This window comes from Agrococcus sp. ARC_14 (genome assembly GCF_022436485.1).
In the GTDB taxonomy this organism is placed as follows: Bacteria; Actinomycetota; Actinomycetes; order Actinomycetales; family Microbacteriaceae; genus Agrococcus.
Genome location: NZ_JAKUDO010000002.1, coordinates 226,040 through 283,710, shown reverse-complemented (window position 1 = coordinate 283,710; position 57,671 = coordinate 226,040). Strand labels below are relative to the sequence as shown.

47 protein-coding genes (2 of these 47 running past the window's edge) are annotated in these 57,671 nt (G+C 70.6%); 7 read left to right on the top strand and 40 right to left on the bottom strand.

Translation table 11 applies throughout. The features are described from left to right. Window positions 1-559: the 3' portion of an IclR family transcriptional regulator C-terminal domain-containing protein gene (locus MKD51_RS14565; protein WP_240241207.1), read on the top strand. It extends 317 nt beyond the left edge of the window; only the last 559 of its 876 coding nucleotides appear in the window; its start codon lies beyond the left edge, outside the window; it ends in the stop codon at window positions 557-559. Between the two features lie 32 nt (window positions 560-591). Here MKD51_RS14565 and MKD51_RS14560 read toward each other — a convergent pair whose 3' ends face one another. From MKD51_RS14560 to MKD51_RS14550, 3 genes are all read right to left on the bottom strand, one after another. Continuing rightward, window positions 592-855 carry a hypothetical protein gene (locus MKD51_RS14560; protein ID WP_240241206.1) on the bottom strand — a complete coding sequence of 88 codons (264 nt, stop codon included), beginning with the start codon at window positions 853-855 and terminating at the stop codon, window positions 592-594. A gap of 125 nt (window positions 856-980) precedes the next feature. Then, window positions 981-1,265 (bottom strand): hypothetical protein, encoded by a 285-nt coding sequence (locus tag MKD51_RS14555; RefSeq protein WP_240241205.1) that lies wholly within the window; start codon window positions 1,263-1,265, stop codon window positions 981-983. A 114-nt stretch (window positions 1,266-1,379) separates the two neighbouring features. Then, window positions 1,380-2,645, bottom strand: a complete 1,266-nt coding sequence (locus MKD51_RS14550; protein ID WP_240241204.1) for an MFS transporter — start codon at window positions 2,643-2,645, stop codon at window positions 1,380-1,382. Between the two features lie 70 nt (window positions 2,646-2,715). Here MKD51_RS14550 and MKD51_RS14545 point away from each other — a divergent pair, with 70 nt between their 5' ends. Then, entirely contained in the window at window positions 2,716-3,627 is a 912-nt protein-coding gene (locus MKD51_RS14545; protein ID WP_240241203.1) for a LysR family transcriptional regulator, read from the top strand. Between the two features lie 67 nt (window positions 3,628-3,694). On the opposite strand, the gene MKD51_RS14540 is transcribed toward MKD51_RS14545, so the two are convergent. The 32 genes from MKD51_RS14540 to rpoB all read right to left on the bottom strand — a co-directional run bounded on the left by MKD51_RS14540 (window position 3,695) and on the right by rpoB (window position 48,896). Then, window positions 3,695-4,033, bottom strand: coding sequence for a hypothetical protein (locus MKD51_RS14540; protein WP_240241202.1), 339 nt, complete (start codon window positions 4,031-4,033; stop codon window positions 3,695-3,697). A 97-nt stretch (window positions 4,034-4,130) separates the two neighbouring features. Then, a complete protein-coding gene (locus MKD51_RS14535) occupies window positions 4,131-4,355 on the bottom strand; it encodes a hypothetical protein (protein WP_240241201.1) in 225 nt (74 codons plus the stop codon). Then, on the bottom strand, window positions 4,348-4,917 hold the full coding sequence (gene rfbC, locus MKD51_RS14530) for a dTDP-4-dehydrorhamnose 3,5-epimerase (RefSeq protein WP_240241200.1): 570 nt from the start codon (window positions 4,915-4,917) through the stop codon (window positions 4,348-4,350). The genes MKD51_RS14535 and rfbC overlap by 8 nt, the downstream gene beginning before the upstream one ends. 23 nt (window positions 4,918-4,940) lie before the next feature. Further along, window positions 4,941-5,357 carry a DUF1801 domain-containing protein gene (locus MKD51_RS14525; protein WP_240241199.1) on the bottom strand — a complete coding sequence of 139 codons (417 nt, stop codon included), beginning with the start codon at window positions 5,355-5,357 and terminating at the stop codon, window positions 4,941-4,943. A 111-nt stretch (window positions 5,358-5,468) separates the two neighbouring features. Next, window positions 5,469-6,662 (bottom strand): elongation factor Tu, encoded by a 1,194-nt coding sequence (tuf, locus tag MKD51_RS14520; RefSeq protein WP_240241198.1) that lies wholly within the window; start codon window positions 6,660-6,662, stop codon window positions 5,469-5,471. Between the two features lie 154 nt (window positions 6,663-6,816). Further along, window positions 6,817-8,931, bottom strand: a complete 2,115-nt coding sequence (gene fusA / locus MKD51_RS14515; RefSeq protein WP_240241197.1) for an elongation factor G — start codon at window positions 8,929-8,931, stop codon at window positions 6,817-6,819. 88 nt (window positions 8,932-9,019) lie between these two features. Next, window positions 9,020-9,490 carry a 30S ribosomal protein S7 gene (gene rpsG / locus MKD51_RS14510; protein WP_240241196.1) on the bottom strand — a complete coding sequence of 157 codons (471 nt, stop codon included), beginning with the start codon at window positions 9,488-9,490 and terminating at the stop codon, window positions 9,020-9,022. Further along, complete coding sequence (gene rpsL, locus MKD51_RS14505) at window positions 9,490-9,864, bottom strand: 30S ribosomal protein S12 (RefSeq protein ID WP_047561483.1); 375 nt, start codon at window positions 9,862-9,864, stop codon at window positions 9,490-9,492. The genes rpsG and rpsL overlap by 1 nt, the downstream gene beginning before the upstream one ends. A gap of 234 nt (window positions 9,865-10,098) precedes the next feature. Continuing rightward, a complete protein-coding gene (locus MKD51_RS14500; RefSeq protein WP_240241195.1) occupies window positions 10,099-10,776 on the bottom strand; it encodes a hypothetical protein in 678 nt (225 codons plus the stop codon). Continuing rightward, a complete protein-coding gene (locus MKD51_RS14495; protein ID WP_240241194.1) occupies window positions 10,773-11,186 on the bottom strand; it encodes a hypothetical protein in 414 nt (137 codons plus the stop codon). Before MKD51_RS14495 ends, MKD51_RS14500 begins: the two co-directional genes overlap by 4 nt. A gap of 1 nt (window position 11,187) precedes the next feature. Continuing rightward, window positions 11,188-12,870, bottom strand: coding sequence for a hypothetical protein (locus tag MKD51_RS14490; protein ID WP_240241193.1), 1,683 nt, complete (start codon window positions 12,868-12,870; stop codon window positions 11,188-11,190). Beyond that, window positions 12,867-13,142, bottom strand: a complete 276-nt coding sequence (locus tag MKD51_RS14485) for a hypothetical protein (protein WP_240241192.1) — start codon at window positions 13,140-13,142, stop codon at window positions 12,867-12,869. Before MKD51_RS14485 ends, MKD51_RS14490 begins: the two co-directional genes overlap by 4 nt. 122 nt (window positions 13,143-13,264) lie before the next feature. Next, on the bottom strand, window positions 13,265-13,552 hold the full coding sequence (locus tag MKD51_RS14480) for a WXG100 family type VII secretion target (protein WP_083587280.1): 288 nt from the start codon (window positions 13,550-13,552) through the stop codon (window positions 13,265-13,267). Between the two features lie 137 nt (window positions 13,553-13,689). Continuing rightward, a complete protein-coding gene (locus MKD51_RS14475) occupies window positions 13,690-14,493 on the bottom strand; it encodes a hypothetical protein (RefSeq protein ID WP_240241191.1) in 804 nt (267 codons plus the stop codon). Then, window positions 14,490-15,122: a hypothetical protein gene (locus tag MKD51_RS14470; protein ID WP_240241190.1), complete on the bottom strand. Its 633-nt coding sequence runs from the start codon at window positions 15,120-15,122 to the stop codon at window positions 14,490-14,492. Before MKD51_RS14470 ends, MKD51_RS14475 begins: the two co-directional genes overlap by 4 nt. Before the next feature lie 34 nt (window positions 15,123-15,156). After that, the gene (locus MKD51_RS14465; protein ID WP_240241189.1) at window positions 15,157-16,392 is read right to left on the bottom strand and encodes a hypothetical protein; all 1,236 of its coding nucleotides are present in this window, start codon (window positions 16,390-16,392) and stop codon (window positions 15,157-15,159) included. 10 nt (window positions 16,393-16,402) lie between these two features. After that, window positions 16,403-16,696, bottom strand: a complete 294-nt coding sequence (locus MKD51_RS14460; protein WP_240241188.1) for a hypothetical protein — start codon at window positions 16,694-16,696, stop codon at window positions 16,403-16,405. 115 nt (window positions 16,697-16,811) lie between these two features. Next, entirely contained in the window at window positions 16,812-17,432 is a 621-nt protein-coding gene (locus MKD51_RS14455) for a hypothetical protein (RefSeq protein WP_240241187.1), read from the bottom strand. A gap of 98 nt (window positions 17,433-17,530) precedes the next feature. Then, the gene (locus tag MKD51_RS14450) at window positions 17,531-17,818 is read right to left on the bottom strand and encodes a WXG100 family type VII secretion target (RefSeq protein ID WP_083587280.1); all 288 of its coding nucleotides are present in this window, start codon (window positions 17,816-17,818) and stop codon (window positions 17,531-17,533) included. Window positions 17,819-17,922: 104 nt separating this feature from the next. Then, window positions 17,923-22,542 (bottom strand): FtsK/SpoIIIE domain-containing protein, encoded by a 4,620-nt coding sequence (locus MKD51_RS14445; RefSeq protein ID WP_240241186.1) that lies wholly within the window; start codon window positions 22,540-22,542, stop codon window positions 17,923-17,925. 15 nt (window positions 22,543-22,557) lie between these two features. Then, on the bottom strand, window positions 22,558-23,289 hold the full coding sequence (locus MKD51_RS14440) for a hypothetical protein (protein WP_240241185.1): 732 nt from the start codon (window positions 23,287-23,289) through the stop codon (window positions 22,558-22,560). After that, window positions 23,282-24,775 (bottom strand): protein kinase, encoded by a 1,494-nt coding sequence (locus MKD51_RS14435; protein ID WP_240241184.1) that lies wholly within the window; start codon window positions 24,773-24,775, stop codon window positions 23,282-23,284. Before MKD51_RS14435 ends, MKD51_RS14440 begins: the two co-directional genes overlap by 8 nt. Continuing rightward, window positions 24,772-26,361, bottom strand: coding sequence for an FHA domain-containing protein (locus MKD51_RS14430; protein WP_240241183.1), 1,590 nt, complete (start codon window positions 26,359-26,361; stop codon window positions 24,772-24,774). Before MKD51_RS14430 ends, MKD51_RS14435 begins: the two co-directional genes overlap by 4 nt. Beyond that, complete coding sequence (locus MKD51_RS14425) at window positions 26,358-27,188, bottom strand: protein phosphatase 2C domain-containing protein (protein WP_240241182.1); 831 nt, start codon at window positions 27,186-27,188, stop codon at window positions 26,358-26,360. The genes MKD51_RS14430 and MKD51_RS14425 overlap by 4 nt, the downstream gene beginning before the upstream one ends. After that, window positions 27,182-28,810, bottom strand: a complete 1,629-nt coding sequence (locus tag MKD51_RS14420) for an RDD family protein (protein ID WP_240241181.1) — start codon at window positions 28,808-28,810, stop codon at window positions 27,182-27,184. The genes MKD51_RS14425 and MKD51_RS14420 overlap by 7 nt, the downstream gene beginning before the upstream one ends. After that, complete coding sequence (locus MKD51_RS14415) at window positions 28,807-31,113, bottom strand: transglutaminase domain-containing protein (RefSeq protein ID WP_240241180.1); 2,307 nt, start codon at window positions 31,111-31,113, stop codon at window positions 28,807-28,809. The genes MKD51_RS14420 and MKD51_RS14415 overlap by 4 nt, the downstream gene beginning before the upstream one ends. Further along, a complete protein-coding gene (locus MKD51_RS14410; RefSeq protein WP_240241179.1) occupies window positions 31,110-32,492 on the bottom strand; it encodes a DUF58 domain-containing protein in 1,383 nt (460 codons plus the stop codon). Before MKD51_RS14410 ends, MKD51_RS14415 begins: the two co-directional genes overlap by 4 nt. Continuing rightward, a complete protein-coding gene (locus MKD51_RS14405; protein WP_240241178.1) occupies window positions 32,489-33,469 on the bottom strand; it encodes a MoxR family ATPase in 981 nt (326 codons plus the stop codon). The genes MKD51_RS14410 and MKD51_RS14405 overlap by 4 nt, the downstream gene beginning before the upstream one ends. Window positions 33,470-33,500: 31 nt before the next feature. Next, window positions 33,501-39,545: an Ig-like domain-containing protein gene (locus MKD51_RS14400; protein WP_240241177.1), complete on the bottom strand. Its 6,045-nt coding sequence runs from the start codon at window positions 39,543-39,545 to the stop codon at window positions 33,501-33,503. A 156-nt stretch (window positions 39,546-39,701) separates the two neighbouring features. Beyond that, a complete protein-coding gene (locus MKD51_RS14395; RefSeq protein WP_240241176.1) occupies window positions 39,702-41,342 on the bottom strand; it encodes a DMT family transporter in 1,641 nt (546 codons plus the stop codon). Window positions 41,343-41,504: 162 nt separating this feature from the next. Then, window positions 41,505-45,389, bottom strand: a complete 3,885-nt coding sequence (rpoC, locus tag MKD51_RS14390; RefSeq protein ID WP_240241175.1) for a DNA-directed RNA polymerase subunit beta' — start codon at window positions 45,387-45,389, stop codon at window positions 41,505-41,507. Between the two features lie 36 nt (window positions 45,390-45,425). After that, the gene (rpoB, locus tag MKD51_RS14385; RefSeq protein WP_240241174.1) at window positions 45,426-48,896 is read right to left on the bottom strand and encodes a DNA-directed RNA polymerase subunit beta; all 3,471 of its coding nucleotides are present in this window, start codon (window positions 48,894-48,896) and stop codon (window positions 45,426-45,428) included. A gap of 253 nt (window positions 48,897-49,149) precedes the next feature. Here rpoB and MKD51_RS14380 point away from each other — a divergent pair, with 253 nt between their 5' ends. The 4 genes from MKD51_RS14380 (at window position 49,150) to MKD51_RS14365 (ending at window position 52,181) form a co-directional block, all read left to right on the top strand. Continuing rightward, window positions 49,150-49,980 carry a fused MFS/spermidine synthase gene (locus MKD51_RS14380; protein WP_240241173.1) on the top strand — a complete coding sequence of 277 codons (831 nt, stop codon included), beginning with the start codon at window positions 49,150-49,152 and terminating at the stop codon, window positions 49,978-49,980. A gap of 198 nt (window positions 49,981-50,178) precedes the next feature. Continuing rightward, entirely contained in the window at window positions 50,179-50,751 is a 573-nt protein-coding gene (locus MKD51_RS14375) for a hypothetical protein (protein WP_240241172.1), read from the top strand. Between the two features lie 108 nt (window positions 50,752-50,859). After that, entirely contained in the window at window positions 50,860-51,318 is a 459-nt protein-coding gene (locus MKD51_RS14370) for a SprT-like domain-containing protein (protein WP_240241171.1), read from the top strand. Then, window positions 51,315-52,181 carry a fused MFS/spermidine synthase gene (locus tag MKD51_RS14365; protein ID WP_240241170.1) on the top strand — a complete coding sequence of 289 codons (867 nt, stop codon included), beginning with the start codon at window positions 51,315-51,317 and terminating at the stop codon, window positions 52,179-52,181. Before MKD51_RS14370 ends, MKD51_RS14365 begins: the two co-directional genes overlap by 4 nt. On the opposite strand, the gene MKD51_RS14360 is transcribed toward MKD51_RS14365, so the two are convergent. From MKD51_RS14360 to MKD51_RS14350, 3 genes are all read right to left on the bottom strand, one after another. Next, window positions 52,115-53,587, bottom strand: a complete 1,473-nt coding sequence (locus tag MKD51_RS14360) for an MFS transporter (protein ID WP_346986736.1) — start codon at window positions 53,585-53,587, stop codon at window positions 52,115-52,117. The two genes, MKD51_RS14365 and MKD51_RS14360, sit on opposite strands and share 67 nt — an antisense overlap. A gap of 139 nt (window positions 53,588-53,726) precedes the next feature. Then, window positions 53,727-55,490, bottom strand: a complete 1,764-nt coding sequence (locus tag MKD51_RS14355; RefSeq protein ID WP_240241169.1) for an SGNH hydrolase domain-containing protein — start codon at window positions 55,488-55,490, stop codon at window positions 53,727-53,729. Window positions 55,491-55,690: 200 nt separating this feature from the next. Beyond that, on the bottom strand, window positions 55,691-56,029 hold the full coding sequence (locus tag MKD51_RS14350) for a helix-turn-helix domain-containing protein (RefSeq protein WP_240241168.1): 339 nt from the start codon (window positions 56,027-56,029) through the stop codon (window positions 55,691-55,693). Between the two features lie 68 nt (window positions 56,030-56,097). Between MKD51_RS14350 and MKD51_RS14345 the strand changes: the two genes are divergently transcribed. Next, entirely contained in the window at window positions 56,098-56,862 is a 765-nt protein-coding gene (locus tag MKD51_RS14345; RefSeq protein ID WP_240241167.1) for an NAD(P)H-dependent oxidoreductase, read from the top strand. 14 nt (window positions 56,863-56,876) lie between these two features. Here the strand turns inward: MKD51_RS14345 and MKD51_RS14340 are convergent, their stop codons facing one another. After that, window positions 56,877-57,335: a hypothetical protein gene (locus MKD51_RS14340; RefSeq protein ID WP_240241166.1), complete on the bottom strand. Its 459-nt coding sequence runs from the start codon at window positions 57,333-57,335 to the stop codon at window positions 56,877-56,879. Between the two features lie 51 nt (window positions 57,336-57,386). Beyond that, a protein-coding gene (locus MKD51_RS14335; protein WP_240241165.1) for an NUDIX hydrolase family protein crosses the window boundary here: on the bottom strand, window positions 57,387-57,671 show its 3' portion. It continues 255 nt past the right edge of the window; the window shows 285 of its 540 coding nt (coding positions 256-540); its start codon lies beyond the right edge, outside the window; the stop codon is at window positions 57,387-57,389.

Sequence of the window (57,671 nt, the reverse complement as noted above, 5' to 3'; positions counted from 1 at the left end):
CCGCGTGCAGCAGATCGGCTCGCGGGTCGCCGCCGCCACGCGGCTCGAGCGGCTCGCGCAGCCGATCCTCGACCGGCTCGTGCGCACGGCGGCCGTGCCCGCCACGAGCCACCTGGCCGTGCTGGCGGGCAGCGATGTCGCGTATGCCGGTCGCGGCGAGGGACGCCGCTCCCCCGCGACCGTCTCGCGCGTCGGGGTGCGGCTGCCGGCAGTGCGCACGGCGACCGGGCGCGCGATGCTCGCCGCGCTCGGCGACGACCAGGTGCGCGCGCTGATCCCCCACGACCGCGACCTGGCCGGTGAGCGGCCAGCGACGCGCACCGCGCTCACGACGCTGCTGGCCGGGGTGCGGCGACGCGGCTGGGCGCGCGAGGACGGCGAGGTGGATGCGACCTACGGCTCGGTCGCCGCGGCGGCGAGGGATGCCGCCGGCTACCCCGCGGCCGCAGTCGGCCTGACGTTCCGGCAGACGGCGGTCGGCGAGACCGATCGAGATGCGCTGGGCGCGCTGTGCGCGGCGGCTGCCGCCGAGCTCACGCGACGGCTCGGAGGCGGCTGACGGGAGCCGCTGAACGCCCAGCGCATCGGCGCTCAGACGGGCCGCTCGTCGGCATCAGGGCCGGGATGCGCGGACGCGGCCTGCGCCGCGACCGACGCGTCGTCGGGCTCGAGCTCTGGCTTCTCCATCTCGTGCGTCCTGTCGATCACGGCCTGCGCGCGATCGGCCAGCTCGTCGTAGGACCTGCCCGTCGCGTCGTCGCCGAAGCTCGCCCGGTCGTCGGGCAGCTCGACATCGGGACCGTCGTCGTCACGCCGGTCGTCATCACGGTCGCCCTCGGGCATCGCGTGGCTCACCATCTCGCACCTCCGAACCGCTCGGCGGCGGTGCGCCGCCTGCGCCCAGCACACCACGTGCGGGCGCCGACGGCAATGGGCGAGGTGCCGGCCTCCGCGGCTGGCTGCGGCTGCCGCTGCTCCTGCTATCGCGGAGCGCCGCCGCCATCCTGCAGCGGGAACCGCGGGGTCTCCGGCGGCAGCGGAGCCCCCGGTGCCTCCGGAGCACCGGGCAGCTCGGGCGCGCCCGGCGCGGTCGGGTCGAACCCGGGGTACCCCGGGGGCTGCTCCGTCGGCTCACCCGGCTCGCTCGGCACCGGCGGCTCGTCCGGCACCGTCGGCTCATCCGGCGCCGTCGGCTCGCTCGGCACCTGGGGCTCCTGCGGCTCGTCGGGCTCGCCTGCGCCGGGAACGTGTTCGAATCCAGCCATCTCACACCTCCATGTCGTCGCCGACGCCGGTGCGTCCGCGCACGAGTCACCCAACCGGAACCGTGCGTGGCCCGCTACCCCCGACCGCTGGAGCGGCCGTCTGGGACGGCCACGTCAGCCCGGAGCGACGATCGGCTCACCCACCGCATCCGGATCGACATCCGCATCCGCTGCCCCGCGTGGTTCGCCGCGCGCCGCGAGCGCGAGCACGAGCGACGCGATCACGAGCCCCAGCGCCGCGACCGTGAATGGCGCCCACCCGCCGGCCTCGAACGGCAGCCCGAGGGCCCATCCCCCGACCGCCGAGCCGACGTAGAAGCCGATGTTGTAGAGCGCACCCGACTGGCTGCGCACACCGGGCGCGGAACGGGCGCCGACCTGCGAGGCGGCTGTGGCGTGCGCGACGAAGAAGCCCGTCGTCGCCACCACCAGCCCGGCGATCACGAGCGGCAGCGGCTGCAGCGCGAGCATGACGAGGCCCACCAGCAGCGCACCGTGCCCGGCCACCATGGTCCAGCGCGCGCCGATGCGCGCCACGAACCAGCTCGAGCAGCGCGAGGCCACGGTGCCGGCCGCGTACGCGACGAAGATGAGCGAGGCGACCGCTGGGGCGAGGCCGTAGGGCGCTGCCTCGAGGCGGAAGGCGAGGTAGTTGTAGACGCCGACCTGCACGGCCACCAGCAGCAGGGCCTGCGCGTAGAGCGGCCACAGACCGGGGCTGCGCAGGGCAGCGACAAGCCGCCGCCGCCGGCTGCCCGCGTCTGGCACGGGAGGCACCGTGCCGCGGCCGCGCGTCGCGACCAGGAAGACAGCCACCGAGACCGCACCGAGCACCGCGACGACCAGCAGCGCCCAGCGCCATCCGAGCAGCGGCGCGATGGGTCCCACCACCAGCCGCCCGGCGGCGCCACCGACAGAGGTGCCGGCGATGTAGGCGGCCGCGACCGCCGCGGCAGCGCGGCCGCCCATGCGCTCGTAGGCGACCGCGATGCTGAGCGCCGGCACTGCACCGAGCACCGCGCCGCCGAGGAAGCGCGCGACCAGCAGCACCTCGACGGTCGGCGCGACGACGACCGCGAGCGCCAGCACGATCGAGCCGATCGCGGCGATCCGCATGGCGGGGATCTTGCCGATCCGATCGGCTGCGAACGCCCACGGGATGACGGATGCGGCGAGACCGCCGGTCGCGAGCGAGATGGTGAGCGCGGCCTCCGACGGGCTCGCGCCCAGCTCGCGCGCCAGCTGCGGCAGCGCGCCCTGGATGGCATAGAGCTGGCTGAAGGTCGCGAGCCCCGCGGCGAGCAGTGCGAGCGTGAGCCGTCGCTGCGTGATGACCGCAGGCGTCGCGGCGGTGCGGACGTCGATGCCGGACTCGCTCACGCTCCGACGGTAGATCGTGCATGCAGCGCATGACAAATGCGCTCTGTTCCCTCTCGCATACGCTGTGCACATGCTTTCCGATCCGCGCGACCCGCGCCTGCTCCGCGATCTGCCGGTGCTCGTCGCGCTGCGGCGCACCGGCAGCGTCACCGGTGCTGCCGACGAGCTCGGCATCCCCCAGCCCACGGCGACCCGCGCGCTGCAGCGGATCGCGAGCATCGTCGGTGCACCGATCGTGCACCGGGAGGGGCGTGGTGTCGCGCTGACACCCGCGGGCGCGGGCCTCGCCGACGCCGGCGAGACGGCGCTGCAGGCGATCGGCGACGCGCTCGCCACTGCCTCGCGGGCGCGCTCGATCGACGCCGCGGAGCTGGGGCTGGCGTTCCAGACGATGCTGGGCGAGAGCTTCGTGCCCGAAGCCATCCGCCGGTTCCGCTCGCGCTGGCCGACGGTCTCGTTCCGGCTGCAGCACGGAGCGCGCGCCCGCTGCATCGACGCGATCCTCGACGGCACGGCCGACATCGCCCTGGTCGCGAGCCCGCCCGCCGGGCACGGCAGCGTGACGATGCTCTATGCCGAGCCGCTCGTCGCCGTGGTCGCCGCCAGCCACCCGGTTGCGGCGATGCGAGAGGTGACGGTGGATGCGCTGCGCGCGTGGCCGCAGATCATGCTGGCGCCGGGCTTCGGCGTGCACGACGCCGTCGAGCTGCTCTTCGCCGCGGAGGGCACGGTGCCCGAGCCCACCCTGGTCGTCGGCGACTACCGCGCTGCCCGCGGCATGGCGGCCGCCGGCCTGGGCGTCGCGGTGCTGCCGCCGAGCCCCGCCTTCATCGACGACGGGGCCCGCGAGATCCCGGTGCGACATCCGTTGGCACGGCGCGAGATCGGAGCGATGGTCGCAGACGACCGTGACCCTGCGGTGCAGGAGCTGCTGCGCGCGTTCGTCGACACCGCTGCCCGCCGGGCGACAGCGCTCTCGTAGCGGTGCAGCGGTCGGGTGCGCCGCTCAGCCCAGCGAATGGTGCCGCGGCTCACCGCGCATGCGCCCGTCAGTCGTCGTCGCCGTCGAGCGGACCGTCGCGGCCGGGAGCCGGCTCGATGCCGGTGTCGCTCGCGCCGGCGTCGTCCGCGTCGGCCCAGTTGCCGCCGTCGAGGTCGGTGTCGGAGGGCCCGGCACCGAACGCGTCCGGCCCGCCGATGTCGGACCCGATCGGCTCGTTCGTCGGCGACTGCGTCCCGGGCGCGACGCTGTCGTCAGCGAAGGCAGCATCGGCCGCGGCTTCCTCGGTCGTGCGCGACCCGGGTCGCTCACCCGGGGAACGCACCTGCTCGTGGTCATCGTCGAATGCCTGCATGCCCGCGTCGGCGATGTCATCGGATCCAGTCATCTCGCCCCTCCTCACATCGGCGGACGGCGCTCGCCATCCGCTCCTGCCAGCCAAGCCCATGGCGCGGGAGAGCGCCAGGCCCCTTCGGGAGCGAGTGTCAGGCGACGAGCAGCCAGATGCCCGCCGCGGCCTGCGCGACCGCGATCACCATCGCGATCGCCACGAGCGTGACGTGCACCGTGAGGAACCGCGTCGGCTTGCCGTGCGCATCCCTCGCGCGCTCGTCGTTCGCCACCCGTCGCAGGAACGCCGGCCAGACGAGCAGGCTGAACGCCGCGCCGACCAGCAGCAGGACGGCACCGACGAGCGCGGCGTCAGGCATGCGCTGCCAGCACCTCGGCGAGCGTCGGGGCGGCGAGATCCTTCTCGCTGATGCGGCTGCGATCTGCCTCGTCGACGGGCAGCGGCCAGTCGATGCCGAGCGCAGGGTCGAGCGGCGTGATCGCGGTGCCCGTCATGCCGGGAGCCCACTCCTGGGTGAAGCAGTAGACGTACTGCGTCGGGGTGTCGCCCGTCGACTGGAAGCCGTTGCAGACGCCCTCAGGCACGAGGATCTGCACGCCGGGCTCGAGCGCCGCCTGGAAGACCGCGCCGCGCGTCGGCGACTCGGGCCGCGCATCCACCCACGCGCCCCACGCGGTGCCGTGCGCGATCGCGATGAGCTTCGTCATCGACTCGCCGTGCATGCCGCGGAGGGCGCCCGGCCGCGTCTCGGTGACGTTGACCTGCGGGAACGCGGGCATCGCCAGACCGGCCGCCTCGAACGCCGATGCACGGAAGAACTCGCGCACCGTGCCGCGATCTTCGCGCACCTGCTTCATGCGGATGAGCGTGAGGCCGTCGATCGTCGTCGGCTGGGTCTCGAAGTCGATGATCTCCACCACGCCCCCAGGCTACGGCAGTGGCGTCAGTCGTCCTCGCGCGCGGCGGCGATGCGCACCAGCTGGCGCAGCACGGCCTCGTCGACCTGCTCCAGCCGCTGCACGTAGACGCATCCCGCGCCCTCGGTGTAGGTGCCGAGGTCGGGCAGCAGCGCGGCGCCCTCCGGCAGATCCTTGAGCCCGTAGAGCGAGAGCGCGCCCTTGCGCGGCGAGAAACCGACCTTCGGCCAGTCGCCCTCGGTGCGCGAGGTCTTCGAGGGCGAGACGTAGTGATAGCTGCCGAACCCCACGATCGACGGGCCCCACATCACCGGCTCCTCGCCGGTCTCCTCACGCATGAGCTGCACGAGGCGCTGCCCTTCCTGCACCCTGCGCGCGGGCACCGCCGCATCGAGGAAGGCGTCGACGGATGCGTCGGTCGGCTTGGTCTTCGGCTCTGCCATGCGCTCAGGCTAGTTGGACGCACCCCGCCCCCGCACCGCGGTTCCGCTCCTGCCGTGCACGACGAAGGGGGCCCGGCTGATGCCGGACCCCCTTCGTGTGCAGTCAGATGACTACTTGTTGATCTTCGTGACCGTGCCAGCGCCGACGGTGCGGCCACCCTCGCGGATGGCGAAGCCGAGGCCCTCCTCCATGGCGATCGGCTGGATCAGCTCGACCGTCATGTCGGTGGTGTCGCCAGGCATGACCATCTCGGTGCCCTCGGGCAGCGAGATGACGCCGGTGACGTCGGTGGTGCGGAAGTAGAACTGCGGGCGGTAGTTCGTGAAGAACGGGTTGTGGCGGCCACCCTCGTCCTTGGCGAGGATGTACGCCGTGCCCTCGAAGTTCGTGTGCGGCGTGACCGAGCCCGGCTTCACGACGACCTGGCCGCGCTCGACGTCCTCGCGCTTGGTGCCGCGGAGGAGCAGACCGCAGTTCTCGCCGGCCCATGCCTCGTCGAGCTGCTTGTGGAACATCTCGATGCCCGTGACCGTGGTCTTCTGCGTCGCGCGGATGCCGACGATCTCGACCTCGGAGTTGATCGCGAGCGTGCCGCGCTCGGCGCGGCCCGTCACGACCGTGCCACGGCCGGTGATCGTGAAGACGTCCTCGATCGGCATGAGGAACGGCTTGTCGCGGTCGCGGACCGGGTCCGGGATGTTGTCGTCAGCGGCCTGCATGAGCTCCAGGACGGCGTCGACCCACTTCTCTTCGCCCTCGAGCGCCTTGAGCGCCGAGACACGGACGACCGGGGCGTTGTCGCCGTCGAAGTCCTGGCTCGAGAGCAGCTCGCGGACCTCCAGCTCGACGAGCTCGAGGATCTCCTCGTCGTCGACCATGTCGGACTTGTTGAGCGCGACCATCAGGTAGGGGACACCGACCTGCTTGGCGAGCAGCACGTGCTCACGGGTCTGTGCCATCGGGCCGTCCGTGGCGGCGACCACGAGGATTGCGCCGTCCATCTGGGCAGCACCCGTGATCATGTTCTTGATGTAGTCAGCGTGACCCGGGGCGTCGACGTGCGCGTAGTGGCGCTTCGGCGTCTCGTACTCGATGTGCGAGATGTTGATCGTGATGCCGCGCTGGCGCTCCTCGGGAGCGGAGTCGATCGACGCGAAGTCGCGCTGCACGTTGGTCGCCGACGGGTACTTGTCAGCAAGGACCTTCGAGATCGCAGCCGACAGCGTCGTCTTGCCGTGGTCGACGTGACCGATCGTTCCGATGTTGACGTGCGGCTTGGTCCGCTCGAACTTGGCCTTAGCCACTGTGTCCTCCTAGGACTGTTCTCATGTGTGCACCGCCGCATCCGCGACGGTCCTTCGGGGTGGTGTTGATCTATCGTACTTCGGCTACGGATTCAAGAAAAACCGAGCCGTGGACGGTGGGTGTCGGGGCGCCCTCGCGGGCGCCCCGACAGCGTCACTCGCCCTTGCTCTTCTGGACGATCTCGTCCGAGACGGCCTTCGGCACCTCGGCGTAGCTCGAGAACTCCATCGAGTAGACGGCACGGCCGGACGTCTTCGACCGCAGGTCTCCGACGTAGCCGAACATCTCCGACAGCGGCACGTTGGCCTTGATGACCTTCACGCCCTGCGCGTCCTCCATCGACTGGATCTGCCCGCGTCGCGAGTTCAGATCGCCGATGACCTCGCCCATGTACTCCTCGGGCGTGCGCACCTCGACCGCCATGAGCGGCTCGAGCAGGATCGGCTGCGCCTTGCGGGCCGCCTCCTTGTAGGCCATCGAGCCGGCGATCTTGAACGCCATCTCCGAGGAGTCGACGTCGTGCGCAGCGCCGTCGAGCAGCGTCGCCTTGACGCCGACCGTCGGGAAGCCGGCGAGCACGCCGACCTGCATCGCATCCTGCATGCCGGCATCGACCGAGGGGATGTACTCGCGGGGCACGCGGCCACCGCTCGTCGCGTTCACGAACTCGTAGGTGCTCTCGGACGTGACCTCCATCGGCTCGAGCTTGATCTGCACCTTGGCGAACTGACCGGAGCCACCGGTCTGCTTCTTGTGGGTGTAGTCGTACTTCTCGATGGTGCCCTTGATGGTCTCGCGGTACGCGACCTGGGGCTTGCCGACGTTCGCCTCGACGTGGAACTCGCGCTTCATGCGGTCGACCAGGATGTCGAGGTGGAGCTCGCCCATGCCCTTGATGACCGTCTGACCGGTCTCGGGGTTGTTCTCGGTGCGGAAGGTCGGGTCCTCCTCGGCCAGCTTCTGGATGGCCGTGCCGAGCTTCTCCTGGTCAGCCTTCGTCTTGGGCTCGATGGCGACCTCGATCACCGGCTCCGGGAACGTCATCGACTCGAGGACGACCTGGTTGGCCGGGTCGCTCAGCGTGTCGCCGGTGGTCGTGTCCTTGAGGCCGATCACCGCGTAGATGTGGCCCGCCGACATCGAGTCGACCGGGATCTCCTTGTTGGCGTGCATCTGGAAGATCTTCCCGATGCGCTCCTTCTTGCCCTTGGTGGAGTTCGCCACCGCGGCACCCGAGTCGACGTGGCCCGAGTAGACGCGCACGTAGGTGAGGCGGCCGAAGAAGGGGTGCACCGCAACCTTGAACGCGAGCGCCGCGAACGGCTCGTCGCGGTCTGCGTGGCGCTCGATGATCTTCTCTTCATCGCGCACGTCGTGGCCGGGGATGGCGGGCACGTCGAGCGGCGTCGGCAGGTAGTCCACGACCGCGTCGAGCATCGGCTGCACACCGCGGTTCTTGAACGCGGAGCCGCAGAGCACGGGGTAGATCTCGGAGGCGACGGTGAGCTTGCGGATCGCGGCCTTGATCTCTGCGACCGTGAGCTCCGCGCCCTCGAAGTACTTCTCCATCAGCGCGTCGTCGGTCTCGGCGACCGTCTCGAGCAATGCTGCGCGGTACTCGGCAGCCTTCTCCTTGAGGTCCTCGGGGATCTCCTCGATGGCGTACTCAGCGCCCATCTTGACGTCACCCTTGGAGTCTCCACGCCAGGTCTTCGCGTTCATCTCGACCAGGTCGACGATGCCCTCGAAGCCCGACTCGAAGCCGATGGGCAGCTGGATGACGAGCGGACGAGCGCCGAGGCGGCTCACGATCGTGTCGACCGTGTAGTAGAAGTCGGCACCCATCTTGTCCATCTTGTTGACGAAGCAGATGCGGGGCACGTCGTACTTGTCGGCCTGACGCCAGACGGTCTCGGACTGGGGCTCGACGCCCTCCTTGCCGTCGAAGACGGCGACCGCGCCATCGAGCACGCGCAGCGAGCGCTCGACCTCGACCGTGAAGTCGACGTGGCCGGGGGTGTCGATGATGTTGATCTGGTTGTTGTCCCAGAAGCAGGTCACGGCAGCAGACGTGATCGTGATGCCACGCTCCTGCTCCTGCTCCATCCAGTCCGTCGTCGAGGCGCCGTCGTGGGTCTCGCCGATCTTGTGGTTGACGCCCGTGTAGAACAGGATGCGCTCGGTCGTGGTGGTCTTGCCAGCATCGATGTGCGCCATGATGCCGATGTTGCGGACCTTGTTCAGGTCGGTGAGTGCGTCCTGTGCCACAGGGTTCCTCCGATAGGGGATGGGGCTGAAAGTTGAGGATGGTGGGGGCGGGGGTCACGACGCGTCGGCCGAGACCCCCGCCTGCCGATCACCAGCGGTAGTGCGCGAAGGCCTTGTTCGACTCGGCCATCTTGTGCGTGTCCTCACGGCGCTTCACAGCGGCGCCGAGGCCGTTGGAGGCGTCGAGGATCTCGTTCATGAGGCGCTCGGTCATGGTCTTCTCGCGACGCGCCTTGGCGTAGGAGACGAGCCAGCGCAGCGCGAGCGTGTTCGCGCGGTGCGGCTTGACCTCGACGGGCACCTGGTAGGTCGAGCCACCGACGCGGCGCGACTTGACCTCGAGGGTCGGGCGGATGTTGTCGAGGCCCTTCTTGAGCACGGCAACAGCGTCCTGGTCGGACTTGGTGCCGACGCCGGCGAGCGCGCCGTAGACGATGCGCTCAGCGAGGCCCTTCTTGCCGTCAAGGAGGATCTTGTTGACGAGCTGCGAGACGATCGGTGCGCCGTAGACGGGGTCAGCAACCACCGGGCGCTTGGGTGCGGGTCCCTTGCGAGGCATTACTTCTTCTCCATCTTCGCGCCGTAGCGGCTGCGAGCCTGCTTGCGGTTCTTCACGGCCTGGGTGTCGAGCGCGCCACGCACGATCTTGTAGCGCACACCGGGGAGGTCCTTCACACGACCGCCGCGGACGAGCACCATCGAGTGCTCCTGGAGGTTGTGGCCCTCACCGGGGATGTAGGCCGTGACCTCGGTGCCGTTCGAGAGCTTGACGCGTGCGACCTTGCGGAGCGCGGAGTTCGGCTTCTTGGGCGTGGTGGTGTAGACGCGGGTGCAGACGCCGCGCTGCTGGGGGTTCGCCTTCAGGGCGGGCGCCTTGGTCTTGGAGACCTTCGGCGTCCGGCCCTTGCGGACCAGCTGCTGGATTGTGGGCACGTTGCTTCTTCCTGCTGCACGGTGACAGCTCTTCGATGTGGTGTGCCGGCGATGCCGGCTCCATCGGGAACCCACCGCGCACGCTCGCGCGTGCCTCTTTCGGGAGTGGTGGGTATGCCGTGGGGGCCCCAGGCTTGGGCCCGGATCCCGAGTGCACTCTCGCGATCCCCACGCATGACGCAGGGCACGCGAATGCGCACACCCGCTCAATGTTACTCGGGTGGAGAAAGACGGTCAAGCGCGAGCCCGCACGTGGTTCCGCAGCTCGTCCGAGAGCGAGCCCGTCGGCTCGAAGCGCGCCGCCAGCGCGATCCCGTCGCAGAGCGCCAGCAGCAGCTCCGTCGGCGCCAGCAGCGGCACGTCGAGGTGCAGCAGCACCGCGCGCCGCTCCCCCGGCACCGTCAGCCAGTAGTCCGCTGCGAGGGAGGGCAGCGTGCCCTCCTCGCCCGGGTCGCGGATGCTCGGGCGACGCAGGATGCGCGAGGCCCCTGCCCGGAAGACGCGGTCGTCATCGCCCGGGATCGCACTGCCGCCGAAGGGCTCGTGCGCCGCCCGCAGCACGAGCGGCACGAGCGCGGCCATCACCGCATCCGGCGCCGTGCTCTCCGCAGTCGAGACGGGCACGCCCTGGTACACGGATGCGACGGCGGGCATGGGCACGTCGGCACCGTGCCCGACCCCATCCGTCGGGATGCCCTCGAGCGAGATGCCGAGGTGCAGCTGCTCGGCCCGACCCGCTTCGGCGCGCTCGAGTGCAGCCTCGATGCGGCGTCGCAGCGCGATGCGGATCCCGGCACGGTCGTCGGCGCCGCCGTGCAGCTCCTGCGCCAGCTCGCGGATGCGCTGCCTGGCATCGGGCGAGCCGATCGGTACGGTGAACCAGCGCCCCGGCAGCGCCAGCGCGAGCCTCATGCCCCGGCCTCCACGCGCGTGCGCATGCTGAAGAGCAGCTCGCCGCCCGCCGCGACCGCGCCCGTCAGCCCTGCAGCCGCGATCGGCTCGCGCGGCGGCACGGTCGCCCGCACGCCGTCGACGAGCCGCTCGATCGCGATGCTGCCGGTGATCGCTGCGCCGTGCGCGGCCCGGAGCGCCGCGAGCACCGCGAGCGCGACCGCGCCGGACGGATCCGCACGCGCCGCCCTGTCCGGGCCGGACGCATCCGCTGCACGGAGCCCCGACCCGTCGTCCTCCAGCAGCACCCGGACGCGCGCAGCCCGCACGCCAGGCAGACCGGCGACGGCGATCGCCGCCTCGACCTGCACGACGCCCTCCACCGCCGCGATGGCCGCCTCGACCGCCGCATCCCTGCCGATCGCCGCCATGTCAGTCGCCTCGCTCGAAGACGGCGACGTGCTGCTGCTCGACGCCGACGAAGTAGCGGTCGAGGTCGTGCAACGCCATCCAGGTGCCAGCGAGCGAGCCGGTCTTGTCGCCCTGCTCCTGCATCGTCTGCTGGTAGCCGAGGCCGTGGTGGGGCACGGGGCCTGCGATCGCAGGCGGCTCGACGCGCACGGTCGTGCGGTTGGGGTCGTCGGCGTGACAGGGCTTCGACGGATCCTCGGTGTGCGGCACGGGGTCGAACACGGCACCGGTGCCTCCGCTGTGCTCGAACGACAGGACGGGGATGTGTGTCGGGATCGCGGCGTCGTCGATGCTCGCGCCCGCGACGATGACCGCGTCGATGGCGTAGGTGGCGGCGAAGTCGGGGTCGGCTGCGAGGTTGGCGGCGGTGATGCCGCCGAGGCTCCACCCCGTGAGCACCACGCTCGCGCCATCCGGAACCCCGGCCTCGACGCACGCCTGCCGCACGGCCTGCTCGAGCTGCGTCGGGCCGTCGCCGAGCTTGGCCGCGAGGTCGGAGTGGAGGTCGTTGATCGATGCGGTGCCCGGCAGCCATTGCTGGGTGCTCGGCACGTTGATGCGGTAGACCGTCTGACCGTCGGGACCGGTGACTGCCGTCACGGCGATCATGCTCGAGTGCTTGGGATCGGAGTCGGGACTGCCGGTGTGGGCGTCGACCGCGCGGTTGTCGGCCTGCAGCCGCGCGAGGTAGTCGCCCCAGGTGCCGGCCTGGCCGTGCTTGGGCGTGAGCGCCGCATCCCACAGCAGCACGGGCGAGCCGTCGTCGCCGGCGATCAGCCAATCGGCGAGCCACGGCAGCGTGCCGCGCAGCCAGGCGATCGTGCCCGCGAGCAGCGCCGCCTCGAGCGAGCCGGTCTCGACCAGCGTGCCGATGAACGCCTCGCCACCACCTGTGAGCACCCAGGTGGCGAGCATGAGCAGCATGAGGCCGCCGATGATGAGCCCCACGAGGCCGGTCGCCAGCAGCGCGAGGGCGAGCGCGGCGATCACGACGACCGCGATCGCAGTGACGACGATGGCAGCGAGCCATGCGAGCACCTCGACGAGCGCATCGGCGATCGCTTCGAAGAAGTCGCCGACGGCGCCCCAGACGTCGTCCCAGAAGGAGTCGTTGATCGCGGCGTCGTCGATCTCGTCGCGAATGCGGGCCTCGGCGAACGCCGCGGCCTGCTCCTTGTGCTCGCCAGCGGCGCGCCAGGCGGCCTCCGCCTCGGCACGGACGCTGGCCTGCGTGTCGACGACGGCCTGCTGCTCGGCGACCAGCAGCTCGTGCGAGGTGGCGGATGCGTCGTCCGCGGCATCGAGGCGGTCGCGCTCGGTCACGGCCTCCTGCAGCCGTGCATCGGCGGCGTCCCACTGCTCGATCGCCTCGTCTGCGCTCGCCTGCGCGATGCGCAGCTGCTCGGCGTAGTCGACGAGCGCCGTGCCGGTGACCTCGTAGCGCGAGGTCGCGCGGTCGAGCTGCGTCGACACCTCCCCCGCCGCATCGCGCACTCGGTCGAACGCACGCGCGACCGTGGAGTCCTCGTCGCGGATCTGCTGCAGGTGCACGATCGCCTGCTCGATCGCCGCGGCCGTGCGGCGATACGTCTCGCCGTGGCCCTCGACGACGGGCCACTCGCCAGAGAGCTGCGGGAGGCTCACCGATCTGCCGCCAGCCGCACGTCGAGCTCACGGAATGCCATCGTGATGCCCGCGACCGCGTCAGCCAGATCCTCTGCGGCCTCCTGGAACCGCTCCCGGTTGTCGTCCCAGCTGTCGGCGAACTCGCGCACGCGGCCGGCGAGGCCGTCGTGACCGACCGCTCCGGCAGCGGCCTCGCTCGTGTCGTCGGAGGCGGAGAGCTGCGTCGCGACGAAGCCGAGGTTCGTGACCGCTCCGTCGAGCGTCTCGTAGGTGATGCGGATGTCGGACATCGTGCCTCCCTGCCTGCTGCGACGCTATGACCGACCGCGCCGCCGCAGAATGGGCAGGTCTGCCCATATGCGAACAGGGGCCCGACCGTCATGGTCGAGCCCCTGCTGCAGTGCTGTCGGTATCAGCTGCCGGCGAGCTGCTCGTCGAGCGACTGGATGGCCTGCATCATGCCGCGCAGCGCCTCACCCATGTCAGAGATGCCCTCGATCGCCTGGTCAAGACCAGTCGTGAGCTCCTCATAGCCCTCACCGAACTTGCCAGACGCGTGCTGCGTCTTGAAGTCCTCACCCAGCAGCGTGTCGACCTGGCTCTTCAGGTCCTTGAGCACACCCGAGATGTCCTCCTTGCCCGTGTCGAGCTTGCCCGCCACAGACTCCATCTCAGAATAAGAAGCTCCGAAGTCGCTCATTGGTCCGATCCCTTCATCGTTGCCGATGCATGGCCCAGCCGGACCATCCGACCACCACCGTACGAAGCGACCGGGTCCGGCTCAATGGGGAGGACTCCCCATCGAGCCGACCGTCGAGCCGGCCGGCGCCGTCGGCGTCAGCGCAGGTCGAGCTCGTGCAGCGTGCCGAGCTGCGCCGCGCGCGCCCGCTCGGCAGCGTCCGCCGCGAGCAGCCCTCGCTGCTCGAGCGCGGCGAGCGCCGCGTCGCGGTCGGCGAGCACGGCCTGCCGCTCGGCAGGCGCGATCGCATCGATCGCGGCGCGCAGCGCCCCCGCGTCCTCGGGCGGATGCGCGGCAGACTCGTCGACGACGGGCGCCGGCGATGCGGGGCGCGAGAGGAGCAGCTGCAGCGCGGCAGCGAGCACGGCGATGATGATCGCGGCGATGATCGGCACCGACCAGCCCGACCAGGGCGCGTAGCCGGCGGTCTGGGCGAGCCCACCGCCGAACCACAGCGCGATGGCGCCGAGCACCGCTGTCGCGATCGAGACCCAGCTCCACAGCGGCGAGCGCCTGCGGCCGCGGGCGATCCAGAAGCCGAGGATCGCCAGCTGCACGAGCGCGCCGATGGCGAAGCAGACGCCCGCGATCGGCGCCGACTCTGCGATCGGCATCCGCCAGATGCCGACGGGGTCGCCCAGCAGCGATGCCATGCCGATGAGGGGCGCCAGCACCACGGCGACCAGTGCGAGGCCGACGGCCCAGCCGCCGACGTCGCGGGCCGCAGCGCCGGGCGTGCGCGGCGCGACGAGTGCGGCCAGCGACGCGCCGTCCCGGCCGGCGAGCGCGAGCGCATCCGGATGCCGCTGCAGCGCGTAGGCCTCGAGCATGCCGAGACGCGGGGAGGCGCTCGCTGACTGGTGCTCGGCCCAGGCCAGCGCGCTGTCGTGGCTGAGGCTCATGCGCCGGTGCCCTCGCGCCAGACGGCGTCCGTGCCGAGCGCCTCCGCCGGCGGCTCGCTCGATCGGAACGGCCCAGCCGGTCCCTCGATCGAGACGGAGCCTGCGAACGCATGGAAGCTGGAGACCACGTCGGCCACGAATCCGGGCAGCGTCGGCTCGAGCCGCAGGTGCGCGACGGCGAGCTCGTCGCTGCAGATGATGTCGACGCCGACGAGCTCGACCGGCGTGCCCGACTGCTCCTCCAGCTGCTGCTCGCGGAAGACGCGCTGCACACCGGGCCCGATCTCTGGCAGCTCGATCGGCGAGAGTGCGCCGTCGACCGTGGACCAGTCGATGGGCTCATCGATGGCGCCGAAGGCGACGTGCACGATCGCCACCCGCAGCTCCCGCACCGGCCAGTACTGGAAGCAGAGCGCATCGTCGAGCCGCCGCCGTGCGAGCCCGTGCTCGAGCGCCGCCGGCACGAGCACCTCGTGCTCTGGGTGCCAGCGCTCGCCCCAGTCCTGCCGCAGCTCCTCGGCGCGTGCGGCGACCCACGCATCCGCGTCGATCTCCTCGCGCACCGGGATCTCGAGCCAGCCGGGCTCCTCGGTCTTCGCGGTCACGCTCCAGCCGATCGTCTCCTGCATGCCTCGAACCTATCGCCGACGGCGGCCTGCAGCCTTAGAAGCCCATCCACTTGAGGGGCGGGAACCTGTCGGTCAGCCCCTCGGTGCCCGCGACCTGCGTGCCGTAGGTCGTCAGCTTGATCGCGTTGCCAATGTAGGAATGGCCGAAGTCGAAGCCCACCGCGAGCCTCGACGTCCAGTCGATGCCCTCCTCCATCACGTTGCCGAGGGTGGCGAAGTCGTCGAGGCTCTTGCCCGTCATCAGCTTCGTCATGAAGCCGCCGAGGCCGTTGTTGTTGAGCTGCCAGAACGTGCTGGCGCTCGCGCGGAAGCCCTGGAAGCCGCCGCCCGCGAAGCGCGACGCCATCGAGAGCGTGCGCATCTGGCTCATCGCGGCCGAGTACGTCGAGGGCTTGAACGCGCCGCCGGCGATGTCGCCCAGGAAGCTGATCGCGCCCGACTTGCCCTGCGCGAGCTTGCCGAGCGAGCCGAAGGGGATGACGCCCACGATCGCCAGCGCGAGGTCGAGCTTCGAGGCGTCGCCTCTGGCGTACTGGTAGATCGTCAGCGCGAGCGTCGCGACGGCCACGATCGCGGCGAGCGCAGCGATGATCGGCCCGCCGATGATGAGGCCGACGACCGCCAGCACGAGGCCGACGACCGCGAGCACCTTGAGGGCACCGGCGACGAAGCCGTCGAGGTCGTCCCAGAAGGAGTCCTTGATCTTGCCGGCCAGCGCGTCGCCGACGTCGCTCGCCGCCGTGTCGAACGCGGCCTCCCACGAGTCGTAGTCGACGTCGAAGGCCCGCGCCTCGGCCTCCCAGGCCTCGTAGGCCTCGCGCGCAGCCTGGTCCTGGGCGGCCTGCTCCTCGGCTTCCGGGCTGCCGGCATCGGGCTCACCCCAGCCGCCCGTGTCGCGCGGCTCGACGGATCCCGGCAGTGCCTGCAGGGTCTCCCAGAGGGTCTGGCAGTTCGTGACATGCCCGTCGATCGCCGGCTGGTCGACGGCGAGCGCGACGCCGTAGGCGTACACGACGGGACCGGTGGGTGTGTAGAGCTGGCCGGCCTCCTTGAGCGTGCCGTGCACGTCGCCGACGCCCTCGCGCAGCTTGTCGGCCGCCTTGCCCTCGAGGCCGTCGGTGCCGTCCGCCAGCCCCTTGAGGATCGTGGCGCTGTCGGTCATCATCGTGCCGAGGTTCTCGATCTCGGTGCCGCGAGCCTTGATGGCATCAGGGTCGCCGACGACGGTCGCGATCGTGCGCCCCTTGGGCGAAGGGTTCATCCACGTCATCGTCTGCTCCTCAGCCTTCCGTCATGCTGGCCGTGGTCTCGACGTCCCAGTCGGTGAACCCGTCCAGCACGCCCTGCACGTGCTCCTGCACCTTCTTGATGCCATCGCGCAGCTCGTCGCGCTTGTCGTCCCAGCGGTCCTCGAAGTCCTCGACGGCCTCGCGCAGGTCGTTGCGGCCGTAGGGGTCGCCGATGGCGCCCTCGAGCACGTCGGCACGGTCCTCGGCGTTGTCGAACTCCGTCACGATCGACTTCAGGTAGTCGTTCAGCGTGCCGAGATCCTCGAACTTGATCAGGACATCCATCGTGTCTCCTCGTCGTGCCGTCGGTGCCGGGGCCTTGACCCCAACCTAGGGAACGGATGCGCGTCGCACGATGGGGAGGAGTGCCCATGCCCTCGGGTCGGCCGGGTCGGCTGCCTCAGCGCGCCCAGCGCAGCGTGGCGACGCAGGCGTCGAAGAGGCGGAGCATGGTGACGAGCGCCGGATCGTCGGCGGGGAACTCCGCTCCCCTGGTGATCACGAGCGTCAGCTGCAGCGCCCTGGCCTGCTTGGAGCCGGGGATGGGCGTGAGGTAGACGACGGTGCGCTGCTTGGCGGCGTCGGTGCCGATCATGCGATCGGTCTCGCGCTCGTAGCGGATGAAGCGCTTGTCGTCGTGGAGGGCGGTCGCGCCCTCGCGGATGCGCTGCGCCATCTCCTGCTGCAGCGACACGTCGGGCTGCGGCGTGCGGATCGTCGCGATGAGCGACGCCGGCAGGAAGGCCCAGTCGGGCGCACCCGGCTCCGGGCCGAAGTGCGCGACGGCCTCCAGCTTGCGCATCGCTGCGAACGATTCCTCGAGCTGCGCCTTGAGCTGGGCGTACAGGTCGGGCCGGTGCGCCTCCATCAGCCGCCGCTTCGCGGCCTGCAGCATGCGCTGCTCGGTCTCGGCAGCGACGTCGTGCCGCGCCCAGCCCTCCGGGAGCTCGAGCTCGAACTCGGGATCGGCGGGCGCGCCGAGCTCTTCGCGCAGGGAAGCAGGAGGGTTCGCGTCAGTCACGCGACGACCCTAGCCGCGCCGTCTGAATGCCGAGCCTCTCGGCACACGAACAGGGGCCCGACCGTCATGGTCGAGCCCCTGTTGCAGTGCTGTCGGTATCAGCTGCCGGCGAGCTGCTCGTCGAGCGACTGGATGGCCTGCATCATGCCGCGCAGCGCCTCACCCATGTCAGAGATGCCCTCGATCGCCTGGTCAAGACCAGTCGTGAGCTCCTCATAGCCCTCACCGAACTTGCCAGACGCGTGCTGCGTCTTGAAGTCCTCACCCAGCAGCGTGTCGACCTGGCTCTTCAGGTCCTTGAGCACACCCGAGATGTCCTCCTTGCCCGTGTCGAGCTTGCCCGCCACGGACTCCATCTCAGAATAAGAAGCTCCGAAGTCGCTCATCGCGTCTCCTCCTCGAATCGAGTTCTGCGGCCCGACCGGACCACCTGGGAACCAAGGTACGGGCGCTCAGGTGAACACGCGATGGGGAGAGGTGCCCATGCCGCTCACTCTAGCGCCGGGGCCGACGCGGTCTCCTGTGTCGACACATCCGCCGCGTGCTCGCCGGGGTCGGATGCCTGCGGCTGCGGCTCCGGCACGGGTGCGGGCGGGCGGGCGGCGCTCTCGGGCACGATCGGCAGCTGCACCGTGACGGCACGGCCGTTCTGCACGAAGATGCCGCGGCCGACGGGGAAGTCGGCGCGCTTGACCTTGGGGAAGGGCACCTTGAAGACCGAGTCGCCGTCGTAGGCGTCGGGCTTGAGGATGATGCCCTTGCGGCCCGCCTTGAAGTCGCCGATGAAGCCGTAGCCGCCGGTGACCTGCGTGACGTCGGCGTCGCCGACCAGCAGATGGTCGCTGCGGTTGATCGCCTGGAAGAGGGCCTTGAGCGCGCGCTCGGCGTCGGAGTCGGCGAACTGCGGCACGTTCTCGATCACGATCATGATGCGACCGGGGATCGTCTCGTCGGCCACGATCTCGGTGAGCTCGGTCGCCAGCTCCTTCGCGGCATCCGGCTTCGTGACGCTGCGCACCCACGGGCGGAAGTCGTGCAGCACGGAGCGGCGGCCAGCGAAGTGGAAGAGCTTGACCTCCGGGTCGAAGCGCTCCATCGCGATGACGAGCGCCTTCAGCACGTTCGTCTTGCCTGCTCCCGGCGGGCCGGCGACGATGAACGTGCCGATCGGGTCGAAGTCGCGTGCGGCGAGGGTGTCCTCGGCGACACCGAGCACGGGGAAGTCGTCGACGCGATCCGGCAGCTGCTCGAGCGTGAGGCCGGTCGGCAGCGCCCCGATCTCCTCGACGTCGCGCGCGCCCTGCTCGCGCAGCGAGTCGGCGAGCTGCCCCATGAGCTTCGACTGCTGCGCGACGTTCGGCGTGCCACCGAGCACCGCCACCTGCATCTCGAGGCCGTCGACCACCGCGCGCCCGGGCGCGGACTGGTCGTTCAGCACGTCCTTCGGTGCGCCCACGAGCATGTAGCCCGACTCGTCAGAGAGGCGCAGCACGACGCGGCGCGAGATGTTCGACGAGACGGCGGTCGGCACGGCGCCGGAGCGGTCGGCCGTCGCGATCGCGTGGATGCCCAGCGGGCGGCCCTCGCCGAGGATGCGCATGAACACCTGGTAGAAGGGCGAGCGGGCGCTCGTCACCTCCCAGTCGGCCTTGAACTGCGGGAAGTTGTCGAGCAGCAGGAAGATGCGCGTCGCGTTCGGCTCGACGAGCTCGCGGTACTCCGTGAGGTTCGCCGCGTTCGCCTCGGAGAAGGCCTTGCCACGTCGGTCGAGCTCTCTGCCGAGCGAGCGCAGCAGCCGCTGGACGCGCTCCGCGTCGTCGCCGGAGATGATCGAGCCGACGTGCGGCAGCACCTCGAGCGACTTGAGCGCACCGGAGGCGAAGTCGAGGCCGTAGACCTCTGCCCTGCTGAGCTCCGGGCGCATGCCCGCCGCCGTGCCGATGGTCTTCAGCAGCGTCGACTTGCCGGAGCCGGAGGTGCCGTAGACGAGCATCGAGCCGTCGCGATCCGGGTGGAAGTACAGCGCGTCCTGCCGCTGCCGCTCCGGCACGTCGGCCTTGCCGAGCACGATCTTGCCGTCGCCGTCGAGCGGCAGGTCGCGCAGGTCGACGGTCGTCTCCAGGTCGTCGAGCCACGGCCGGCGCGGTGCGGGGATGTCTGCGCGCTTCGTGGCGTCGATGAGCGTCTTGACGATGCGCTTCTGGTCGTTGGGGCCCAGATCCTCGTCGTGCGAGTCGGACTCCGGTGCCGCCTCCGGCTCCCATCGCTGCACCGAGCCGAAGCGCAGCTCCGCCACCTTGACGTCGGCGACCTTCACCTCGTCGGTCGTCCAGCCGCCCGCGTAGGCCGACTGGAACGGGACAAGTCGACCGGGGCCGGTCTTGGCGATGCCGCGCCCCGGGATCGATGGCGGGAACGAGCCGGCGATGGGATCGTCGACGACGTCCTTCGAGTCCGACTCGTCGGCCATGCGCAGCGCGACGCGCAGGTTGGTGTTGGCACGCAGGTTGTCCTTGATGACGCCCGCGGGGCGCTGCGTCGCCATGATCAGGTGGATGCCGAGCGAGCGACCGCGCTGGGCGATGTCGACGACGCCGTCGACGAACTCGGGCACCTCGCCCGCGAGCGCCGCGAACTCGTCGATCACGAGCACGAGCGCGGGCGGCGTCTCGGGATCCTGACGCTTCTCGAGCTCGAGCAGGTCCTTCGCCTTCTTGCGGTTGAAGAGGTGCTCCCGGTGGTGCAGCTCTGCTCGCAGGCTCGTCAGCGCGCGGCGCACGAGGTGCGGGCTCAGGTCGGTCACGAGCCCGACGCAGTGCGGCAGCTCGACGCAGTCGGCGAAGGCGGAGCCGCCCTTGTAGTCGACGAACAGGAACGTCACGCGATCGGGGCTGTGCGCCGTCGCCATGCCGAGCACCCAGGCCTGCAGGAACTCCGACTTGCCGGCGCCGGTGGTGCCGCCGACGAGCGCGTGCGGGCCCTGCGTGCGCAGGTCGAGCGTCATGGCGTCGGTGGCGCCCTGGCCCATGATGGCGCGCAGGTTGCCAGACTTCTTCAGCCGCGGCTTCTCACCGCCGGAGCGGTCGAGGATCGTGTTGTTCTGCCGCCAGCGGTCGATGACCGCGTTGGGCTCATCGGCGATCTCCGAGCCGACGAGCGAGAGGAACATGACGCTGTCGGGGATGTCGGAGGAGTCGTTGATGACGATGCTCGCGTCGACGACGGGCGCGAGCCGCTTCGCGAACATCTGCATGTACTCGTTCGAGACGCCCTCGACGCGCACGTCCTCGTAGTCGTCGCCGGAGCGCACCGTGCCGACGCGCGCGTGCTCGAGGCCCGTCGTCACGTCGACGAAGCTGCGGCACACGGCCGGCAGCGACTCGACCGTCGGCGCGACGAAGACGCCGTAGACACCCACGGCCGCGCCCCGCTCCAGGATCTGCGTGAGGCGCGGGCGGTCGACGGGCGCGTCGTTGGTGACGATCAGCACGACGGAGGTCTGGATCGACTGCACCGTGTCCTTCGCCGCGCGCTCGACGTCGGAGCCGTAGTGCATCGGCGTCCAGTCGTCGTCGAAGGGCGTCTTGCGCTCCGGTGCCGTCGCCTTCGAGCGGCCCAGCACGAGCTCCTCGAGCGCGTTCAGCAGCACGGTGCCAGCGGTCGCCGAGTCGGCCAGCGGCATCTCCTTGAAGGGGCTCGTCTCGCTCGTGGTGTGGGGCAGCCACTTCATCCACTCGAGCTCGTCGGTCCACTCGCCGTCGCAGATCGCGACCGTCACGACCTCATTGGGCGCGTGCAGGCCGTAGAGCTGCACGGCCAGGCCGCGCAGGGCATCCGCCGTCAGCGACTTCGGGCCTGCGATGCCGATCGAGCCGACCGAGGAGAACGACTCGACGATCGGCACGTCGTCGACGTGCTTGTAGCGCTCGCGCAGCCGGTCGACCCGTTCGAGGTACTCGGGCAGGCCCTCCTGGCCCTCCTCCTCCTTGATGGTGTTGCGCGACTCGGCACGGCAGGTGCCCAGTCGTATCGACAGGAAGTTCCAGTGCTCCGGCCTGCGGGTCCAGAGCAGCGGCCCGAGCCGCATGGCATGCTCGAAGACCTCGGCGACCGGCGGCACCTCGAGGTTGCGGATGCGCTCCTCGTCGGGCTTCTCGCGGTAGAGCTTCTCCTCGAGCTCCTCGTACTTCTTCTCGAACAGCTGCACCTCGAACTTGCGCTTCTGGCCGTTCTGGGTCTTCTGGTTGATGAAGTTGCCCATCAGCATGAGCGGCGTCATGAAGGCGATCAGCAAGGAGCGCGCGCGACCGGTCATGGCGAACATCGCGCCGGCGAGGATGATCGGCGCGATCAGCATCGTCCAGGGGAAGAGCCGGTCGATCATCTCCTTCGGGATGCGCGGCCCGTCGAAGTCGGTGCCCGGGTAGCGGGCCTCCACGCGCGGCGAGCGATTGAACATGAGCGCCCCGCCGCGCTCGAGCACAGGGTCGGGTCCGGATGCGTCGAAGGCGCCCGCGAACGAGACCGACAGCTCGGTGTCACCGATCGTGAAGACCGTGCCGGGCACGACGCGCAGGCGCGACACGAGTCCGCCGTCGACGAGCACCCCGTTCGCAGAGTTGAGGTCGACGACCTCGATGTGCGTGCCGACCTCGATGCGCGCGTGACGCTTCGAGACCAGCTGGTCGGCCAGCACGATGTCGTTGCCGGCGTCGCGGCCGATCGAGGCATGGCCGCGGCCGAGCTGGAACTCCTGCCCGGCGAGCGGGCCACCGATCGCGCGCAGCACGGCGACGGCCTCGACCGCAGAGCCGGCAGGCCCGCCCTTGCGGGCGCCGGCCGCCCCGAGGTTCACGACCCGAGCGTGGAAGCCCGAGCCGATCGGCGCCTCGGTGATGAGCGCATCCGGCTGCAGCTCGACCAGCTGCTGCTCGGTGGGTGGCGCGACCGCGAGCGAGAGCGTGTCGCCCTCGACGAACGGGATCGACCGATCGGGATCTGCGAGCGCGATCTGGCGCGCGACGTCGTCGACGGTCGCGGTGGAGTCGGCGGTGATGACGACATCCGTCGCCTCGGCCGTCGGCCGGTGGAGCGTGAGCTTGACCTTCATCTGGCTTCCTGCCCCTCAGTCCTGGCTGTCTTCGGCGTCGCGCAGCGCGGGATCGTCCAACAGCGCCAGATCGCTGCGCGTCACGAGCTGCGACGAGACCGCGTACTCCACGAGCCTGGCACGACGGTTGCTCGCGAGCTTGCCGACCCCGCCCCGAAGGCCCTGCACGCCCATCCGGTCGAGCTTGTCGCAGACGTTGTCGAGCTTGCGGTTGAAGCGGCTCATCGTCCAGCCGAGCCGTTCGGCGGCCGAGCCGCTCGAGGGCAGCTCGCTGACACCGACCCCGTCGCGGCGCAGCATCGGCTCGGCGAGCGCCACGATCAGCAGCTTCTGCAGCTGCGTCAGCCCCACCGGCATGACGGTCGTCTCGCCGGAGGAGCGGCGGCGGTGCTCGGTCGACATGGCGAACGAGGCGTCGTCGGAGTGCAGGCCGATCTCGTACGTGGTGGGGCCGGCGGTGAAGACGATCGAGCATTCGGAGAACACGATCGGCAGCCGCGCGCCGGGCGAGAGCCACGACTGCACGGCGCCGCCGCCGCTCGAGATCGTCGCCGACAGGCGCGTGCCGAGGTTCGACAGCCACCACAGCCCGAGCTGGTTGCGCAGCTCGAGGAACTGCCGGTGGAGGTACTGGTTGTCGTCGACCGTCAGGTCTCCCTCGCGACCGATGACGAACGGCTTCGTCGGGTCGAGCGTGATCCACTCGCCGGCGAACTCCAGCTTCAGCTCAGGAACCTGCTCAGCCATTGACGCACCCCCGAGTGTCGTTCGACGACCTGCCGTCGTCGCGGACCAGTCGCACCAGGATGCACGACTCCCCATCGGAGTCTCGCTCGAGGGTCACCTCGGGCGTGGCGGTCTGCGCCGTGACGGGGTCGGCGTCGCTGCGCTCGTAGCGGTATTGGAAGCTGTCGCCCTCCTGCGGCTGCGCGTTGGTCCAGGTGAACTGCACCGTCTCGTCGACGACCGTGCCCTCGACGTTGATCGGGGCGCTCGGTCGCTGCGCCGCAGGGGGCGGAGCCACCGTCTGGCTCGGATCGGCCTGCGGCTGCGACCGGTTGCCCGCCGAGAGCGCGAGCCACACGATGCCGAAGCCGAGGAGCGCCACGAGGGCGCCGCCGACGATCGCGAACACCGTCTTCCGGCGCGATCGCGGCGGCGCCTGCTCCGCCTGCGCGACGGGCGCTGCGCCCTGCGGGGCCGCAGCCACCGGGGTCCTGCGGATCGTCGCATCCGAGACCGCGCCCTGCTGACCCGGCGGCGCGAACTGCGGTGCCTCGCCTGCGTGCGGGTCGATCGAGACGATGCCGCGGATGCGGGTCGCGCCGCCATCCTCTTCATCGACCACCTCGGCGTCGAGCGAGTCGTCGAGCACGTCGAGCGGCGTGACAGGCAGCGCCATCTCGGCCTCGACCTGCTGCAGCGCGCGACCGAATGCCACCGCGCTCTGGTGGCGGCGCGAGGGCTGCGGGTCCATCGCGGAGGCCAGCACCGCCTCGAGCCGCTGCGGCACATCGTGCCTGGCGAGCGGCGCGATGTCGCCGCGCTGGATGCGGTCGATGAGATCGACGCTCGTGTTGCTGCCGCCCGGCAGCTCGAACGGCGTCCTGCCGGCGAGCAGCGTGAACAGCGTCGCCGCGAGCGAGAAGACGTCGGATGCCGGGGTCGACCTGGGCGGTTCCAGGAACGCCTCTGGTGGCGACCACGGGATCGACATGCCGCTCGTGTCGTCGGCGCCGCCGGCGCTCGTCGCGATGCCGAAGTCGGTCAGCGCCGGCCGGTTGTATGCGGTGACGAGGATGTTGGCGGGCTTGATGTCGCGGTGCAGGATGTTGGCGCGGTGCGCGGTCTCGACAGCGCCCGCGATCTGCACGCCGAGCGAGAGCACCTCCGGCACCGAGAAGCGGTCGCGGCGGTAGCGCACGCCCAGGTTGGGCCGCGGGCAGTACTCCATCGCCAGGAAGGGGCGGCCGTCCGGCGCGACGGCGGCGCCGTAGATCGTCACGATCGACGGGTGCGTCGAGAGCTGGGCCATCACGTTGGCCTCGTGCCGGAAGTTCTCGATCAGCTCCCGGTTGACCGCATCCGGCAGCAGCACCTTGACCGCGACCTTCCGCGAGGGCAGCAGCTGCTGATAGAGGAACACGTCGGCGAAGCCGCCTGAGCCCAGCAGCGAGACGTAGTCATAGCCGGGCAGCTCCGGCGGTGCAGAAGGGGCGCGCTTGGGGCTCACGGTGCCGACTCGATCGTGAGCACGACTTCGTCGCCCAGGTCGAGGCGGTCGCCGAGCTGCAGGATGGTCGAGGCCTCGGGGCGCAGTCGCTGCGGGGCAGCGCCCTCGCGCAGCAGCAGCGTGCCGTTCGTCGAGCTGAGGTCGATCGCGACGAGGTTCCAATCCTCGACCCGCAGCTCGAGATGGCTGCGCGAGATGTCCTCACCGGGGCTCTCGACCGTGACGAGTCGTGGCACGCGGCCGTCCTCGACGCGACGCGAGCGCGGTCGACGGCCGATGATCACTCCCCTGCCGAGCGGGATGCGCTCACCGGAGGTCAGCACGGCGACGGCCACCTCCGGGCGGCGACGCTGCGCGGCGGAGCCCTCGTCGATGCGCGAGCCGCACTGCGTGCACTGCAGCGTGCCGGGCGCGTTGACGTGGCCGTTGGGGCAGATCGTCGAGAGCACGAGCGGCCCGGTCGCGGGCGCGGGCTCGCGATGCTGCTGCTGCTGCTCGCGCTCGGCCAGCAGCGCTCGCGCCTGGTCTGCTGTGACCGTCATGCCGTCGTGGTCGCCGAAGTCGCCGCCGGCCGGCGTCGTGGACGGATTGCCGACCGGTGCCGACGGGGCGGCGGATGCGGCGGGTGCGGACGCGGGCGCGGCGGGGTTGGGCGCTGCCGGCGTCAGCGCCGCGGCACGCGGGTGCTCGGAGGTCGGGGCGGATCCGAGCGCGGGCTCTGCCGCGGGGGCCGGCGCGCTCGCGATGCCGTGGAGGTCGACGGCGGGCTTGATGAAGCCGGGCACCGAGTCGATCAGGCCGCCGATCGGGTTGCCGGTGTCGGTCGGCGCCGCGGGCTCGGGGGTGGAGCTGGGCTCGGGCTCCATGACCGGCTCCGGCTCGGGCTCCGGCTCGACCTCGACGACTGGCTCCGGCACCGGCTCGGGGGTGGGCTCGACCTCGATGACTGGAGCCGGCTCCGGGTCCGGCTCCGCCAGCGGCTCCGGTTCGGGCGACGCCGGCGCCGCGACAGGCGCGACCGCGGCGACGGGCGCGACAGCGCGAGCCTCCGCAGCCCCTGCGGGTGGCAGCGTCTGGCCGAAGGCGCCGAAGCCCGATGCCGGATCACCGATCGACCCTCCGACGGGACGGTCCGCCGGTTCGTCGACTGAGGCATCCGCCGGCCTCGGCGCGACGCGGACGGCCGAGACGCGCACGACGCCGCCCTCGAGCGGCAGCGTGCCATCCGCGAGCGAGCCGAGTCCTCCTGCTGCGACCGACTGCTCGCCGCTGGTCTCATCGAGCGACCAGTCGGCGCCGTAGCGGTCCGGCAGCGCTGTCTCGCCCGCGCTCGCCGGCACGCCGTGGCGGCGCAGCAGCGCACGGCCGCCATCGAGGTCGACGAGGCCGATGAGCGCAGTGGGCTCCGACTCGAGCAGGGTGCGCAGCCCCTCGGCGGTGTCGATCAGCGCGATCGACGCGTGCAGCTCGACCGCCCGCGTGGCGGCGAGGTCGCGCTCGCAGACCAGCACCACGCGTCCAGCAGCGACGCACCAGGCCTCGCCCGGCGCGTATTCGACTCGTGCGCTGTGGGTCCGTGTGGTCATGGACGCACCTCCCTGGGGATCGTGTCGTCGAGCAGCTGCGCGTGGGTGTCGAACAGGTCCTCTTCGGAGAGGGCCACCGCATCCACGTCGACGACGACGACGGAGACGTTGTCGGGGGCGCCGGCGTCGAGCGCGCGGCGCATGAGCAGCGCTGCGGCTGCTGCGGGAGAGCTGACATCGCCGAGGATCTCGGCGATCTCGTGATCCTCGACCTCGCCGGAGAGCCCGTCGGAGCAGACCAGCAGCCGCTGTCCCCGCTCGGCGGGGCGCAGCCAGACGTCGGCCGGCTGCCGCTCCCCGGCTCCGAGGGCGCGGGTGATGACGTTGCGGTGCGGGTGGCGTCGGGCGTCGGCGCGGCGCAGCGCACCGGTCTCGACCATCTCCTGCACGACCGAGTGGTCGACGGTGACCTGCTGCAGGCTGCCCTGCTCGTACAGGTAGGTGCGAGAGTCGCCGATGTTGAGGATCAACCAGTGCGCGACACCATCGACGTCGACCAGCACCGTGCCGGAGAGCGTCGAGCCGCCGATCGGCTCGCCCTGTGACCGCTCGCGCATGGATGCGAACGCGCGCTCCACCGCATCCTCGACGCACTCGACGTCGGCGAGCGTGCGGCCCTTGAGGCTGCGGAAGGCCTCGACCGCGAGCGTGCTCGCGACGTCGCCGGAGGCGTGCCCGCCCATGCCGTCAGCGACGACGAACACCGGGAAGGAGGCGAAGACGGAATCCTCGTTGACGGTGCGGCGCATGCCCGGATGGGTCGCACCCGCCCATCGCAGCGAGATGGATGGATGGCTGAAGCGGAACTCGCCGACGGCGTTCACCATGCCGTTCCCCCGGGTTCGATGGTCATGGCGCGGTCGCCGAAGCGCACGACGTCGCCGACGGCGAGCGCGAAAGGCGCTCCCGGCGCGAGCGGATGCTCGACGCCGGCGCGCACGACGCTCGAGCCGTTGGTGGACGCGCGGTCGACGGCAGCGAACGGGGACGCGGTGATCAGCAGATGGGTCTTGGAGATCGAGCGCGTGTCGTCGCTGATCGGCAGCAGGTGCTCGACCACCTCACCGGCAGCGGGAGCGGGGTTGCGGCCGACGAGCGCCGCGCCCGAGATGGCGAAGCGGTCGCCGGTGTCGAAGGCGAGCGTCGCGATCGCCGGCCGGGCACCAGGACGGGCACGCGTGACGTCCAGATCGTCGTCGTCCGCGGCGGCGACCTCGACTCGCCGCACCGTGCTGTCGTCGATCTCGCTGTCGAAGTCGGGCTCGATGACCGTCTCGTCGTCGATCGGGCTCACGGGCATCGCCTGCTGGTGTGCGGCAGGCGGCTGTGCGGGCGCGGGTGCTCCGGGTGCGGATGACTGCACGGCCGCAGCGGCTGCGGGCGGCTGCGCCCAGCTCATGGGCGCCGCCGGGGCCTCGGCATGCGGCGGCTGGTACTGCTGCCGGGGCTCGGCGGCAGGCTGCGGCACGGAGCCATGCGCGCGACCCGGCACGCTGTCGACGATGCCGCTGATCGGGGAGGCAGGCGGCTGCGCGCTCGGCGCGCTGGGCGTGGGCTGCGCGTCCGATCGCACCTGGCCGCTCAGCTCGCCGGGGCGGTAGCCGCCCAGGCGCGCGCCACCGGCGGGCATGCCGGGGACGGTGTGCGTGGGCGCAGGCTCTGCGGCCGGCTGGCTCGCGAGCCCCACCTGCTGCTGGCCGGGCTGCTGGGGGCGGGCGGCTCCCACGACCCCGGAGCTCGTGCGGGCGCCGGGCCGATACGCCAGCCCTGCTCGATCTGCGGGTGTCGCGAGCGACGGCAGCGCCGACTTGGCCGCCTCGGGCTCGGCATTGACCGTCTTGCGCGCGATGCGCATCCGCTTCTCGTGGTACGGGTCGAGACCGGCTCTGATGTCGACGAACCAGGTGCCGCCGACCTTGTCGAGCCATCCTCGGCCGCGCTTCTCGCCATCGAGCAGCGGCGAGACGAAGAACAGCACCGGGCCGATGACGGGCACCAGGAAGCTCAGGTACATCACCAGCGCACGCAGCACCGCCTTGCCGAAGCCGGGCTTCGAGAGCGTCTTGACGTTCACCGAGCGGATGCCCATGAAGGCCTTGCCGATCGTCACGCCCTTGCGCGCGTGGAGCACGAGCTGCACGACGACGAACGCGAGGCTCAGCACGAACGAGACCGCTGTGGCGACGACCATCCAGACGAAGTTCGGGTGGCTGAGGAGCCCCGAGGGCGTGATGGCGCCGGTCGCGACCTTCAGGAGCGTCGGTGCCGCGAGGATCCAGTAGGGCAGCTGCAGGAAGGCGAAGATCCCGAACTCGATGATCGACGCTGCCGCCCTGCGGCCGAGCGGCGCGGGTCGCAGCCCGAGCGCCGCCGCGTAGGCGGGGTCGGGCCTGCCGTCCTCATCGAGCCCCTCGATGACCGTGCGGCTCTCCTCGATCTCCCAGATCATCGGCGCCTCCGCTCCTTCCTCCGCCGTGCGAACGATCGCAGCGACAACCTGCCGAGCAGGCGCTTCGTCGGCTTCGCCTCTGCACGCATGCCCTGCACGCTCCGCTCGACGTCGAGCCAGAACGCGTCGACATCCTCCCTGGCGGGCTCGCCAGGGCCGAAGACTCCCTCATCGACGAACTCGCCGATCTCGGTCGCTCTCGATCGAGGGTAGCGATCCTCGACCACCCCGGCGACCTCGCGCCGCGTGACGCCCGCGGGCACGGGCAGGCCGAGATCGACGGCGTGATCGACCACCTCGTGCCAGCCGCCCGAGAGCCGGTCGCTCTCGCGCTCCGACCGGTAGCGCCTTCGCCACCTCGCAGCCTTGATCGCGCCGACCACGATGAACGGCGCTGCCAGCAGCAGCAGGAGCAGCAGCACGGAGCCGCCGACCCACAGCCACACGACCCAGGAGGTGTCCTCGATCTCCTCGTCGTCCTCCTGGCCCTCGTCCGCGACGGTGTCCGGCGACATGTCGGCCGGCTCCTCCGGCGGCTGCGGGGGCTGCAGCACCTGCGGCTTGGGATCGGGCTCCGGCTCCGGCTCGGGCTGGATGTCGTCGTTGTCCTCCGGCGGCGTCGGGTCGAACTGCACCCATCCGTAGCCCTCGAACGGCACCTCCACCCAGGCGTGCATGTCGCCGCCGGTGAGCTCGACCGCGGCGCCGTCACCCGTGAAGCCGTCGTCGGGGTAGAGCCCCATCACGACGCGCGCCGGCACGTTGATGCGGTTGAGCGCGAGCGCGAAGGCGGTGGCGTACTGCTCGTCGTCACCGACCAGCACGTCGCGCTCGAACATCGCCTGGATGCGGGATGCGCCGTGGCCGGCGAGCGAGGGGATGGTGTCGTCCTCGAGCCCATGGCTGAAGCTGCCGTTCTGCATCAGCCGCTGCATGTTCTGGATGTTCTCGAGCTGGTTCTGGCCCTCGTTGCCCCACGTGGCCACCCACGCCTGCAGCAGGTCGGGCACGACAGCGGGATCCGGCACCTGCAGGTCGGTCACCCGCGCGCCCTCCAGCTCCTCCGGGTCGGGCTGCGCCGGCACGATCGCCTCGAGCTCGTAGGCATCGCCGCTGCCCAGGCCCTCCAGCGTGATGGCGGTGCCGGTCTGGCCGTTGTAGTGCAGCGAGCTCTGCAGCGCATCCTGGCGCGCGCCGTCGAAGCGCAGCGACTGGATGAAGCCGACATCGGGCACCCAGATGCCCGAGTAGTCCTGCACATCGACGCGCACCGTCGCGGGCGTGCCGGACTGCTGCACGAGCACCTCGTCACCGATGCGGGCGAACGACCCGGAGCCCGAGGACTGCTGCGAACCGGCGACCGCGAAGACGGTGCCGTCGTAGTAGTCGAAGGTCGCCAGGCGCAGGCGGGAGTCGTCCGGCATGCCGCTGACGGTCATCAGCGTGGCGTCCTCGAAGTTCTTGTGCCAGTTGCGGTAGCCGGCGAGCGGGCTCGGGTACTCGGCGAGCTCGATGGGTGGCTCGACGGTGTCCCGCAGCACCGCGCGGCTGGCGGGCTGCACGGGGATGCTGATGAGCCCTGCGACCAGCAGCGCCGCCGCGATCATGCCGACCGCGCCGCGGGTGCGCTGCCTGCGGGCGCGACTGCGGTGGCGGGTGTCGTTGGTGACCTCGACCTCGTCGTTGAGCCCCGTGCGCCACGACGCGCGGCGCCAGGCGCACCATGCGACGATCACGCCGGCGACCAGGATGCCCAGCGCCGCAGGCCAGAAGGCGATCTTGGTGCCGAAGCTGATGCCGACGAGCAGCGCGATGACGCCGGGGAGCATCGCGAACGGCGCCCCGCGGCGCAGGCGCAGCGCCAGCACCGTCGCGATCGTCGTGCACACCAGCAGCGTCAGGAACGGCACGACGAGCAGGCTCGGGAAGCCCTCCGCCGGCGGTTCGGCCGTGAGCAGGCCCTTCCACGAGAAGACGACGCCCAGCAGCAGCTCCTGCCACGCGTCGAGCGTGGGGATGATGCCGCCGATCGTCTTGCGCGGCACGGCCAGCGCCGGGCCGAACAGCACGAGCGCGAGCACGATGCCCGCGGCCGTCATGAGCCAGCCGCGCAGCGGGCGCAGCGAGGTGAGCACGCCCACGGCGATGCCCAGCAGGGTGCCGCCGAGGCCGGCGAAGAGGTAGGCGACGCCGCCGAACACCGGGCCGAAGGAGAGCGTCGCTGCGAGGCCGACGACGAAGATCGCGGCGCAGTCGATGAGCGCCTGCTTCTGCGTGCGCGGCAGCATGGGCGTGTCGGTCACTGCAGCGCCACCCCTCGCATCACGCGCGGCAGATCGCTCACGCTGCCGATGGTGGCGAGCGCGGTGTCGCCGATCGGCTGCAGCCTGGTCTTGGCGTCCTTCACGACGGTGAAGACGATCACCCGCGCCTGCGCCGGCAGGAGCGTGCGTGCGCGGCGAACCAGGGCGGGCTCGACGTTCGCGCCGGCGTGGAGCATGATCACGGATGCGCCGCCGTGCTGCTGCGCGATCGTGGCGGCGAGGTCGAGGAAGCGGTCATGTCGCGGCGACCACTCGACGCCCGAGAGCGCGTCGAGCAGGCGCTTGCCGGTCGAGGCGGGCAGGGTCTGCTTGGAGGTCTGCACCACGACATCCATCTCGTCGCGCACCGCCTGCAGGCCCAGCGAGCCGAGGATGGAGATCGCGGTCTCGAACTCGGCGGGGTCGGCGTAGTCGTCTGGCGAGGTCGACAGGCCGAGGGCGAGCACGCTGCGGCGGGTCTGCTCGAACTGGCGCACCATGAGCGTGCCGGTGCGCGCCGACGACTTCCAGTGGATGTAGCGGCGGTCATCGCCGGCGACGTAGTCGCGCAGCGCGTGGAAGGCGATGTCGCTGTTGGTCAGGTCGCGGGTCGTGATGCCCTCGAGGTCGCGGATGAGGCCGGGTGCGGTCTCGTCGAGCTGCACCGTCTTCGGATGCACGAAGAGCTCGACGGGGTCGGTCCACTTCACCTGTCGGCGGAGCAGGCCGACGGGGTCGCCGCGTACCGAGCGCACGGGGCCGACCTGCAGGATCGTGCGGCGGCTCGTGGGGATCGCGAAGACATCCTCGTGCACGTCGCCCGGCTTCATGCGCGGCAGGTGGAACGAGGCGAGCGCCTTGCCGACCGGCACCTCGATGGTGGCGGGCAGCAGCGGCTTCTGCGCAGCCGCGTGGATCTCGATGCGGCCGAGGGCGCGCTCCCCCACGACGACGCGCGTGTAGGCGAGGTCGAGCACGATGCGGTAGCGGTTGCGGCCGATGATGAAGCCGATGGCTGCGGCGAGCAGCAGCACGCCGACGATCCCGACGACGATGAGCTCCTTCCACCCCAGCAGGATCCCGGCGACGAGGGTGACGACCGTGCCGATCAGCACCGCCCAGCCGAAGCCCGTGATCGGCTCGACCGCCGGCCAGACGACCCGGCGCAGCCACCGCACGGCAGCCCTCGTCCAGGCGTTGACGACCGACTCCTCGCCGACCACCCGGTCGACGGCGCGCTGCAGCGGGGTGCGCTCGCGCTGCACCGTGCGCCGCAGCCGGGTGGTTCCGGATGCGGTGGTCGCCGTCGCCGGCGAGCCGGTGCCGGTGTCGGGGTCAGGGGCGGGAAGAGACGTCGCCCGCTCGGGCGCCGTCGTCATGCAGCGTTCTGCCGGTCCTGCGGCGCTGCCACGTCGGCGATGGCGCGGTCGATGATGCGGTCGCCGGTGACGCCGGAGAACTCGGCCTCCGGGTCGATCACGATGCGGTGCGCCCAGACGAACTGTGCCAGATGCTTGACGTCGTCGGGCAGCACGAAGGCGCGGCCCTTCGCCGCAGCCCACACCTTGACGGCACGCATGAGCGCCATGGCGCCGCGCACCGAGACGCCCAGGCGGGTGTCCTTCGACTCGCGCGTGTGCTCCGAGAGCTGCGCGACGTAGTCGAGCACGGCCTCGTCGACGTGCACGGTGGCGGCGAGGTCGATCATCTCGGCGATCGCACCGGTCGTGATGACAGGCTGCACGCCCGCGGAGGCGTTGCGGATCGAGGCGCCCGCGAGGATCCGCACAGTCTGCTCGCGACCCGGGTAGCCGATGGACGTCTTCATCAGGAAGCGGTCGAGCTGCGCCTCCGGCAGCCGGTACGTGCCGGCCTGCTCGATGGGGTTCTGCGTCGCGATCACCATGAACGGGCGGCCGACCTCGTAGGGGGTGCCGTCGACGGTGACGCGACCCTCCTCCATCACCTCGAGCAGCGCCGACTGCGTCTTCGGGCTCGCACGGTTGATCTCGTCGGCGAGCACGATCGAGGCGAAGATCGGGCCCTTGTGGAACTCGAAGGTCTGCGTCTTCTGGTCGTAGACCGTGACACCCGTGACGTCCGAGGGCAGCAGGTCGGGCGTGAACTGGATGCGGTGGTCCGTTCCCTGCACCGTGGCGGCCATCGACTTCGCCAGCTGCGTCTTGCCGGTGCCGGGCGCGTCCTCGAGCAGCAGGTGACCCTCCGAGAGCATCGCCGTGAAGGCGAGGCGGATGACGTCCTCCTTGCCGAGCACGACGGTGCCGACGTTGTCGACGAGTCGGGTGAACGTCTCGGCGAACCAGTTCGCCTGCTCACGGGTCATCGATGCGCTCATGGGCGTCCCTCTCGTTCGGTCAAGCTCTTGATCATGGCCAGTCCACCCGTCCGGTCTCCCAGCTCTTGCCGTTGGCCGAGAGCACCATCCAACCCTGACCGTCGTAGCCCGACATGCAGAAGGTGTAGACGTCTCGAGGCGTCGAGCCGTTCGTGCTCGGCGCAGTCCAGCCTCCGCTTTGGAACCGGCCGCTCGAGGTGGAGTAGCACTCGTACTGATACCGCTGCCCGGCGATCAGGTCTGTCCAGCCCAGCACGTAGTTGGTGCCGTTCTGCCCGTTGGGAGCCGTCACGTTCCCACCGCGGCTGAGGGTCAGGCTCGGCTCGGGCAGCGCGGGGATCCGACCCTGCGCACTCGCGGTCGTGCGTTGCGTCCCGTGGCCGGGGAGCGGGTTGTTGCCCGCCTGGAAGGCCGACGTGGTCACGCGCACCTCGATCGAGTGGGAGGACTCCGGCTCGCCGCTCACCGTCTGGGAGCCGTTCGCTTCGACGGTGCGCCATCCGCCGCCGTCGACGTTGATCTCGGTCGTGAGCGCACGGCCGTTGGCGCCGGGAGAGCTCCAACTGAAGGTGATCTGCCGCTGCGCAGTGCCCGCGACGCTCGCGCTCGGGTTGCCGATCGCGCCGAACGGTCGCACCTGGTTGCCTGCGTTCGTCCAGCCGGACGAATACGCAACGCCGTCGATCACCGCGACCGCACGCACCGAGAAGGTGTACGGGCCGCCGTTGTTGTTCATGCCGGTGTAGGTGCCGCCGGGGCCGAAGGACTGCGTGCCGGCGCCACCACCCTGCACCTCGAAGGTGATCTCGTTCGCTCGCAGGCCGTTCGTGCTGCCTGGCGTCCAGGTGACGGCCGAGTCGGTGTTCCCGTCTGTCGCCGAGACGGCGCGAGGAGCGTCGGGTGCCGTGAAGGTGCGCACCGGCGCAGACGGAGCGGATGCGGTGCTCGTGCCGGCGTCGTTCGTGGCAGTGACGGTGAAGGTGACATTCTCGCCCTCTGCCGGGAAGGTGAAGTTTGCCGTCGTGCCGGTCACGGTCGCAGCCCTGGCACCGTTCGAGGGCGTCACCGTGTAGCCCGTGATCGTCGCACCGTTGGGGTTCGGCGCCTGCCACGTGACCTGCACCTGCACCTCGCCAGGGATCGAGCGATCCGGCGTCGCACCGACGCCCTGCACTTGCGTGGGCGGACCGGCGGGGATGACCTCTCGCGAGTAGGCGGAGTAGTCGCTCGGCTCGGGCGCGAGGTTCACGGCCTGGATGCGGAAGGAATAGGACGTGCCGTTCGTCAGTCCCGTCCAGGTGTAGTTGAGGCCCTGCACCTGCTGCTGCACTGCGCCGTTCGGAGCGGGCGGCGAGATCTCGACGATGTAGTGCTGGATGGGCGAGCCGTTGTTGACGGGCTCCTCCCACGTCAGCGAGAGCTGGGTGTCACCGCGCTCCACTTGCGGCGGCGCCGGCTGATCGGGCCGCACGTCGGGCCGCGCCTCGCGCGAAGCGGCCGAGGGGTCGGAGTCGCCGACCTCGTTCTGCGCCAGCACCTGGAAGGTGTAGGTGACGTTGTTGGTGAGGCCCTCGATGACGCAGGTGGTCGAGCCGCACGCCTGCGAGACCGAGCCGTCGGCCGATCGCACGACATAGCCGGTGATCGGCGCGCCGTTCGACGCGGGCGGTGCCCACGTGAGCGTCACCTGCGAGTCGGCGACGGCGTCGACGTTGGGCCTCGGCGGCGCATCGGGCCTGCCCTTGACGTTGAGGGTGAGCGTGCCGGTCACCTGGCGCTGCGTGAGCTCGGTGGCGTCCTGCACCGTGTAGCGCACGGTGAGCACGCCCGAGAAGTCACCGCCGGGCGTCACGGTCACCTCGCGGTCATTGTTCGAGACATCCCCCTGGCCGGCGACCAGCTCTGCCGACACGATGCGCAGCGGCAGGCCGTCGCGCTCGAAGGGGTTGAAGTCGTCCTGCACGACATCCTGCGTGAACGCGACGCCCTGCGTCGCCTCGCCCGTGTTGTCGCGCGCGATGGCCAGCGGGCGGTTCGTCGGCACGACCTCGACGAGCACGGTGCCCGGCGCCCGGTTGCCGTGCGGGTCGATCGCGACGATCTGGAAGGAGCCGGTGGAACCAGGCGGTGTGTCCACGGCCGCCGTCGCCGAGAAGACGGAGCCGTCGAGCGAGATCTCGACACCGTTCATCGAGCCGCCCGCGAACTCGTACGTCATCGCCTCGAGATCACCGGGGTCTGGGTCGGTCGTCGCGTCGCGCAGGTCGAACTGCGTTCCGTCCTCCCCGGCGACCGGCCGCAGCTCGGCGCCCGCGAACACCGGTGCGACGACGCTGGAGGGCGTCACGTCGATCGGGATCGTCAGCATGGCCGTGTTGCCGTCCTCCGGGCCCGTGCCATCGGTCACCTCGAACGTGATCGAGGCAGGACCGACGTAGCCCGCCGGGGAGCGGAACTGCAGCGTCTCGGCGTTCGCGATGAGCCCGGTGTCGTCGTCGTTGACCGCGGTGACCGTGTCGCCGGAGGTGATGCGGGGTGCATTGCCGTTCGACGTGGAGACCCAGTCGCGCAGCGGCAGCTCCTGGAGGATGCCGGAAGGAATCTGGATCGGCTGCGTCTGCGCGAGGAACGGTGCGCGATCGCGCACGGGAGGCACGGCCACGAACGCCTCGGAGCTGAGCCCGTCGATGTCGGTCACGCGGTACGTGACGACCTGGAACTCCTCGCTCGGCACCACCTGGATGGCGTCGCCCGCCACCACGCCTGGGCCCGTCACGACCGAGAGCGTGAGCTCGCTGGGGTCGCCGTCCGGGTCGAGGTCGTTCTCGAGCACGGGCACGTCGAGCGGCACGGCGAGCTCGACGCCGTCGCGCGGCAGCGGGTCATCCCTGGCGATCGGTGCCAGCAGCGGCGCGTCCTCAGCCACGGTCACGACGACCGACCCCGTGGTCGACGCGCCACGCGCATCCGCCACCGTGTAGGTGAACTGGTAGTCGCCCGGCTCGGACGGCGAGCGGAGGTCGACCGTGCTGCGCTCGCCGTTGACCTCGGCCTCGGCGAGCTCGTCGGGCAGCTCGAGCCCGTCGGACTTCAGCGTCAGGGCATCCTGGTCCGGGTCGGAGTCGTTCTCGAGCACGGCGATCGCGACCGCGCGGTCGGGGCGCACGGTGACGAAGTCGACCTGGGCGAACGGCGTCTGGTTGACGTCGGCGGCCTGCGCGATGCCGATGATGACCGTCGCCGTGCCCTCCTCGCCCCAGCGGTCGCGCACGCGATAGGTGAACTCGACCGTGCCGGCGCTGTCGGGGAACGCCTGGAAGTCGAAGTAGTCGGGGCCGACCTCCGGCAGGATGCGCCCGCCCTCGGGGCCGGTGTCATAGCCGACGAGCTCGACGCCGTCGCCGTCGGGGTCGATGCCGTCGAGCGGGATCGGGATGCGCACGGTCGAGCCGGCGAGCACGCGCGAGGTCACGGTCTCGGGCGCGGGCGGCGCGTTCTGCTCCGCATCGCGCGGCACGATCGTCAGCGAGACGGTCGCCGAGTCGCGGTTGCCGAACTGGTCGGTGATCTCGTACGTGACCGTCGCGCGTGTGGGCGCGTCGACGAGCGCGTGCACGCGGAGCCTGCCCTCGGAGATGAAGGCGACGCCCTCCTCCTCGCTGGCGAAGCTCGTGTCGACGACGGACTCGACCAGCTCGAACGGCGTGCCGTCTGGCGAGAAGTCGTTGGCGAGCACGTTGATCGTCGCGTAGTCGCCCGCTCGCACGGTCGCGGTGTCATCGACCGCCTTCGGCGCGCGCGGCTGCGCGGGCGGCGCCACCGGGATGACCTCGACGGTGCCGGTCTCGGAGTAGCGACCGTTCGAGACCGTGTAGGTGAACTGGAACGGGGCATCGAGGCCGTTGTCCTGGATGCTGACGATGCGCCGATCGCGCAGCTCGACCGTGACCGGCGCGGCGTTCTCGATCGTGAACTGCTGCACGACCAGCACGCCACCGGCCGGGTCGACGTCGTTCGCCAGCAGGTCGACGATGGCGGAGCCCTGCTGCGGCAGCAGCGCGGTGTCGCGCACGGCGACGGGGCGCGCCTCCTCGTCGGGGGTGCGGATGTCGATGCGGATGCGGCCGACGCTCGGCAGCGGGCCATCGGCGATCATGTAGGTCAGGTAGTGCGTGCCCACCGGGCCCGAGATGATGCGCACCGTGCCGGCCGACGCATCCCACTCCATCTCGACGCCCTGCGCGGGCTCGACGGAGGCGAGCCGCAGCGGCCGGCCCGAGGGCGAGTAGTCGTTGAGCATCGGGCGGATGGTGGCCTCGCGCCCCTCGATCGTGCTCACGAAGTCGGCGTTGGCCAGCGGCGGCGCGTCGCCGCGCTCGCGCACGTCGACCTCGACCTCGGCGGAGGCCTCGCTGCGGCCGTCGGAGACGGTGACCGTCAGCGTCTGCACGCCCACGTCGCCCGTCGCGGTGTAGATGAGGCGGCCGGAGGGATCGGTCTGGATCGTGTCGCCGGAGTCGGTGGTCGCGCCCGTGAGGTACATGTCGTCGCCGTCGGGGTCGACCCAGTCGGCGAGCACCTGGTACTCGTACTCGCCGCCCTGCTCGATCGCGAAGGCCTGCGCGCGCAGCTGCTCGGGCGGCGAGTTGTCGGCGTCGCCGCGCACCTGGATGCGCACGCCGGCGGTGGCAGTGCCGGTGCGGCCGTCGTCGATCTCGTAGTTGAACGTGAAGCCGCCGGAGAATCCGTCTGGCAGCTCGAGCTGCAGCTCGGAGTCGTTGGAGACCGGCGCGATCGACACACCCTCTGGCAGATCGCCGACCACCCGTGCCGTGAGCACGTCGCCGTCAGCATCGCTGTCGTTCCAGAGCACCGGCAGGATCGTCGAACGGCCTGCGCGCGCGCCGAACTGGTCGTCGTTGGCGTCGGGCTCGGTGTTCTCCTCGTTGAGGGGAGGCGGCTGGTTCGTGAGCAGATCCTCGGTCGACTCCGAGTCGTCCTCGTCGTTCGTCTCGTCCGACTCCTCCGGCAGCAGGTCATCCCAGTTGTCGACCAGCACGAGCGTGTCTGAGAGCAGCCACGAGGAGCCCTCCTGGTACTGGTTGAGCACCACGGCGTCGCGGTTGATGCGGAACGTCGCGGGGCTGCCGTTCATCTCGGGCACCTGCTGCTCGCTGCGCTCCTGCCCATCGCAGTCGCGCACGAACTGCGCGCTGCCGGGCCAGACGGCATAGACGCAGCCGCCCAGCTGCACAGGGCGCACGGCCTCGCCGCCGCCCTGGCGATCCTCGATCTGCGCGGCTCCCCCGCCCAATGGCTGGTGGATGAGCTGCGTCGGCGTGCTCAGCACCACGTCGGCGGCATCGTCGCCCACGAGCTGCACCGCGGCGCCCTCCGGCACCTGCACGGCGCCGCCCGGCACCAGCAGCGTCGACGTCGCGGCCTCGAGCACGACCGCCTGGCTGCCGACCACCGTGACGAGCGGCTCCTGCATGCCGCGCAGCTCGCCGCGCTCACGCATGACCGGCTCGTCGAAGCCGCCCTCTTCCAGCTGCGGGATCGTGAGCTGCTGACCGTCCTGCGGCGAGACGGCATGCACGGTGCCATCGCGGCCGACCTCGATGGCCGCACCCTCGCCGAGCTCGGCGATCGGCTCGGTGTTCTCTGGCGAGAAGCCACCGATGTCGCCGAAGCTCATCACCCAGAGCATGCCGTCGGCCGGGTCGAGGATCGCGACCACTCCGCCGCCCATGGCGATGCGGCCCTGCACCGGCAGCTGCACGCTCGTGCCCATCACGACCTGCACGGGGTCGACGACGATGGCGGCGGATGCCTCCTGGTTGTGGAGCAGGACCTGGTCGCCATCCTGCAGCACGTCGAAGCTCGCGGTCGGCGAGGTGAGGCCGGCGTCGAGCTCCTCAGCCTGGATGTTGATGCGGCCGAGCTGCTGGCTGTCCTGCTTCGTGACCCAGACGCCGCCGTCGTTCAGCTCGACGTCAGTGGTGGTGAAGCCGTCGTACGTGAGGGCCAGGATGCCGAGCGCGACAGAGACCGCGGTGACGAGTCCACCCGCCACCGTCGATTTGCGATGGCGCCTGATCCACCGAAGCACCCCGGCCTCCCCATGTTTCTGGCGCCCCTCTCGCAGGAGTGCCTGCAGCCGCGGGGGTAGCCGGGCATATTGTGCCAGAACTCAGCGAACGGAAACCTGGACGTGAGGTTGGCGGGCTGATCAGCCCCGTGCGCGCTCGTACGCCGCGAGCCGCTCCGCGTTCTCGGCGTTGAAGTCGTCGAGCGCCTGACGGTTCCACTCGCGCGCCTTCCGGCCGCGGCGGGCGACGATGCCGCCCACCCAGATCGGAACCTCGCGGGCGATGATGAAGGAGACCACCGACAGCGGTGCGAGCAGCAGCTGGCCGAGCGACTGCGGGTCGATGCCCGGCAGCGCCGTGTAACCGGCCCAGCCACCCTGCTCCTCCATGAACGCGCCGCCGATGTGCGCGGCGTAGACGAGCAGCGCGACGATGAAGCCGCCCAGCACGTGCGCCCACCATCCCGCGCGGTTCACGAGCAGCGTGACGATCCAGTAGGCGAGGAAGAACACCACCACCGGCAGCAGGAACGAGGGCCGCAGCCACACCGTCTGCAGCGTCTCGGTGGCGTCGAAGGCGCGGTCGAAGAGATAGCCGACCGCGAAGTAGGCGGCGGCGAAGACGAGTCCGAAGATCAGCGTCGCGAGCAGCGCCACGGCGAAGCCCACGCCGCGTGCACCCTTGCGGCGAGGCGGCATCGGCTCCTCGACGAGCACGATGGGGGTGCCGCCACTGGCTGCGGCGCGCGCCGTCTCGTCGTCGACCGGGATCGACGAGGGCGGGACCTCGTCGCGAATGATGCCGAAGCGCTCGGTGCGCTGATCGGTGGGCTCCTGCGCGTCGAGCACACGGGTCTCAGCGTCGCCGTCCGTACCCTGCGCGTCCATGGCGCGGGTGGCCTGCTGGTCGCCGGCCGTCTGCGTGTCGAGCGCCTGCGTGGGCTCCGGCTCGACGAACTCGCGGTCCGAGCCCCTTGAGGACGCCGCAGCGCCGCCTGCAGCTGCCGCCGCAAGCCCGCCTGCTGCGATGCCCGCGCCTGCGCCTGCGCCCGTGTCTGCGCCTGTGCCTGCGTGTGCATCCGCGCCACTCGCCTCGTGGTCGGCCGACGCATCCGCCTGGTCGTCGTCGGAGCGACGCCGCAGACCGAAGGAGGGCCTGCGGGGCTCGACGAGAGCGGGCGGCTCCGTCGTGTCGCCGGCATCTGCCGCGTCAAGGGACGGGGTCGTGTCGCCGCGGTCGGCCGTGTCGGTCGCCGGGTGCTCCAACGAGCTGTCAGCGGCCTCGCCGTGCACCTCGTCGGCCGTCGCACGCGGCTCGTCGTCAGGATGCGCGGCCGAGTGCGAAGGGCCGCGCAGCGTCGACGGCGCGATCACGGTCGGCTCGATGGGACTGTCGCCCCCGCGGTCATCGGATGCGGCCTGCGCGTCGAGGACGGCGGTGTCGGTGTCGTCGGTGGCGCGGTGCGTGTCGAGCACGGCCGTGTCGGCCTCGTCGTCCGCTGCCGCAGCAGCGCTGCCCGTGTCGTCGCTGACCGCGTCGGTCGCCAGCGCGTTCTCGCCGTCGTGCTCGACGAGCGGCTGGTGTGCGTCGTGCTCCTCGACGGAGGTCGCGGCGACCTCAGCCTCGTCGGGTGCGACCTCTGCAGAGTCGAACTCGGCCTCGGCGGCGTCGGGTGCGATCTGCGGCTCGTCGGCGGTCTGCTCGTCCGTCGTGGGGGCGTCCGATGCCGGCGTGCTGCCGAAGAACCGCTCGCGCCACGAGGTGGGCTGCTCGTCGCTCATGGTCAAACCTCCTGAAGCGGCACGGTGCCGCGTCGTCGTCGGCTGATTCTAGGCACGCGAGGCGGTGTGTCGCCCGCGCCACCCCGACCCCCGGCGCAATCAGCCGGGGACGCAACGGGGCCGCACCCGATGCGGATGCGGCCCCAGATTGCGATCAGTCGATCAGACGATCTTGCCCGGCTCCTCGTTGAACTCGCCGCCCGTGAAGGCGTCGAAGTCGAGGTAGGAGAGGTCGGACTCGTCGACCCCGCCGGCGTCGGCGAACAGACGGTTCGGGTAGCGCTCCGCCTTCGCCTCCTCCGTCGCATCGACCGAGACGTCGCGGTAGCGCGACAGCCCGGTGCCCGCGGGGATGAGCTTGCCGATGATGACGTTCTCCTTGAGGCCGAGCAGCGGGTCGCGCTTGCCTGCCAGCGCCGCCTCGGTGAGCACCTTGGTGGTCTCCTGGAACGACGCGGCCGACAGCCACGACTCCGTCGCGAGCGAGGCCTTCGTGATGCCCATGACCTCCTGGCGGGCCGAGGCAGTCTTCTTGCCATCGGTCAGCGCAGCACGGTTGAGGTCGTTGTACCGCGAGCGGTCGACGAGCTCACCGGGCAGCAGGCCGGTCTCGCCGTGGTCGACGACGGTGACCTTGCGCAGCATCTGGCGCACGATGACCTCGATGTGCTTGTCGTGGATCGGCACACCCTGCGAGCGGTACACGTCCTGGACGCCCGAGACCAGGTGCTTCTGCACCTCGCGGACGCCGCGCACGCGCAGCACCTCCTTGGGGTCGACCGCACCGATCTGGAGCTGCTGCCCCTGCTCGACGTGGTCGCCGTCGCCGACCAGCAGCGTTGCACGGCGAAGCACCGGGTATGCGATCTCCTCATCACCGTTGTCGGGCGTGATGACGATGCGCTTGGACTTGTCGTCCTCCTCGATGCGCACACGACCTGCAGCCTCTGCGATGGGCGACGCGTTCTTCGGGGTGCGAGCCTCGAAGAGCTCCGTCACGCGGGGCAGACCCTGCGTGATGTCGCTCGCGCCGACCGAACCACCCGTGTGGAAGGTTCGCATCGTCAGCTGCGTGCCGGGCTCACCGATCGACTGCGCGGCGATGATGCCGACAGCCTCGCCGATGTCGACCAGCTTGCCGGTGGCCAGCGAGCGGCCGTAGCAGTGGGCGCAGACGCCGACTGCCGACTCGCACGTCAGCACCGAGCGCACCTTGACCGACTCGACACCCGCATCGATGAACGCACGGATCTCGCGGTCGCCGATGTCCTGCGCAGCCGTCGCGAGCACCGTGCCGTCGGAACCGACGACCTCGGTCGCCAGGTTGCGGGCGTAGACCGCCGACTCGACGTTGTCGTGCAGCGTGAGCTGACCGTCGATGATCTCTGCGATCGGCACCTCAAGGCCGCGCTCGGTGCCGCAGTCGTCCTCACGGATGATGACGTCCTGCGACACGTCGACGAGACGACGGGTCAGGTAGCCGGAGTCGGCCGTGCGGAGCGCCGTGTCGGCCGAGCCCTTGCGAGCACCGTGGGTGGCGATGAAGTACTCCGCCACCGTCAGGCCCTCGCGGTACGAGGAGATGATCGGGCGCGGGATGACCTCACCCTTCGGGTTGGTCACGAGGCCGCGCATACCGGTGATGTTTCGGACCTGGATCCAGTTTCCGTTGGCACCTGCGGTGACCATCCGGTAGATCGAGTTGTCCTTGTCGAAGGCCTCCTGCGTGGCCTTCTGCACCTCGTTCGTCGCCTTGGTCCAGAGCTCGGTGAGGTCGCTGCGACGCTCAGAGTCCGTGATGAGACCCTTCTCGAACTTGTCCTGCGTCTTGCGTGCCAGCTCCTCGGCACCCGCGACGATCTCGTCCTTGCGAGCCGGCGTGATGACGTCGGACAGCGCGACCGAGATGCCGGAGCGCGTGGCCCAGTAGAAGCCGGCGTCCTTGATCTTGTCGAGCGTCTGCGCCACGACCGTCTTCGGGTAGCGCTCTGCGAGCGCGTTGACGATCAGCGAGATGACCGGCTTGGTGGCGGCCTCCTGCACGAACGGGAAGTCCTCGGGCAGCAGCTCGTTGAAGAGCGCGCGACCCAGGGTCGTCTCGTGCAGGAAGATCTCGCCGTCGACGAAGCCCTCCGGGCGGTCCTGCTCGCGGAACGCGAGACCGGACAGACGGATGCGCACGACCGAGCCCAGGTGCAGCGAGTGCTGGTCCATGGCCATGATCGCCTCGGCGACGGAGGAGAACGCACGGCCGGTGCCGACGCCATCCTCCTTGACCGTCGTCAGGTGGTGCAGACCCGAGACCATCTCGTGCGAGGGCAGCGTCACCGGGCGGCCGTCAGACGGCTTCAGGATGTTGCTGGACGCGAGCATCAGCACGCGAGCCTCTGCCTGCGCCTCGACCGAGAGCGGCAGGTGCACAGCCATCTGGTCACCGTCGAAGTCGGCGTTGAACGCGGCGCAGACGAGCGGGTGCAGCTGGATGGCCTTGCCCTCGACGAGCAGCGGCTCGAAGGCCTGGATGCCCAGGCGGTGCAGCGTGGGGGCACGGTTCAGCAGCACGGGGCGCTCCCGGATGATCTCCTCGAGCACATCCCACACCTGCGGCTTCGAACGCTCCACCATGCGCTTGGCGTGCTTGATGTTCTGCGAGTGGCCCAGGTCGATCAGGCGCTTGATCACGAACGGCTTGAACAGCTCGAGCGCCATCTGCTTCGGCAGGCCGCACTGGTGCAGCTGCAGCTGCGGGCCGACCACGATGACCGAGCGGCCCGAGTAGTCGACGCGCTTGCCGAGCAGGTTCTGACGGAAGCGCCCCTGCTTGCCCTTGAGCATGTCGGAGAGCGACTTCAGCGCGCGGTTGCCGGTGCCCGTGACGGGACGGCCACGACGACCGTTGTCGAACAGGGCGTCGACCGCCTCCTGCAGCATGCGCTTCTCGTTGTTCACGATGATCTCGGGAGCACCGAGGTCGAGCAGGCGACGGAGGCGGTTGTTGCGGTTGATGACGCGGCGGTAGAGGTCGTTCAGGTCGCTGGTCGCGAAGCGGCCACCGTCGAGCTGCACCATCGGGCGCAGCTCCGGCGGGATGACCGGCACGACGTCCAGCACCATCGCAGCAGGGCTGTTGCCCGTCTGCAGGAACGAGTTGACGACCTTGAGGCGCTTGATCGCACGGATCTTGCGCTGGCCCTTGCCCTCGGCGATCTGCTTGTGCAGGTCTTCGCCCTCGGTGACGAGGTCGAAGGCGAGCAGGCGCAGCTTGATCGCCTCGGCACCCATGTGACCCTCGAAGAACTCGCCGTACAGGTCGACGAGGTCGTGGTAGGTGGCGTCCTCAGCCTTCAGCTCGCCGACCTTCAGCGTGCGGAAGTCGTCGAAGACCTTCTCCATCTGCGTGATCTCGTCGTCGGCGAACTTGCGCAGCTGCGCCATCTCGCGCTCGCCGGCGTCCTTGACCTTGCGCTTCTGGTCGGCCTTGGCGCCCTCCTCCTCGAGCTGGGCGACGTCGGTCTCCAGCTGTGCGAGGCGAGCGGCGATGTCGGCGTCGCGGCGCTTCTCGATCTCGCCCACCTTGAGGCGAAGCTCCTGCTCCAGTGCCGGCAGGCGCTCGTGACGAGCCTCCGTGTCGACGCTGATGATCATGTACGCGGCGAAGTAGATGACCTTCTCGAGGTCCTTCGGCGCCATGTCCAGCAGGTAGCCGAGGCGGCTGGGCACACCCTTGAAGTACCAGATGTGCGTGACGGGGGCGGCGAGCTCGATGTGGCCCATGCGCTCACGGCGCACCGACGACTTCGTGACCTCGACACCGCAGCGCTCGCAGACGATGCCCTTGAAGCGCACGCGCTTGTACTTGCCGCAGGCGCACTCCCAGTCCCTGCTGGGACCGAAGATCTGCTCGCCGAACAGGCCATCCTTCTCAGGCTTGAGCGTGCGGTAGTTGATGGTCTCGGGCTTCTTCACTTCGCCGTGAGACCAGCCTCGGATGTCGTCGGCCGTTGCCAGCCCGATCCGCAGCTCATCGAACGTTGTTGCGTCGATCAATGCAATTCCCTCTTGTCGAATTCTCTAGCTGCCGGATCAGATGTCGTCGATCGACGACAGCTCGGGGCGCGAGATGTTGATGCCGAGCTCCTCGGCCGTGCGCAGTGCCTCATCCTCGTCATCGCGGAGCGTGACGACGTCGCCGGCTGCGTTCAGCACCTCGACGTTCAGGCAGAGCGACTGCATCTCCTTCATGAGCACCTTGAAGGACTCGGGGATGCCGGGCTCCTGGATGTTCTCGCCCTTGACGATGGCCTCGTACACCTTCACGCGGCCGACGATGTCGTCCGACTTGATGGTGAGGAGCTCCTGCAGGGTGTAGGCGGCGCCGTACGCCTCGAGCGCCCAGACCTCCATCTCGCCGAACCGCTGGCCGCCGAACTGGGCCTTACCGCCCAGAGGCTGCTGCGTGATCATCGAGTAGGGGCCGGTCGAACGCGCGTGGATCTTGTCGTCGACCAGGTGGTGCAGCTTGAGGATGTACATGTAGCCGACCGAGATCGGGTACGGGTAGGGCTCACCGGAGCGCCCATCGAACAGGTTCGCCTTGCCGCTGCCGTCGATCAGGCGCACGCCGTCACGGGTCGGGAGCGTCGCGTCGAGCAGGCCGATGATCGACTCCTCGGTGGCGCCGTCGAAGACCGGCGTCGCGACCTTGGTGCCGGCCGGAGCCTCGAGCGTCCGCTGGTCAAGTCCCTTCGACCACTCCGGCTTGCCTTCGACCTTCCAGCCCGTCGCGGCGATCCAGCCGAGGTGCGTCTCGAGCACCTGGCCGAAGTTCATGCGCTTCGGGATGCCGAGCGGGTTCAGCACGATGTCGACGGCGGTGCCGTCCTCGAGGAACGGCATGTCCTCCTCGGGCAGGATCTTGGCGATCACGCCCTTGTTGCCGTGACGGCCGGCGAGCTTGTCGCCCTCGGTGATCTTGCGCTTCTGCGCGATGTAGACCACGACCTTCTCGTGCACACCGGAGCCCAGCTCGTCGTCGCCGTCCTCAGCGCGGAACTGCTTGACCGCGATGACGGTGCCCTGCTCGCCGTGCGGCACCTTGAGGGAGGTGTCGCGAACCTCGCGGCTCTTCTCGTTGAAGATCGCGCGCAGCAGGCGCTCCTCGGCGCTCAGCTCGGTCTCGCCCTTCGGCGTGACCTTGCCGACGAGGATGTCGCCGGGGACGACCTCAGCACCGATGCGGATGATGCCGCGCTCGTCGAGGTCTGCCAGCAGGTCGGGGCCGACGTTCGGGAGATCACGGGTGACCTCCTCCTTGCCCAGCTTGGTGTCGCGGGCGTCGACCTCGTACTCCTCGATGTGGATCGACGAGAGCACGTCGTCCTTCACGAGGTTCTGGCTGAGGATGATCGCGTCCTCGTAGTTGTGGCCCTCCCACGGCATGAACGCCACGAGCAGGTTCTTGCCGAGCGCGAGCTCGCCGTTCTCGGTCGCCGGGCCGTCTGCGATGACCTCGCCGACCTCGACGCGGTCGCCTGCAGAGACGATCACGCGGTGGTTGTACGACGTGCCCTGGTTCGAGCGGGCGAACTTGCGCAGGAAGTACTGCTGCGTGCCGCCCTCGTCGAGCTGCACGGTGACCAGATCGGCAGACACCTCTGCGACGACACCCGCGGCGGTCGCCGTCATGACGTCACCGGAGTCGATGGCCGCGAAGCCCTCCATGCCGGTGCCGACCAGCGGCGACTCGGAGCGCACCAGCGGCACGGCCTGACGCTGCATGTTCGCACCCATGAGGGCGCGGTTCGCGTCGTCGTGCTCGAGGAACGGGATGAGGCTCGTCGCCACCGACGCCATCTGGCGCGGCGAGACGTCCATGTAGTTCACGGCCTTGGGGTCGACGAGCTCGACCTCCTCGCCCTTCTTGCGGGCGACGACGCGATCCTCGACGAAGCGGCTCTTCGCATCGATCACGTTGTTGGCGTGAGCGACGATGAACTCGTCCTCCTCCGACGCGGTGAGGTAGTCGATCTGCGTGCTGACGACGCCGTTCTCGACGCGACGGTACGGCGTCTCGATGAAGCCGAAGGAGTTGATGCGACCGAAGGTGGCGAGACGACCGATGAGGCCGATGTTCGGGCCTTCCGGGGTCTCGATCGGGCACATGCGGCCGTAGTGCGAGGGGTGCACGTCGCGCACCTCGACACCGGCGCGCTCACGCGAGAGGCCGCCGGGGCCCAGCGCCGAGAGCGTGCGCTTGTGGGTCAGGCCCGCGAGCGGGTTGTTCTGATCCATGAACTGCGACAGCTGCGAGGTGCCGAAGAACTCCTTGATCGCCGCGCTCACAGGGCGCACGTTGATCAGGGTCTGCGGCGTGATGGCCTCGATGTCCTGCGTGGACATGCGCTCACGGACGACGCGCTCCATGCGAGCCAAGCCCGTGCGGACCTGGTTCTGGATGAGCTCGCCGACGGCGCGGATGCGACGGTTGCCGAAGTGGTCGATGTCGTCGACGTCCAGGCGGATGTCGACTTCCTCGCCCTTGCGGAGACCCTTGATCGTGGACTCCTCGGCGTGCAGCGCCACCAGGTACTTGATGGTCGCGACGATGTCGTCGACCGAGAGCACCGAGTCGCTCATGGGCACGTCGATGCCGAGCTTGCGGTTGATCTTGTAGCGGCCGACCTTCGCGAGGTCGTAGCGCTTCGGGTTGAAGTAGAAGTTGTCGAGCAGCGCGCGGGCGGCCTCGGCAGCAACCTGCTCGCCCGGACGCAGCTTCCGGTAGATGTCGCGGAGGGCGTCCTCCTTCGACATCGGCGCATCCTTCTCGAGGGTCGCCATGATCGACTCGTAGCCGGCGAACTCGCGGGCGATGTCCTCGGCAGTGAGGCCGAGGGCCTTGAGGAACACCGTGACCGACTGCTTGCGCTTGCGGTCGATGCGCACGCCGACGGCGTCGCGCTTGTCGATCTCGAACTCGAGCCATGCACCGCGGCTGGGGATCACGCGAGCCGAGTAGATGTCCTTGTCGGAGTTCTTCTCGGGGGTGCGGTCGAAGTACACGCCGGGGCTGCGGACGAGCTGCGAGACGACGACGCGCTCGGTGCCGTTCACGATGAACGTGCCCTTCTCCGTCATCAGCGGGAAGTCACCCATGAAGACCGTCTGCGACTTGATCTCGCCGGTCTCGTGGTTCATGAACTCGGCGGAGACGTAGAGCGGAGCCGCGTAGGTCTTGCCGCGCTCCTTGCACTCGGCGATCGTGTACTTCGGCACGTCGAGCACGGGCTCGGAGAAGGAGAGCTGCATCTTCTCGCTCAGGTCCTCGATCGGCGAGATCTCCTCGAAGATCTCCTCGAGGCCGGAGTTCGCGTGCACGTCGTCGCGGCCGACGGCCTCCTCGGCAGCGAGGCGCACCTTCCAGGCGTCGGTGCCGATGAGCCACTCGAAGCTCTCGGTCTGCAGCGCAAGCAGGTCGGGAACCGTCAGTGTCTCCGCGATTCGCGCGAAGCTCAGGCGGCTCGCGTTTCGACCGGTCTTAGGACTCGTTTCAGGCAAGGCAGATACCTCCGGGCCGGGAAGGGTTGCGGGTCTTCCCGGGATCGTGTCGTCGGTGAGAGACTCGTCAACACCCTGAAGCGCCCTGTTCGGGCGCGCGCCGACCGCAATATGAAGGCAGAGGGGATGTCTGTGAGCGCAACTTGCAACACTACGCCGCCGATCCGCTGATGTCCAGTCCCTCCGGCGTGTCGGCTGGCGGGCCCGCGGGGCTCGATGCTAGCGGCCGCCGCGGACCCCGCAGAATGGTCCTGTGAGCACTCCCTCCCGACGGCTCTCGAGCGGTCTGCACGCCGAGATGCGCTTCTCGGGATCCGGTGGCTGGCAGCTGGTCGTCGACGGCACTCCGCAGTCGCACGTCGACACCGAGCGGCCGGAGCTGCTGGTCTATGAGTACGTGCAGCAGATGGGTCACGTGATCGACGCGCTGCCGCCCGGCCCGATCACCGCGGTGCACCTGGGCGCCGGCGCGCTCACGATCCCGCGCTACGTCGACGCCACCAGGCGGGGCTCGCGCCAGCAGGTCATCGAGCTCGAGCCGCTGCTGGTCGAGCTGGTGCGCGAGGTGGCGCCCCTCCCCCGCGGCGCGAGCGTGCGGGTGCGCTACGGCGACGCGCGCGAGCAGCTCTCCCGCCTGCCCGCGGGGCTGCGCGGCTCGGTCGACCTGGTGGTGGTGGATGTGTTCTCGGGCTCGCAGACGCCGGCCCACGTGACGACGGTGGAGTTCCACGCGCTCGTGCGCGACCTGCTCGCGCCGACCGGCGTCGTGATCGTCAACATCGCGGACGATCGCACGCTCGCCTTCGCGAAGCGGCAGCTCGCGGCGCTGCACGAGGTGCACCAGGAGGTGGCGGCGCTCGCCGACCCCGGCATGCTCAAGGGCCGCCGCTTCGGCAACATCGTGGCGATCGCGGGCGCAGCGCTGCCTGATCTCGAGGAGATCGGCCGCGGGCTGCGACGCGATCCGCTGCCCGGCAAGGTGGTGGCCGGCGCGGAGCTGCGCCGGTTCCTGGGCGGCGCGCAGCCGACCCGCGATGCCGACGCGACGCCCAGCCCTGCACCCAACCGCGGCATCTTCGGCTGACGCGCGGCGGACCACTCGGCGCCTGTCCCGCCCGCCGTCTGCACAACGCAAGCCAGCTGCGCCGATTCCGTGGCGCTCGGCGGGAGGAGCGCCGATCTGCCGCTGCTCGGGGCGAGCGGGCTTGCGTTGTGCAGAGCACACGGCGCCGTACGGCGCGTGCTCCCGGCGAAATGACGCGCGTGCGCGACGATTGCGGGCATGAGCGAGTCGATCGGCTACGACCAGACCGCGCTGCGGAACGCTGTCGACGTCGCTTCCGCGGCCCGCCGGCTGCGCCAGCTCGGCAGGGAGCGATCGCTTGCCGCCGTCTCCGAGCGGGCCTGGCTGCTCGAGAGCCTCGGCCGCCTCGACGACGCGCTCACCGCCGCGAGCGAGGCTGTCACGCTTGCCCGCGCATCCGGCTCGCGCGACCGCGTCGCGGAGGCACGACTGCTGCGCGCATCCGTCGTGCAGACCCGCGGCGACCTGCGCACCGCCCTGCGCGAGTGCACCGGCATCATCGCCGAGTCGCGCTCGAACGACTGGGTCGAGCTGTGGGCGCACGCGCTGCAGCAGCGCGGCACCGTGCACTTCGCGCTCGGCCAGTGGCAGGAGGCGTGCATCGACTTCACCGTCGCGGTCGAGCTCTGCCGCGAGGCGGAGCTCGAGGCCTCGCAGCTCGAGGCGGCGGAGCTGGCGCTCATGGTCGCGACGGACCGCGCGCAGACCGAGGCGCTGCGCGCGGAGCAGGACGTGCCGCGCGCGAGCCACCCGATCTGGGGCGGGCGCTGAGCCTCGAGGCGATGGGCCTCCACAGAGTCGACCTTCCACAGGCGCGCGCCGTCGGTTCGCGCAGCACGTCCGGCTGCTGGCATGCTCGCAGCCGGCGGAAGGTGAACGATGGCTGATCTCGAGCGGGTGCGCGTGTGGGCAGAGGCCCTCATCCGACTGCATCTCGACGACTCGTGGGCGTTCGGCTTCGACCGTGCGGCCAAGCGTGCCGGCCTGACGAACTACACCGCGCGGCGCATCACCGTCTCGAAGCACCTCGCGGCGCGCTGGGACGACGACGAGGTGCACCAGATCCTGCTGCACGAGGTCGCCCACGCCATGGTGGGGCCGGGGGCGGGCCATGGTGCGCTCTGGCGGCGCACTGCGCGCGAGATCGGCTACATCGGAGGACGCACGCACCAGGGCGAGATCGCGGCCGAGCGTGCCGGCTGGGTCGGCAGCTGCCCGGGCGGGCACGAGCACGTGCGGTTCCGCGCGCCGCGGGGGCGCTACGCCTGCACGCCCTGCACCCGTGCGGCCAGGCGGGTCGTCGAGGTGCGCTGGAGCAGACGGGCTGCCGCCGCATGACGAGCCGCATGCTCTCCAACGGTCACGAGGCGCGGCTCGAGCGCGATGCGCACGGGCTCTCGCTCGTCATCGACGGCATCATGCAGTCGCACATCGGCGACCCGGAGGCGCCGCCGCAACACGCTTCTGCACGCTGGGTGCTCGCCGCCGCGCTCGAGGCGCTCGCCGGCGGGGGGTCGACGGCGCTGCACCTCGGCGGCGGCGCGGTCACGCTGCCGCGGCTGCTGCAGCATGCCCTGCCCCGGCTCCGCCAGCGCGTGGTCGAGCTCGAGCCGGCGCTCGTCGAGCTCGTGCTCGAAGCCGCCCCGCTGCCGCCCGGCATCGAGCTGATCGTGGGCGACGGCCGCGCGGTGCTCGAGCGCGTCGACGAGCCGGTCGCGCTCGTGACGACGGATGTGTTCGGCGGCGGCCGCGTGCCCGCCGCGTTCACGTCGGTGGAGTTCTACCGTGCGGCGAGCGCAGCGCTGCAGCCGGGCGGCATGCTGGTGGCGAACTCGGTCGACGGGCCACCGCTCCACTTCGTGCGGCAGCAGCTGGCCACGGTGCGTGCGGCGTTCGCGCACGTCGGGCTGCTCGCGACCGGCTCGACGCTCGCCGGCGCCCGCTTCAGCAACGTGATCCTGCTGGCGAGCGACGCACCGCTGCCCATGGAGTCGATCCGCGAGCGGCTGCGCGGCAAGCGGCCGCCGGTCGCCGCGCTCGACTGGCGCAGGCTCGAGCGCTTCGTCGCAGACACGGCGCCGGCGATCGTGACCGACGCGACCGCGGTCGGCTCACCAGCGCTCGTGCGCGCTGCCTACCTTGATCCGGCCGGCGGCGTCGCCTCGCTGCCGCCCTCGCTCACCGAGCCCATCGACGACTGATCCCGCGCGGCCGCGCCGTGCGCATCCGTCATGCCCGATCGCGTCGCCGCCGTCGTGGGCGTCGACTCGCCGTCGGCGCCATCGGTCGTGGTCTGCGCGGGGGCAGACGCCTCGTAGGAGCGGCTGATCAGGCGATACGACCTGGTGAGGAACGCGAGCCCTGCCGCGATCACCATGACGATGCCCGCGCCCAGGAACACGAGCGCGATGCCGCGTGCCTCGCCGGTGCCCAGCAGCGGTTCGAGCGTTGCAGCGCCCTCGGAGGATCGCGCCCACGGGAGGATGAAGAACTCGGCGAGCGGTGCGATGAGGAAGGCCGTGATGGGCGCGGCCGCAGACTCGAACGCCATCGCGAAGCCGAACACGCGGCCCTGTCGCGCCAGCGGCACGACCCGCTGGATGATCGTCTGCTCGGCGGCCTCTGCCGCCGGGATGAGCGCCATGTAGGCCCAGGTGCCGATCGCGTAGAGCCACCACCACTCGCGGATCGTAAAGATCGCGCCGAGCACGCCCATGATCGCGACGACGATGAGCAGCGTGCGGATCGGGCGCTTGCCGAGGCCGAACTTGGCGATCACGAGGCCGCCGACGATGAAGCCGGTCGAGGCGACGCCGAAGATGATGCCCCAGGTCTGCACGTTGAAGAGCTCGAGGCCGTAGGGATCCATGAGCGCCATGTAGACGCCGCCGATGAAGTTGTTGAACGTCGAGAAGATGATGAGCGCGAACAGGCCGCTGATCGCGAGCACGGCGCGGATCGAGCCGCGCAGATCGATGCCCGTCGCGGTGTCGTCGGGGTCGACCGCCACGACGTCCTCCGGGATGCGCAGGGTCATGAGATGCGCGAGGCTGATGGCGAGCAGGCCGATGCCGATCGCGATCGTCCAGCCCATCCCGAGGAAGCCGATGGCGAGGCCGGAGAACACGCTCGTGACGATCATCGCGAGCCCCTGCACGGTGCCGACCAGACCGTTGGCGTTCGCGTGCCGCTCGTCGGGCACGAGGATCGTGACGGTCGTCGAGAGCGCGATGTTGCGCATGTGCTCGACGACCGAGCCGGCCAGGATGATCGCCATGAAGAGCCACAGCCACGGCGAGGTGAGCTCGAGCAGCACCGGCTCGGGCAGCAGCAGGTACATGACGCCGGCGATCGCGAAGGCGATGAGCGTGATCGTGCCGGAGAGCAGCATCACGCGCAGCTTGCGGTGGTGGTCGACGATCGAGCCGAACAGGATGCTGCCGAAGGCGATGAACAGCATGTAGGCACCGCCGATCATGCCGGTCGCGAGCACGCTCTCGGTCTCGATGTAGACCCAGAACGTCAGCGCGAACCAGACGAACGCCGTCGTGATGTTCGCGAGCGCCGTGTTGGCGAGCACGTGCAGGAAGATGCGCTCGCTGGCGATCGGCGCGGGCTGGTCACGACCCGATCGCGGGGCCTGGTTGCCGGTCGACCCGGCGGGCTGCTGATCGCTCACAGGGCAAACCTAGACCGGGCCGCCGACACCGACCAGGGGCGAATGGGGCCGCCCCCGGGAGCGCGGCTCAGCGCGAGGCGCGCCGAAGCTCCCACATGATCTTCGAGGAGATCGAGGTCAGGTAGGTGCCGGTGAGGTGGTGCGCGTCGCGGTAGACGATCGCGCCGCCGATCACCAGCGGACACGTGCCGTCGACGCAGAGGTAGCGGGTGACGTCGACGACGCGCACCTCCGGCACGAGCGCCGCAGCCTCGAGCACGGGGTCCCAGCCGCGATGGGCGTAGCTCTGCGGCACCGAGCAGCCGAAGGGTGACGCGCCCGAGGACTCCGTGACGCAGTCGATGGTGCCGATGCCGATGTGCGGGAGGTCGCTCATGACGATGAGCGGGATGCCGGCGTCGACGACCGGCTGCCAGGCGCGCACGTACCGGTCGCGGACCTCTGCCGCCTCAGCCGGTCGGTCGGCGTAGGGGAATCGCAGACCCGTGTAGACCACGAGGTCGTACTCGCCCGAGACCGCCGCTGCCGCCAGCTGGCGGTAGCGCGGCTCGCAGCCGTGGCCCTCCGGCACGTACTCCCAGCGGCAGCTGCGGCCGAGATAGGTGTCGACGCTCCAGTTCCAGTACACGAACTCCGACTCCATCGTCGCGGCGTACCCGGCGGCGTGCGAGTCGCCGATGAAGGCGACGCGCAGCGCGTCGGCACGGGTGCTGCCCCTCGTGCACACCGGCACGAGCACCGTCGTGCTGGACTTCCAGCAGGCGGATGCGAACGCACCGCCGGTCTGGGCGAACAGCCTGCTCGCGTCGGTCGTCGGCGCGATCACCCCGGCGCCACCGGTCGTCGGACACGCGGCGTCGAGGATCGCGTCGACGCCGAAGCACTGCAGGTTCGCGGCAGCCAGCGCCCCGGGCGTCGACCAGGTGCGCAGCGACACCGTCGGCCCCGCAGCGACGAGCAGGCCGGTGCCGCTCGACGGCAGGATCACGCGGGTGTGCGTCACTGCGGCATCGCGCACCGTGTGTCGCAGCGCGAACGCGCCGGTGCTCGTCACGGAGCTCTGCGCGATGGTCGTCCAGCCGCTCGACGTCAGCCCCTCGAGCTTGATGCGGCGCCCGGCCAGCTGTGCGTAGACGCCGCCGGTCACGACATACTCGCCGCCGATCGATGCGTGGCTCGACCCCCTCGGCGCGACGCCGGAGATGCCGGGCTTCACCGTGATCGTCCGCGAGCGGCTCGCCGCGGCCGCGACGCGCGGGCTGTCGAGCACCTCCGCCTTGATGCGGTAGCCCTCCAGCGGGGTGAACACGTGCGTGAACCGGCCGTCGGCGCGGGTGGTGACCGTCGCGAGCACCACCCAGCGGCCCGTGCGCGCCGAGAGGCCGACGATGCGCACCGGGGCGCCTGCGACGCCCACCTCGCCCGCCCAGAGCCGACCGGTGACGGTCACGGAGCGACCGAAGCGCACCCAGGTCGTGTCGGTGGTCATCCACAGCGACGCGTGCACCTTCGGCTCCTGCGCGGCCGGCTGGTCGCCCGTCGGCAGCTGGGCCATCGGCGCGACCGCGGCAGGCGAAGAGGCAGGCGAAGGGGCAGGGGTGGCGGTCGGCGCCGGGATGGGCTCGGTCGGCGTGGGTGTCGGCGTGGGTGTCGGCGTGACGACAGGTGGCGCCGAAGGACTCGGCGTGGGTGTCGGCTCCGACGACTGCGACGGTGCGGGCGGCGGGGTCGGCGACGGAGTCGCGAGCGCTGCCGCGTCCGGGCTGAGCACGCTGATCGCCATCCCGAGCGAGACGATCAGGGTCAGGGCACGACCGGGCACTCCACGCATCGCTTCTGCCTTCCACTCCGGGTGTCGCCGCTGCTCGCAGGGCCAGCCGAATGCGGCTCCGCGGCCCGCGAAGCGGCAAGCTCGCGAGAGCGGCAACGATGCGGGTCATGCGCATCGTAATGCACGGACGCGCGAGCGCGAGCGCGGATTCGGATGCCGCGCGGCAGGCGCAGGAAAGCCCGACCTCGCCGCAGCGCGGTTCAGCGCGCGGTGGAGGAGCGCTCGAAGGCGGCGCCCCAGCCATCCATGGCAGCCACCACCGGGGCGAGGCTCTCGCCGAGCTCGCTGAGGGAGTACTCCACCTTCGGTGGCACCTGCGGGTACACGGTGCGGATCAGGATGCCGTCCTCCTCGAGCTCCCTGAGCTGACGCGTGAGCGTGCGGGTGTTGGCCAGCGGCAGCAGCCTGCAGAGCTCGCCGAAGCGCAGCGTGCCGCCGAGCAGATGCTTGACGAGCGTCAGCTTCCATGTGCCCCCGAGCACCGAGACGGCGACCTCGACGGAGCACACCTCGATCGCCCGTTGCACCGGTAGTCGCATCCGAACCTCCTTCGGTGACAAGAATGTCCGTACTACCGATTCTGCGCAAGACTCGGCATGCTGGCTCGATGACTCCCCGAGAGACGGTCCTGTGGATCAGCGCCCACCCTGAGCCTCGCTCGCTCACCGGCAGCCTGCGCGAGCAGGGCATCGCGCACCTGCGCGAGCGCGGGCACGAGGTGATCGAATCCGACCTCTACGCGATGGCGTGGGATCCGGTGCTGCGGCCGAGCGACACGACCAGCGGCCGCTTCAGCGTCACGGCCGACACCCGGCGCGACTACCTCGAGGGCACGCAGCCGGGCGACGTCGCCGCCGAGCAGGAGAAGCTGCGGCGGGCGAGCGCGGTCGTGCTGCAGTTCCCGCTCTGGTGGTACGGCATGCCGGCGATCATGAAGGGCTGGCTCGACCGGGTGCTGGTGTCCGGCTTCGCGTTCGGCACGGACGAGGCGACCGGCAGACGGCTGCGCTTCGAGCAGGGGCAGTTCGTCGGCACCCGCGCGCTGGTGGCGACGACGCTGGGCGACCGCGCAGCCTCGATCGGCCCCCGCGGCAAGAGCGGTGAGCTCGAGCAGCTGCTCTTCGGCCTGCTGCACGGCACGCTCGCCTACACCGGCATGAGCGTGCTCGAGCCGTGGGCGCTGCCGAGCGCCGACTTCACCGACACGGAGGACGACCCGTTCCTCGGTCTCCGAGACCGCCTCGACGGGCTGTTCAGCGACGACCCGATCCCCTACCGGCCGCAGTTCACGGGCGACTACTCCTCCGAGTGGGCGCTGCTCCCGCACATCCGCCCGGGCGAGACCAGCCTCGACGTGCACGTCGTGCGCTGAGCAGGCCGCTCGCGTCAGCGGGCGTCGTGCGTCGCGCGCTCGCGCTGCACCGCCTCGGCAGCGACGAGCGCCCGGGTGGCGCCGCGGAGCGTGACGGCCGCAGCGCACGCGGCCGCGCAGGCGGGGCTGTGGAAGTCGATGCCGAGCTCCGCCAGCGCATCGACGACGCGGCCGGCGACCAGCAGATCTGCGGCGCCCGGCCGAAGCGAGCCGTCAGCCCAGCGCTCCCCCGCCGCGACGATCGCGATCGAGACCCGGTCGCCTCGCCGCTCCTGCTCGTCGAGCGCGGCGCGCGCGACTGCGGCAGCGCTCTCGAGCGTCGCCTCGAGCACGCGCGCCGTGCGCGAGGCCCGGGCCAGCAGCATGGCCGTCTCCGGCCCGCGGTCGGCATCGGCGATCACGATCACGTCGGCAGCGGCCACGCTCATGCCAGCGGCGCCCCACTCGAGGGTCACCTGGTAGTCGGCACTCATGCGGCCAGCCTACGGCTCCCTGGAGCTGAGGAGCGGCGCGCGACCGCTCCCTCAGCGCAGGGCGCCCAGGTGCGCCAGCGCCGCCCGCACGAGCGACCCGCGGCCACCCTCCATCTCGACGGTGACGAGCTCGGAGGCCGCGGCCTCCGGCGAGAGCCAGGTGAGCTCGAGGGCGTCCTGGCGGGGCTCGCAGGTGCCGGTGACCGGCACGATGTAGCAGAGCGAGACCGCATGCTGACGGTCGTCGGAGTAGATGCCGTCGCCCGGCAGCGGGAAGTACTCGGCGATGTGGAACGGCGCGGGGGCTGCCTGCAGCTGCGGGAAGGCCATCGGCCC

What these genes read in the sequence shown, in the direction of transcription:
- MKD51_RS14555 (WP_240241205.1), bottom strand. Translation starts at nt 1,265, where the DNA reads ATGGCTGGATTCGAACACGTTCCCGGCGCAGGCGAGCCCGACGAGCCG.
- MKD51_RS14545 (WP_240241203.1), top strand. Translation starts at nt 2,716, where the DNA reads ATGCTTTCCGATCCGCGCGACCCGCGCCTGCTCCGCGATCTGCCGGTG.
- MKD51_RS14540 (WP_240241202.1), bottom strand. Translation starts at nt 4,033, where the DNA reads ATGACTGGATCCGATGACATCGCCGACGCGGGCATGCAGGCATTCGAC.
- MKD51_RS14535 (WP_240241201.1), bottom strand. Translation starts at nt 4,355, where the DNA reads ATGCCTGACGCCGCGCTCGTCGGTGCCGTCCTGCTGCTGGTCGGCGCG.
- MKD51_RS14525 (WP_240241199.1), bottom strand. Translation starts at nt 5,357, where the DNA reads ATGGCAGAGCCGAAGACCAAGCCGACCGACGCATCCGTCGACGCCTTC.
- rpsG (WP_240241196.1), bottom strand. Translation starts at nt 9,490, where the DNA reads ATGCCTCGCAAGGGACCCGCACCCAAGCGCCCGGTGGTTGCTGACCCC.
- MKD51_RS14500 (WP_240241195.1), bottom strand. Translation starts at nt 10,776, where the DNA reads ATGAGGCTCGCGCTGGCGCTGCCGGGGCGCTGGTTCACCGTACCGATC.
- MKD51_RS14495 (WP_240241194.1), bottom strand. Translation starts at nt 11,186, where the DNA reads ATGGCGGCGATCGGCAGGGATGCGGCGGTCGAGGCGGCCATCGCGGCG.
- MKD51_RS14485 (WP_240241192.1), bottom strand. Translation starts at nt 13,142, where the DNA reads ATGTCCGACATCCGCATCACCTACGAGACGCTCGACGGAGCGGTCACG.
- MKD51_RS14480 (WP_083587280.1), bottom strand. Translation starts at nt 13,552, where the DNA reads ATGAGCGACTTCGGAGCTTCTTATTCTGAGATGGAGTCTGTGGCGGGC.
- MKD51_RS14475 (WP_240241191.1), bottom strand. Translation starts at nt 14,493, where the DNA reads ATGAGCCTCAGCCACGACAGCGCGCTGGCCTGGGCCGAGCACCAGTCA.
- MKD51_RS14470 (WP_240241190.1), bottom strand. Translation starts at nt 15,122, where the DNA reads ATGCAGGAGACGATCGGCTGGAGCGTGACCGCGAAGACCGAGGAGCCC.
- MKD51_RS14465 (WP_240241189.1), bottom strand. Translation starts at nt 16,392, where the DNA reads ATGACGTGGATGAACCCTTCGCCCAAGGGGCGCACGATCGCGACCGTC.
- MKD51_RS14460 (WP_240241188.1), bottom strand. Translation starts at nt 16,696, where the DNA reads ATGGATGTCCTGATCAAGTTCGAGGATCTCGGCACGCTGAACGACTAC.
- MKD51_RS14450 (WP_083587280.1), bottom strand. Translation starts at nt 17,818, where the DNA reads ATGAGCGACTTCGGAGCTTCTTATTCTGAGATGGAGTCCGTGGCGGGC.
- MKD51_RS14445 (WP_240241186.1), bottom strand. Translation starts at nt 22,542, where the DNA reads ATGAAGGTCAAGCTCACGCTCCACCGGCCGACGGCCGAGGCGACGGAT.
- MKD51_RS14440 (WP_240241185.1), bottom strand. Translation starts at nt 23,289, where the DNA reads ATGGCTGAGCAGGTTCCTGAGCTGAAGCTGGAGTTCGCCGGCGAGTGG.
- MKD51_RS14430 (WP_240241183.1), bottom strand. Translation starts at nt 26,361, where the DNA reads ATGACCACACGGACCCACAGCGCACGAGTCGAATACGCGCCGGGCGAG.
- MKD51_RS14425 (WP_240241182.1), bottom strand. Translation starts at nt 27,188, where the DNA reads ATGGTGAACGCCGTCGGCGAGTTCCGCTTCAGCCATCCATCCATCTCG.
- MKD51_RS14420 (WP_240241181.1), bottom strand. Translation starts at nt 28,810, where the DNA reads ATGATCTGGGAGATCGAGGAGAGCCGCACGGTCATCGAGGGGCTCGAT.
- MKD51_RS14410 (WP_240241179.1), bottom strand. Translation starts at nt 32,492, where the DNA reads ATGACGACGGCGCCCGAGCGGGCGACGTCTCTTCCCGCCCCTGACCCC.
- MKD51_RS14405 (WP_240241178.1), bottom strand. Translation starts at nt 33,469, where the DNA reads ATGAGCGCATCGATGACCCGTGAGCAGGCGAACTGGTTCGCCGAGACG.
- MKD51_RS14395 (WP_240241176.1), bottom strand. Translation starts at nt 41,342, where the DNA reads ATGAGCGACGAGCAGCCCACCTCGTGGCGCGAGCGGTTCTTCGGCAGC.
- MKD51_RS14375 (WP_240241172.1), top strand. Translation starts at nt 50,179, where the DNA reads ATGAGCGAGTCGATCGGCTACGACCAGACCGCGCTGCGGAACGCTGTC.
- MKD51_RS14370 (WP_240241171.1), top strand. Translation starts at nt 50,860, where the DNA reads ATGGCTGATCTCGAGCGGGTGCGCGTGTGGGCAGAGGCCCTCATCCGA.
- MKD51_RS14365 (WP_240241170.1), top strand. Translation starts at nt 51,315, where the DNA reads ATGACGAGCCGCATGCTCTCCAACGGTCACGAGGCGCGGCTCGAGCGC.
- MKD51_RS14355 (WP_240241169.1), bottom strand. Translation starts at nt 55,490, where the DNA reads ATGCGTGGAGTGCCCGGTCGTGCCCTGACCCTGATCGTCTCGCTCGGG.
- MKD51_RS14350 (WP_240241168.1), bottom strand. Translation starts at nt 56,029, where the DNA reads ATGCGACTACCGGTGCAACGGGCGATCGAGGTGTGCTCCGTCGAGGTC.
- MKD51_RS14345 (WP_240241167.1), top strand. Translation starts at nt 56,098, where the DNA reads ATGACTCCCCGAGAGACGGTCCTGTGGATCAGCGCCCACCCTGAGCCT.
- MKD51_RS14340 (WP_240241166.1), bottom strand. Translation starts at nt 57,335, where the DNA reads ATGAGTGCCGACTACCAGGTGACCCTCGAGTGGGGCGCCGCTGGCATG.